Source organism: Shewanella aestuarii (genome assembly GCF_014647215.1).
In the GTDB taxonomy this organism is placed as follows: domain Bacteria; phylum Pseudomonadota; class Gammaproteobacteria; order Enterobacterales; family Shewanellaceae; genus Shewanella; species Shewanella aestuarii.
The window spans coordinates 230,686-288,356 of sequence record NZ_BMOT01000004.1; the positions used below are offsets into that span (position 1 = coordinate 230,686).

The window sequence follows — 57,671 nt, forward strand, 5'->3', positions numbered from 1 at the left end:
CAGGTTAAAGAGCAAACTAAAGAACTAGAGCAATCTTTACTGATCCTAAAGCGTGCGCAACAAGTGTTAGTTGAGCAAGAAAAAATGGCTGCCCTTGGCGGTTTAGTTTCAGGTTTAGCCCATGAAATTAATACCCCTATCGGCATTTGCCTAACGGCAGCTAGCTCTCAGCTGTCGCATGTAGAAGATCTCATAAAACTGATCCACAGTGAACATGCTACTTTAGAAGAAATAAACCGAATACTGGAAGAGTACCAACAAAGCTGTCAGCTGATTGTGAATAACATCACTCGCGCCAGTACCTTAATTCAAAAATTCAAAACCGTTGCAGCCGAACAGCGACATGAAAAAAATACCCAATTTAATCTCAAACAACAACTTGAAGATATTGTTGATTCAACACAGATTATGTTTTCACCGCAGCACGTTGATATCAATATGAACGTCGACGCCGAGTTAGAGGTAAATAGTAACCTTAATCTGCTCAATCAAATTATCGGCAATATTATTTCAAATGCTTATACCCATGCTTTCAAAGGAATAGAAGATAGTCGGATATTTATCAATGTAGCCATAGATAATGATCAGATAAACATTGAAATTCAAAACAATGGATTAAGCATACCTAAAGAAGTGGCAGATCATATGTTTGAACCTTTCTTTACCACTACACGTAATAAAGGAGGGATTGGACTAGGATTAGCAGCAGCCTTTAACGCGGCAACCTTAATTCACGGGAGCATTCGTTTTGAACCACTTTCTCCCTTAGGCGGACCTATGTTTATCGTCAGCTTCCCCTATACTTTGCACCCGCTACTGAGCAATGATGATTTCACAATAGGTGAAGCTGAATAGGATTAAAGTGCATCAATTCACAAAATAAATTAATGCACTTTAATCACTATTTGGCAGCTAACTTGGCTAACACTCGACTTGCGGCCATAAAACCAAAGGTGCCTGTTACCATGGTGACAGCGCCAAAACCTGACGCACAATCCATTCTCATACTTCCTTCAGCTGTAGCTTTGGTCGCACACACACTACCGTCAGCTTGCGGATAAACTAAATGCTGCGTTGAAAAAACAGCATCGATAGCAAAGCGTCGTTGAACATTCTTACTAAATCCGTATTCTTTGCGTAATATACTGCGCACCTTTGCCAATAATGGATCTTGTACTGTTTTGGCTAAATCAGTCACTTGAATTTGACTAGGATCTGTTTGCCCACCTGCTCCACCAATAGTGACCAAGGGGATTTTATTGCGCTTACAATGGGCTATTAATGCCGCTTTTTGTTTTACTGCATCAATACAGTCAACGACATAACTAATAGTTTTGTGTCCTACCTCCTGACGGGGAAAATAATCATCAAGATTATCTAATGTCACAAAGTCTTCAATTTCATTGACTTGACATTCTGGGTTGATTGACAAAATACGTTGTGCCATGACTTCAACTTTTGACTGCCCTATTGTTTGCGCGATGGCATGAATTTGACGATTGGTATTAGTGACACAAATATCATCTAAATCGATGAGGGTGATTTGACCTATACCACTTCTAGCAAGTGACTCGGCAACCCAGGTGCCCACGCCACCAATCCCGACAATAACAACATGTGCCTCAGCAAAGGTATTCAGTGCCGCTTGTCCATACAAACGACCAATACCCGCAAATCGATTTACATATGCTTCTGACAACATCTTGATACCCTAAAAATAGCTCATTTTTCTAATCCGCTATTTTAACTGACTCGTCAGCAAAGCTAAATGCTCAAGATTTATAAATCAACAATCATTCTTTGTTAAAAGCTTGAGCGCTAAGAAATATGAGTAAACAAATTTACTTAAAGGTTAAATCTTAGCTAATAAACTGCCCACCCTTGGTTTACATTGGTAAAAAAACAGTTGCCACCTAGTTAATGTAAATATCGCAATCAACTGAAAAATAAGAGTTTTAAATCATTATCACACTTTTATCTGCACTCTTATGCCAAAATGCACAGGCTTAATAATATCCGCTAGTGCTAATAAAGCTCTGGTATTTATGGGTAAAAAGCCCATCTATTAATCACTACCTTAATAAAGGAAGATGAAAATGAAAAAAAACCTTATCACGAGTGCGATCCTTTCCTGTGCCGCGTTAACTTCTTTTAGTGCACTCGCTACAGGTCCTGAATTTTATGGACGCGCCGATTTAGCATTCACCAATTCAGACCTAGGTATTGCAACTCAAAACCAAAAAGACGGTGCCATCATTGAAAATAACTTTTCATGGTTGGGTGTGAAGGGGTCTGAAAAAATTAACGACAACGTTGAAATTCTCTACCAAATGGAATTTGGCGTATCGAACTTTGATAATTCAGGTAACACTTTTGCGGCGCGTAACAGCTTTATTGGGGTAAAAACCTTAGCGGGTACAGCATTAGTCGGTCGTAATGACACAGTATTCAAATCATCTGAAGGTGGCTTTGATTTATTCGGTAATACCAACTCAGATATTGATTTACTTGTTGCGGGTCAAAATCGTGAAGCTGATGGCATCAGTTATTACTCACCTAAGCTTGCTGACTTAATTACCTTAAACGCTACTTACTTAGTTGATGACAACCATGTTGACGCTAAAGGCAACAGAAAATCTGCTGATTCTATGTATGCCCTTAGTGCGACATTAGGTGATAAGGCATTCAAATCACAAAACTTCTATGCTGCTGCAGCTTACCAAGATGGTATCAGCAACATCGAAGCATACCGCGGTGTTGTACAAGGTAAGTTTGGTAACTTCATTGTGGGTGGTCTTTACCAACACAGTGAAAGCAAAGATACCGACCTAGCGCACTTAAAAGGTGACAGTTATGTCATCAATGGCGCTTACTTAATGGGTGACTGGAAATTTAAAGCATCTTACGGCCAAGATGATTCTGGTCTAGGTAAATATGTCAGTCGTTTTGTTGGTCAAAGCAATGACAATCTTGCCAATGTCAGCGATGTTGATTTAAAGCAGTTCAGCCTAGGTGCTGACTACCGTGTAAGCAAGAACACTTTAGTGTACGGTCATTACACTAAATATGATGGCGACATGTTAGTTGATACATTCAATGCCGATCTAAGCGATGATATTGTCACTGTTGGTCTTCGTGTCGATTTCTAAAAGTTAAGTTCATCACCATTAAAGCGGCTAAGTAAGCCGCTTTTTTTATTGAACTTTTACTCATACCTTCAGTGCACAACAGCAAACACCGCAAAAAACCTCAACTAATAAAGTCAATTCTCAATGAAAAAAGCAAAATATTAGCTTAACATTCGCTGACGCATTAGCACAAAATGCTAATAGACTGTTAAAAATGGCAACAAATGATCTAATCGGTCACATTTAAACATTTATTCTTAACTCAAGATTAAAAAGTTTGATCTCTACCACAATTTGTCATCCTCAAAACTGTAAAATCCCATACTAGATTGTTACATAGCCGTTTACGGCATAAGTCACTATTAAAACCATTCTTAAAATGGAATCATAGAACATCATGTTCTGGGAGTATGAAAGATGAAAAAAACCTTACTATCTGCATCAGTAGCATCAGTACTAGCAATCACCTCTTTTGGTGCACTTGCTGATGGCCCTGACTTTTATGGTCGCTTAGAGCTTGCTGTAACTACTACTGATACCGGCTCTACCTTACAGGGCGGCACTCACGGTGTTACTGTAGGCGAAAGTGGGACTTATTTCGAAAACAACTTTTCTAACGTGGGTGTGAAAGGTGCCGAAAAGATTGCTGATGGTGTTGAAGTTTTATACCAAATGGAATTCCAAGTAGAAAACACCTCTGGTTCAAATGATACTTTCAAAGCTCGTAATACATTCTTAGGCGTGAAAACGGCTGCTGGTTCAGTATTAGTTGGTCGTAATGACACAGTATTCAAGCAAGCGGAAGGCGGTGTTGACGTATTTGGTAATACTAACGCCGACGTAGACCGTTTGGTTAGTGGTCAAACTCGTAGTGCAGATGGTGTTTGGTACTACTCACCAGTTATTGCAGACTTAGTGACCTTTAATGCAACATACTTAATGGAAGATAATCAAGATTCTGATGATTCTCAATATGCATTAAGCGTGACATTAGGTGACAAAGGGCTAGCAAAACATAGCTACTATTTAGCAGGTGCTTACAATAAAGCTATCGGTGGTGTTGATGCATACCGCGCTGTAGGTCAAGTTAAGTTAGGTGACTTCAAAGTAGGTGGTTTATTCCAAAACTCAGAAAGCGTATCTAACAGTGATATCGACGGTAACACTTATTTTGTCAATGCTGTATACAACTTAAATGGTGTAAACTTAAAAGTAGAATATGGTCAAGATGAAGCAGGCTTTGGTAAGTACTACAAAGCATTAGGTCAAGCTGGCGCTGATGATATCAACGTACAAAACATCACTCTTGGTGCTGACTATCGTATTGCTAAATCAACCTTAGTATTTGCTCACTATGCAATGTACGAAGGTGACTTTACCGATGCCAACGTTAAAACTGATTTAAAAGATGACAACGTATTCTCTGTGGGCGTACGTTACGACTTCTAATCTCATTAGACGTTAACGCATTAAGGCGACCTATGGGTCGCCTTTTTATTGAGCCAATGTAAACAACTATCAATGCTCAGTTGTTATGTTTGGCAGTCACTATGCTTTACGGGTCAATTTATAAGCCGCTTCATTTAACCACGGGACTTGTTTGTTTACAAAACGTGGGTTATCAGCCAATACATCTTCACAGCTCAATAAGCTAATCTCGAAATATGGCGCTAAGTATTGCTCTATCCAGTCTGGACTGACGGCAAATGGTGGACCTTTCAGAGTATCTTGGGGATAGTCTAAGGTAATAAGTAAACCAGACACATTAGCAGGAATGAGCTTTGCTAAGGTTTTTGCGTATTGCTGACGCATGGTTTCAGGCCAGGCGATTAATGCCGCTCTATCATAAAAACCACCAATACTGGCGGTCACACTAGGGTCAATAGTAAAGATATCACCTTGAATTAGCTCAAGCTGATCGGCACTAAAGAATTGGTGTTGTTGCTGAGACTGTACTTGAAAGGGTAACTGGTTTTCTGCAAAAAACTGTTCAATGGCCGTTTGACTGAGTTCGCAACCTTGCACCTGATGTCCTAGCTCTGCTAGATAACACATGTCTAAAGATTTGCCACACAATGGGACAAAAATCTTACTGTTTGCGTCCAGACCTAATGAAGTCCAAAAACGGATTAAAAAAGGATTTACTTGAGGCTGGTGAAAGCCAATCTGTTGCATCTGCCACTTTTCATGCCAAAACTGAGGGTCCATCTTTGTTTCTCCAGCGAGTAAAATTGCTGGCTCACTTTATAAGCTTGAAACAACAGAAGCAACTTAATCGTCTTGCAATTCGCTTAACTACTCCCCTTTAAGGGTAAGCTGAACTTTACGTAACCACACACAATTTTCACACTGACAATTGCGACGTGATAAATGGTGAGGCGACAAACTCGAATCAACAAAATCGACGGCGACTAGAATTTGCTGCTTCAAATCTTCAATGGACTTTTCCTCCATTGCGACCATTTCATCATTATGATTTATCCATACGCACTCTTCTCCCTGATGACAGGTAATACATTGCTCATCTGAAGAGTTAAAAAATACCGCATGGGGGCAATGAGTCACTTCCATCGACTTCAAAATACGTGAGCGAGGAAAGTCAAATAGTTGAATTAAATCTGCTTTTTTGATATTTGACATAAGTGTCTCCCTTTAAAAGCTTTGATTGAATCTAGCTTAATCTTACCGATTACAGTAGATAACTAAATTGATACACATCAAGGTTTACTTAACCAATAAAATTAGTTAGGAAGCCCTTGAAGTCAAAGCCAGATAAGGATTAAATAACCCCTGCACATTAAGGGGATATCATTTGCAAACACCGCAATTACAGCAGTTTTATATTAACGAAGAACAGTCGATTTATTTACTCAAAGCCAATGATGCTCGCAAGCATAAGGCTTGGGTACGTTTGTGTAAGCAGCAGCTCAGCAAATTGGGCTATTGTGAAATCGAGTTCATTGGTAAAGGTGCTTATGGTTTTGTGTTTGCTGGGGTAAATAGTGTCGGTGAATCCCATGTGTTTAAGTTTTCTCGTCTTACTTTGCCGCAAAATATTCAAGACAGGCTTGAAGAAGAAGCCTACATGCTTAGTTTAGTCAAACATCCCAATGTGCCCGCTGCAATCAAGTTTGAACGGGTAGGTAAACAAGGGATTTTGGTGATGGAGCGGGCTAAGGGAGAAGATCTCGATAAAATATGCCAACGTATGGGCGCCCTACCGGCTGCGATGATTGTCAGCATTGCCCGGCAATTGGCCAATATTTTGTATTATTTACGAAAAGGTAAACCTTTAGTTCATGGCGATATTAAACCCTCTAACTTGGTTTACGATATTGAAACAGACAGCTTGTCTTTAATTGATTGGGGATCTGCGGTTTTTGCTCAACGCGATGAATTCGATCGACCCGTAGATGATAACGTCATGTCATTAATGTCCAGCGACCAGCATCAAACCAATGCGCGTATGGGCGATGTATATTTTATTGGTGATGCACAGCTTAATGGTGCCTTATCATCGGCTCGATTTGATGAACAAGGTGTGGCGGGAACACTTTATGCTTTAGCATCTGGACAAAGCAGTCGTTTTGGCACAAAAATCATTCCGGCTACCAGCATAGGCTTACCCATTGAGTTAGCAAAAACCTTAGACGGCATGTTAAGCGATGATCCCGAATTACGCTGCCGTGCAGGAGATTACTTTTTAAAGAGTATGCGCCATAGTCATAGAATGCACTTACCAGACATCAACTATCTTCCGACTAAGTCTGACATTCCTGTATGGGTTCAACCTCGCACTAGAGCCATTGAAACCGTCAGCTATAGCTCGCGTAAGTCCTTTTTAAAAGAACACAATGACCACGACCCCATTGCTGATATTGACGATGTGCAAGTGGATAAGTATTACCGAAACTTTATGGTAGGTATGGCTGATACCGAAAAAGGGTTTATTGCCGCGGTTGGAAGGCTTGCGCAATATCCGATTGTCGGTGGACTGGCGATACATTGGCAACAAACAGGGGTGTACATCGATTCAAACTTAGCGACTTATGATCCCACCCAAAAAGCAGCGCTAATCGTAGCAGTCAATAACATGGTCACTATGGCCAGAGGCATTAAACGTATTGGGGTGTTTAAGGCTTGTTTCTTTAATGCCAAAGACACCTTGCATATCGAGCGCAGTAGCCCAGACATGCCATTTGAAGTATCGGGAGAAATGCAGCTCCCCTTTGAGGTTGGCGATGTGCCCTCTTTAGAGGATAAGTCACGTTTACACTCCTATTTTGAGGATGGTAAAGATCCTGAGGAAAACCTTGAACTTCCTGCAGAAATCATGACCGAATTAGGCTGGTTAAATCAAATTCATCACACGGGTTGCATTATTTTTGAAGCCTTACCGACTCACTTAAAGATTCACAGTTATTTACGCTTACTTAACCCGCGTAAACAAGCCGCATTTAGAGCGAGTCTTGATAGAATTATTGCCAACGCAAGTAAAATACAAGGCCATGGGATCAGTGGTTTTATGAAGTTACCCTATAAAAATACCCGCCAGTTTTCTCATCTGGATAGAAAACCTGAGCTGTTTTATCCTAAAAACCCCAAACAACAGACAAAATAAAACCGAGCCTACAATGACTCGGTTGTGTGATAGTCAATGCTAATCCTATCGTAAGCGTATGACGTTAAATAGGTGAACCTGGTGGCATAGTCAAAGGTTCAGCTATCAGTTTAAACTCTGGTGTTTGTAGGCTTTTTTCTATACCTGCGTATAACCAATCATAATGTGCAGCCTGATATTGACTGGTGCGCGTGCTACGACGTTTAAGTTGTTTTAGCGTAAACTCAAGCTTAGCCAACAATTGCGCCTTTACTTCGGGGGCGGTCTGACTATCGTGATACGCTGTTAATATCCCTTCAATAACCACAGTATTCACGCGCATTTTAATGCCGAGTGTCGTGCCTCTATTGAGTTCTTGATAAAGCGTAGCACCGATCAGTTTATCCAATAAGCTCACCACAGAAAGCTGCTCAGCATCTTGCATAAACCCTTGGTTAATTCGATTTAATCGCTGAGGTGCCAACATTTGGCTGACAATATGTCGACTCATCACTTCTGCCATGCCTAATTCATCGGCCACCACACCAGTATTGCCATTAAAACTCTCGCGAGTTTTACGGTAATTACCCGCTTTAGGTACCAAAGCAGTCATCACGTTTGCGGGGACAGCTAAACTTTGCGCAGATAAACTGGCCAGTAATGCATCTAATGCCGCAAACTGTTTTGCAGGGGCTGCATAATGCCAACTTAGCCCAGCACCTAATTGCTGGTAATTGTATTCAGTGCCACCAAGCCACTTAGCTGCGGCTTCAACCTGATAGCGAGTCAGTAAATACATAGGCACAAAGACATCTGCAAGCTCGCCCTTAGGCTCATCTTTTAATAAGGCGTCAGCATTAAATTGTTCAATGGCGTGTCTACGCACGGTTTCTAAACGCAATAACTCAGCAACCGCATCAGTACCATTATCCCAAAGGCTAGCGTAAACATGGCTAGCACTCGCTTCACGTGAGTCAGTTTCGCCAATATAGCGATAACCTTTACTCATGGCTAAGCTCAGTAAATCCCCCTGATTAGCCTGCGGTCCATAACCAAATGCCACAGTGTATTTATCCCACTCGCCAATACCTTCAGTATAAGGAGTATCTATGGCGATGGCGTTATTATCTAAATACACGTATGGATGAGGGTAATCCATAACCGATGCATTCTGATTTGTAGATGCGGCAAAGTTATGGTCAAAACCTAAGGTATGACCAACCTCGTGGGCAGACAACTGGCGAATACGGGCTAATGATAATGCCATTGCTGCATCGGCTGCGGCTTTTCTATCTGGCCAGTCGGCGGTCAATCCACGGGCAATAAGATGATCTTGTCTGACGCGTAAACTGCCTAAGGTAACATGGCCTTTAATGATTTCACCCGTGCGGGGATCCGTGATAGCAGATCCATATGACCAACCTCGTGTTGCACGATGTACCCATTGGATCATGTTATAGCGAATATCCTGCGGGTCAGCATCCTCGGGGAGCATTTCGACCTTAAAACCATTAATAAACCCTGCGTCATTAAACGCATCTTCCCACCAGCGAGCGCCATCCAAAAGTGCAGTTCGAATAGGTTCTGGTACACCTGGGTCAAGGTAATAGGTAATAGGTTTTATCACCTCGCTAGGGGCGTCGCCTGGGGTGACTTTTTCAAGGCGGTGACGTAACAAAACGCGCTGAACGATTGGCTCGTCAACTTGAGTAGAATAATCTAAATGCTCATCTGACAGATAACCGCTCATCGGATGATAAGCCCGTGGTTGGTAACCCGCCTCGGGTAACGCGACAAACGAGTAACGCATCCTGACAGACATAAATTTGGCATCTGGAGTGACTTCAACAACTTGCTTCCCAGGGTGCTGGGCAGTAAACGTAAGATTGACATCAACATCAGCATTTTGGGTAAATGATTTTACTTGTTCAGGCATGATCACTGAACGTTGGGGATCAAGTGAATACCCCCCTTGGTTTGTTGCGGCTAAAACATCGGCAACGCCATGCAAATCATTTATCACTAGGTCGTTAATCGACACTAAAGCGGCTTTACCTTGAAGCAATTTGCCACGCCATAAAATCGATTCAGCAAAAGCCTGCTTAACGGATTGCTGCTCGGCTAGATTATCGCTACTGGCTCTGAAATAAGTATTGAGTTGCTTTAATACTATGTAAGGACCATGTTGCTCAAATTGCACCATTCGAGTACGTCCCAACTGCCCTCTGTCTAATCCAATATCATTGGAGCCCACACCATGGGGTAAACTGGTTAACAATAGAAACGGCTGATTCAATTTATTGGCATGTAAATAGAGCTGACCGTCAACATTGTCATAATACAGATTAATAAACCCTTCGGCAGCCTGACTGTTTTTAATCACTTTTTCGGCCGTTTCAGCAGCAATAGCCTGGGTCGATAATGTCGATAACGCTAATACAGGGCTAATCGCCAAGATTATTGCCAGAGAGAGCTGACGTGGTTTCATGTTCAAATCCTTGTTGTAAATCTAACCTCAATATTAATGCCATCCATTATGCATAACACAAAAGAAATTAGGCTTTATGGTTATTTTTATACTCAATCCAATACGATAAGGTGTCAAATAACTCATTTAACACGATCGGTTTAGTAATGTGCGCATTCATGCCCGCAGCCAAACTTTTTTCTCTGTCACCCGACATCGCGTGGGCTGTCATGGCAATAATCGGCATTTGCTCCGCACTGTAACGTTTACGCAATTCTTTCGATGCCGTTAATCCGTCCATAACAGGCATTTGTATATCCATTAATACCGCGTCAAAGGATCGTGTATCAATCAAATCTAATGCGATTTGACCATTGTCGGCCATCACAACTTCATAACCCGCACTTTTTAATAACTCAGAGGCTACCTGTTGATTAATAAAGTTATCTTCTACCAATAACACTAAACCTGACTGCTGCTCTTGCACATCTTCTTTTGGCACCGACTGCACGTTCAATTTGGGTTCTTTAGCGAAAGCACTAATGATTTCATCAAACAAAGCCGAGGCTTTAAAAGGCTTTTGCAAAATAGCATGAATGTTTCTATCAGCGACATCGTCGGCCAAAGGTTCTGCACTGTATGCGGTCATCAGAATGATGATCGGTCGTTTAGCTAAACGACCATCGGCGACCATTTCATCCACTTGAGTTAGCACTTCTAAACCGCCCATTTCAGGCATCATCCAATCTAATAAAATTAAATCTACAGACTGTTTGGCAAGACAATCCAAAGCCTGTTGGCCACTGGCTGCGGTGCGCACACCAAAACTGAAGTCTTTCATCAAGGCTGAATATATCTGCAACGCACTTGGATTATCATCGACCACTAATGTGGTTAAATTATTTAACTGTTCTGGCACCACTAAAGGTTCAACGATATTTTCTTCGGCAATTTCAAAGCTGATGGTAAAGCTAAAAGTGCTGCCCTGATTGACCTCAGACTCTACCTGCATGGTACCGCCCATCATGGATACCAGATGCTTACTGATTGATAAACCTAACCCTGTACCACCGTATTTTCGGGTTGTTGAACCGTCGGCCTGTGAAAACGCATCGAACAATTTAGACTGTTGCTCTTTGCTAATACCAATGCCCGTGTCTCTGACCCAGAATTTCAAGGTGATACGATGATCACGTTCACCTACATCTTCACAACCCAGTTCAATTTCACCATTTTGCGTGAATTTAACCGCGTTTGATAATAAGTTGACTAACACTTGGCCAAGACGAAGCGGGTCACCATTTAAAATCAATCCCGCAGTAACAGGTGCGTAAAGTAATAATTCGACACCACGCTCTTGGGCTTTAATGGCATTCATATCTAACACATGATCGAGCACTTTATCTAACGGGAACGCGACCCGTTCTAGCTCTAATTTACCCGCTTCAATTTTTGAGAAATCAAGAATGTCATTAATAATGCGCAGCAAAGACTGAGCAGAGAATCCCGCTTTACTCAGGTAATCTTCTTGCTGAGGGGTCAAACTGGTTCGCTGGGCCAATTGCAACATGCCAATAATGGCGTTCATAGGCGTACGAATTTCATGGCTCATATTAGCCAAAAACTCACTCTTATACATGTTAGCTAATTCAGCGTCTTGCTTTGCCTCAAGTAAGGCCACTTCGTTACTCTTTTGTCGAGTAATGTCTTTGTGTGTGCCTAGCATACGCTTAGTTTGGCCTGAGTCAGAAAACTCCACCGCACGTCCACGAGACAATAACCAATGATATTCACCCAGCTTGCCTTTCATTCTAAATTCAATTTCATAGGCATCGGTAGGATCAAGCAAATATTGACTACGGTACTCTTGCACTCTGTCCCTATCATCTGGATGGGTTAAGCCATCAATAGAAGATAATAATGCCGGGAACTCATTTGGCGTGTAGCCAAGCATTGAATAAAAAGCGGGGTTACAAATAATTTGTTCAGAATCTATGTACCAATCCCATAGACCATCTTCCACCGCATCCATCGCCATGTGATAACGCTCTTCTGACAAGCGTAATTGCTCTGCGGATTCATTCTCGCGAGTAATATCGCGCCAAATGGAAATCAGCCCGAGTAATTCATTGCGGCGGTTATAAAATGGCAATTTAAACGCATCTAGTAATACAGGTTTGCCGGCAATTTCAATACGCTCTTTGTATTGAATAGAGTTCTTCTCATCTAACACTTTCTTGTCTTCAGCAAGAATACGTTGACCTTGTTCAGGGCTGGTAAAATCAACTGTGGTTAAGCCAATAATATCGCTTTCATTCACGCCTAACATCCGCTCGGCTGATTTGTTACACCCTAAATATTTGCCTTCTTTATCTTTAAATACAATCGCTTCTGGTAACGAGTCAATTAACGACCTTAATAATGCAAATTCTCGTTCACGACGCTCTGTGGTGTCACGCAACCTTTGGGTACGGCTGGCCACCAAGTTATCAAGACGTTTATTTTGCTCAGCTAAATGACGCGTATACTGTTGGTTTTCTTCAAAAATACGACTAACCAATAAAAACCAAGGTTCCCAACCCGGAGTCATTTTTTCTGGAGGGGGTAATGGTGACTGTGAACACGCCTCTAAATGCGTTAACAGCCTAGACGCGGGGCTAACGAATGCGCGGCGAGTTTGCCAATGCACAATTGTCACCAGCACAGAAAGGGCTAAAACCACCATAATGAAGGTTAGCTGTAATTTCTCCCAAGAGTCTTTAAATAATGCTCCCTCTTCCTGGATATACAGCAATCGCCACGGCGCATTATGTAATGCAACAGAATGAATATAATGCCCATTACGTAAAATCCCCTCATGGGCGTCAAACAGTTCCGACTCGGATAATGAATGTAATTCTGCAGGAATACGTTGGCTTATGTGATAAACTCGATTCATTTCATTAGAGTCAAAATCACTGTGGGATAAAATATTATTCTGTTGATCTAATAGGATCACTGTGCCCGGCATTTTGAAATAAGTACGAATTTGTTTCGCAAGTGACGCTAAGGTCATATCTAAGTTAATGGTGCCGATGAAGTCATCTTCAAGGTAAACCGGTAATCCTAAAGTGGTTAACAGCCCTTGCTCGCCACCATCCACATAGGCTGGACTCCAAAAAGCGTTACGTTGTGGATTAAGTTTGGGCGTAGCCAATTGAAACTGCTGTTTAGTGAGTTGTTCTTCCCTAAAGCGCTGTTCGCTATTATTCCATGGGAAGTAAGACATCATTTTACGCTTGGAGACATAATAAATTGAGGATGCCTTCGGCGCGGCTTCTTTTGCGACTGGAAATGACAGCGATAACTCAAAGAGCATTTCAAGTTCTTGGTAAAATTGCTCGCTGCGACCATCAAGAGAGCCAATACCGGTAATGCGTCCCATATTCGTAAAGGGTTCGCCACTTTTTACATAATTAGGTTCTAGACTAAAATATTGGCCGTCAGCATTGAATTTTTCATATTGAGGCAAGCGATCTTTACGCACTTGCTCACCTAAACGCAGGTGATCAATTGCCACATCGCGCAAACTTTTCACCGCACGGATACTGGATTCTAGCAATAAGTCGATTTGTAATACGTGACGAGCAACCTGATCCTCGCGTTGCTCAATTTGCACTTCTTTCTGGCGTTCATAAAAAATGGCCGCAGAAATTAATGACATGACGATCACACCAATATAGGTATAAAAAACTGCACGGTTATAGTTACGTTGAATCGGTGATTTTAGCTGTAAATCAGGCTCTGTTGGTTTCATTCCATACCCTTTGCGACAGCGCCTTTTTATTTAGGAGCAGGTGTCGGCGTAATATCAGAGTTGGCTATCACGCACGCAATAAATTAATACAAGGTTCATATTATCAGGAACATAGTCGCAATCACACGCTTTAATCTAAATCTATTTCGATTAGATGCTGCTAGGTCAAGCATATTAGAGACGGTTGTTCTTTCGAAGTTAAAGTTTATTCAAACTAAGCTGTTTTGTTGTTGAACTTAGCCTGAAATGTAACGAGTTTTCTAGGTGAAAACCCTGTAAAAACGTCTAACAGTGCTTAAGCAATGATCACTAAACCTAACTGCAAACAACAAATTCATTGTTTAAACTAAGGCTACTAACATGATTGTAGCCTTAATTTCCGACTTTGGACTTTGTTCAGCCACAATAAAGGTTTGATTATAAATGTTCTTCGGCAAATTCAGCTAAGCGTGATCGTACCACGCCATTTAAGTAAATATTTGCACTGCCCTCAAAATCCTTAAAACGCTCGACAATATAGGTCAAACCTGATGTTACCGCAGTTAAATACGTCGTATCAATTTGAGCCAAGTTGCCGCTGCAGATTAATTTTGTCCCCTCTCCCATACGCGTGATCATGGTTTTTATCTGCGATGCGGTGAGGTTTTGGCATTCATCCAAAATGACCACTGAATTTTGAATCGAGCGACCACGCATAAAATTAATCGATTTGAACTGAATATTGGCTTTTTCCATGATGTAATTCACGCTACCAGTTGGATTAACATCATTTTTATGAAGCACCTCTAAGGTATCTGTAATTGCCGCTAACCAAGGAGCCATTTTCTCCTCTTCTGTGCCGGGTAAAAATCCAATTGATTCGGCAATATCGGGGGTATTTCGAGTGACAATAATTTTGTCGTAGCGTTTTTTCTCTATGACCAATTCCAGTGCCGAGGCCATCGCAAGTAGTGTTTTACCACACCCCGCGGGACCCGTTAAAATGATCAATTCTATATCTGGGTCTAACAAAGCATCTAACGCCATACCCTGATAGATATTTTTTGGCTTAATTCCCCAAGCTTCATGGTGCATTAATCGCTCATAGCCACGGTCGATGATATCCAGCTGGGTATCACTTTTGGCCGCAACCCGACCACAAAAATCAGTTGATTCATCTATTAAATACTGGTTAATGTAAAACGGCTCTTTTCCTAAATGTTCTAGGGGCACTTGATGAACCGTGTGTCGACCCACTCTGTCTGTTGAGACTTTATCGACCTGACTCCAAAAATCACCTTCGAACTGATAAAAACCTTTAGCAAGAAAACGAATATCATCGATAAGTTGATCGGTACGGTAATCTTCAACCCGCTTAATACCCGCACCTTTGGCTTTGAGGCGCATGTTAATGTCTTTAGTCACTAACACGACTGTGCGGGGATGGTGCTGCTTTTGAAGATAAAGTGCGGTATTGATAATACGGTTATCGTTATTGTCACCGGGCAGCGCGCCCATGGTGAAGTCAATTTGATGGTCGGGGAAGATGGATAAACTGCCTGATACGTCTAAATGGCCCTCTCTACTGGGTAAAGGTACGCCTTGAATAATTTGTTCAGGGGTGGTTGAACCGCCTAAAATATCCTCTAAGGCTCTAATCGCAACCCGTGCATCTCTGCTCACATCGCGCTTTCTATCTTTTATGCTGTCAAGCTCTTCTAATACGGTCATAGGGACGATTACGTCATGTTCCTTAAACGAATAAATCGCTAATGGTTCATGCAGTAACACGTTGGTATCCAATACAAACAACTTTCTGTCGTTTTGTTCCATGGCGCCTCCGCTGTGCTGATTTATCAAATTCACCTGCTAATAATCGCCTTTTTCAAGGTGTTATATCTGGCTGAGCAGTTTGTAAACATCACCCTTTTAATATGGCAGTGGCTTAGCAAAAGCTCAACTATTTGTTTGCTGTGATATGACATTTATATTGAGACTTAATGACGTCCCGATGACACTTATGGCGATAATTTGAAAATATCCACTTAATTAAGTGCTAAAATTTTAAATCTGGGTGGGTTTAAGATAATATACGCCCCCTTTTTGTTTCCCCGCTTCAAACATGAGAATTAAAAATGCCGTTTGCTTTAGGTCAACGCTGGATCAGTGATACTGAGTCAGAACTTGGATTAGGTACTGTAGTGCAAGTTGAAGGCCGTATGGTCACATTATTATTTCCTGCAACAGGCGAGAACCGCATGTTCTCCCGTACTGATGCACCACTGACTAGGGTGATATTTAATCCTGGGGATAACATCGAAAGTGGTGATGGATGGCAACTCACGGTTGAAGAAATTGAAGAAAAAAATCAAATTATCGTTTATCACGGGATCCACAGTGAAACCAAAGAAAAAGTGAGTTTGAGGGAAACATTATTAAGTCATAATATTCGTTTTAATAAGCCACAAGATCGCCTGTTTGCGGGGAAAATCGATCGTTTGGAACGTTTTGGTGTCCGTTATCAGTGTCAATTACTTCGCCATAAACTTGCCACTTCAGATTTACTGGGGTTACAAGGCCCACGTGTTGGCTTAATTGCTCATCAGCAATGGATTGCCCATGAAGTTGGCCGTCGTTATGCCCCACGTGTATTACTGGCCGATGAAGTGGGGTTAGGTAAAACCATTGAAGCGGGATTGATTATCCACCAACAACTGCTAACTGGCCGAGCTGAACGTATACTCGTGATAATGCCTGATACCTTGCGGCATCAGTGGTTAGTTGAAATGCTGCGTCGCTTTAACTTACGTTTTTCTGTATTTGACGAAGACCGTTGTGTTGAAGCTTATGCTGATAACGACAACCCTTTTTACACCGAGCAACTCGTTATTTGCTCGCTTGAACTATTGCGTAAAAAGAAACGTCTTGATCAAGCCTTAGATGCCGATTGGGATTTATTGGTTGTTGATGAAGCCCATCATTTAGAGTGGTCTGAAGATGCGCCTAGCCGTGCTTATAAAATCGTCGAAGCACTCAGTGAAGTCGTGCCCGGTGTCCTGCTGTTAACCGCAACGCCCGATCAGTTAGGCCATCAAAGCCATTTTGCCCGTTTACGTTTACTTGATCCCGATCGCTTCTATGATTACGACGCTTTCTTGAAAGAAGAGGATAGCTATAAAGATGTTGCCGATGCCGCCCACGCTTTAGCATCTCAAGGCAATTTAACTCAGGAAGCCATCAATAGCTTAACTGAGCTGCTATCAGAAAAAGATATCGAACCCAATATTCGTTTGATCCAAGCTAGCAATGTTGATGCCGCTCAACAACAAGAAGCCCGCGATGAATTATTGCAAGAATTGTTAGACCGGCATGGTACTGGCCGAGTGCTTTATCGTAACAGTCGCGCGTCGGTAAAAGGCTTCCCGCAGCGTCATTTTAATGCTTACCCACAAACAATGCCGGAGCAATATGTTACCGCTCAGCGCGTCAACGACATGATGGGCGGAGCAAAAACACCTGAAGCTAAAGCATTACAGGCGTTAAGCCCAGAAAAGCTCTATCAGGCTTTTGAGAATGACAGCTCATGGTGGAAGTTCGATCCACGCGTTGACTGGTTAATTGCTTTCCTTAAAAGTCACCGCAGTAAAAAAGTGCTGATCATCGCCAGCTTAGCAGAAACGGCATTGAGCCTTGAAGAAGCATTACGTACCCGTGAAGGTATTCAAGCCACAGTGTTCCACGAAGGTATGTCGATTATCGAACGTGATAAAGCAGGCGCTTACTTTGCCCAGGAAGAAGGCGGCGCACAGGCTCTTATATGTTCTGAAATTGGCTCAGAGGGTCGTAACTTCCAGTTTGCCAGCCACTTAGTGTTATTTGATTTACCACTCAATCCAGATTTACTTGAACAGCGTATTGGCCGTCTAGACCGTATTGGTCAAAAAAATGATATACAAATTCATTTACCTTACTTAGCTGGCACAGCGCAAGAACGCTTAATGCGTTGGTATCATGATGGTTTGAACTCATTCGAACTCACCTGCCCTAGCGGGCACGTATTATTTAATCAATTTGCTGAAGAGCTGACGCAGGTTCTGGCTAGTGATGATGAAGATGCGTTGACTTTGCTACTGAATCATACCCAGCAACGTTATAAACAGCTTAAGCACGCGATGGAACAAGGTCGCGATAAGCTATTAGAAATCAATTCACATGGCGGCGAACGCGCCAATGCATTGATTAAACGTCTGGCGGATAATGACAGCAGCACAGATTTAATCGGTAGCGTGATCCGTTTATGGGACATTATCGGGGTCGATCAAGAAGACAGTGGTGAAAACACCATTGTATTACGTCCAAGTGAGCACATGCTTTACCCCACTTATCCTGGTCTGCCTGAAGATGGCGTAACCGTCACCTTTGATCGCGACACCGCATTATCGCGTGATGACATAGCATTTATCTCGCAAGAGCATCCTATTGTGCAAACGGGCCTAGATTTGATCACAGGTTCAGAAACTGGCACCACTAGTGTAGCAATATTGAAAAATAAAGCCTTACCAGCCGGTACGTTATTTTTAGAGCTCATCTATATGGCTGATGCTTCAGCGCCTAAATCAACTCAGCTTTACCGTTATATGCCGCCAACGCCTATTCGTATTTTGTTGGATAAAAGCGGCAATAACATGTCAGATAAAGTGGATTATCAAAGTTTTGATAAACAGCTTAGTGCCGTTAATCGCCATATTGCCAGTAAATTAGTGAATGCCTCTCAACCGATATTGCATCCGCTATTTGCCCATGGTGAAACCCACGCACAAACGGCGTTATCTGAATTAGTGGCTGCGGCAAAAGATAAAATGAGTCATCAATTAGGGGCAGAATTAAACCGCCTTGAAGCACTAAAAGCGGTTAACCCCAACATACGTGATGCCGAATTGGATTATATTCGCAATCAAATCAATGAACTAAATGACTATATCGACGACAGTCAGCTACAACTTGATGCGATTCGTATGGTATTAGTGAGCCACGTATAACACCTTCAAACTGAGGGCTGCTAATAACAATAAGCACATGACCGATTAACAGGCATGTGCTTATTTTTTTATTAGATTAAGCTATGATTGATAGCACAAACAATTGATAACCAAGATTATCAATGCCACAGCGATTGCCAATGACGAGGTCAGCTTGCGTCCATTACCTACTTTACAGCGTTTATTATTGAGTCTTTGGTTAATGCCAAGTTTAGTGTTGGCGCAAGTTGATTTCACCCCGATACCTGCCACTGAAATTCAAACTATCACCTTAGATGGCAAGCCCGCTGAGGTTTTGCTCAGATCCTGGAGTGGTAAACAACAACTTGGCTTAGCCGTGATTATTGGCGCGTCTGACACACAAGTTCACAGCATGGGACTCAGCGGATTTTTACGCCATGAACTAAATGCTAAAGGCTGGGCGACACTTAGCCTAACACCACCTAAAGGGCTATATCGTCCTAATTTTATTACTGAAAGTGAACAAATCAAACAAGCTGGTGATGCTCAGCTAACCATAGCTGCCAACCAAGCTGTTCCTAAATACAATTCCGAACAATTACTTGAACTGAGAAACTTTCAGCAAGCTAATTTAACAGAAGCGCTTAATCAACTTACTACGCTGGGACAATCCTATCCAGGGGCAAGAATGATTATCGCGTTTGATGACAGTGCAGGCATGATTACTCACCTGCTTTTTGAGAAAAAAATCCCGATTCCTGATTTAGTCATTCTGGTGAATCCCTACCGAGAGTATGAACAACTGATAGAGAAATCAGCACAGCGTAAGCCGATTGCAGAACAATTGGTGATGATGTCAGTGCCAATACTGGATTTAATTTCTAATGATGCTAATCCACTTGCATTAGAAAATGCGCCGACCCGCAAACAATATAATAGTGTCAAACCGACTAAGTACTATCGCCAATATTACTTGAGTTTAGATTTAGACAATTCAGGAGGTTGGGAAGAGGCTTTAACCCGGATTGAAGGGTTTGCAAGAAGTGTTATCAATCGATAACACTGCTTCGCTGCGAGCTTATTGGTCACTCGTGATGACTTTGACTTAACCACTGCACTTTTATTTGGCCACGGCATTATGAGTTGAGCAAAGCAACTTGATGAACTAGCCTATCACCACCAACCTTGCCTTGGGCGATAAGATTTTTGAGGATCTTTAGTTTGACGTATCGCCGCAATTGCGCGATTTTTACCTACCAAGACTTTTATCTGGCTTAATGACTCGCGGCTTAATAACTGCCGAATCGTGCCACTCCAACTGCGATTAATACTGTGCTTGATTGCCGCTATGGCATCGGGCGATGTCAGCATATATTGCTCAGCAAGTGCCTCAGCACGCGTCATGGCATCATCAACCACTTCTGACACTAGCCCCAAATTTAATGCCTGATCACTTTCTAATACTTGCGCGGTATAGGTTAAATGCAGGGCTTTATCTTTTGGCATTATCTGCCTTAAACTGGCCAGCCCGCCCATATCAGGTAATAAGCCCCATTTGGCTTCCATAATGGATAACCTTGTGGCTGGCTCTGCAATTCTAACATCGGCACCTAGCGCAATTTGCATTCCACCGCCATAACAACAGCCTTGCAACACTGCAATGACCGGCACTGGCAAACGCTGCCAACCAACAGACACTCGTTGCGCTAAATTGGCATTTCCAGGTAACCATTTGAACAATAGAGGAATACCTTTAATCGGGTCATTAGCTAAACTTTTAACATCTAAACCAGAGCTAAAATTGTTTTCCGCTCCCGAAAGAATAACGGCTTTGATATTGCGATTTTTGGCAATACGTTTGATTGTATTATCTATAGCAACAAACATGGCATAGTTAAGCGCATTCATTTTTTCAGGCCGGTTTAAACACACATAGGCAACATCATTTCGAATATCGAGGGTTACCAATTCCGTTGTCATGAAATATTTCCTTACTGGTCAGTCCAGATTTTAGACTAACATGTTTGTTGTATTTTGCTAATAGTTATAACATGTCGACTAATTGACCATGGTCAATTTATTGGCTTCAAATGTTGTTGTAAGCAAAGCTCAATCTGCCGACCTCTGCAAAATGAGTTTTCTGAAATGAATCAGCTAAACAACACGGATGCCTATATCAATCATATTTAACATGAAAACCAGATTAATTTCGCATGTTATTGATGAGTATCCTAGAATAAAACATAAGATAAAAATGTCTTATAATAATAAATGAACGCCCAAAGAGTGTTATCAATGGCTCTTAAATAGCAATATCTTCTTTATCTGGGGCGAAATTAAGGACAACAAGTCAAGATGACAATTCCCGTATTAATATGTGATGACTCAGCATTAGCCAGAAAACAAATGGCACGAACACTCCCAAAAGATTGGGATGTGGAAGTGACATTTGCGACTAATGGCGCTGAAGGCCTTGACGCTATTAGAGCAGGTAAAGGCGAAATCGTATTTCTCGATTTGAACATGCCCGTCATGGACGGTTATCAAGTACTTGAAACCGTTCAACAACAAGATTTACCCGCACTGATTATTGTGGTGTCAGGTGATATTCAAATTAAAGCCCATGAGCGCGTAAAAGCCTTAGGGGCATTAGACTTCATTCAAAAACCGGTTAGCGCCGATGCCATCAGCAATATTTTGCAAGAATATGGCATTTTAACCCTCACGCAAGGTGTCGAAGCTGATATACAGCCTATGGTCAAAGTCGACCTTAGGGACGCCTGCCAGGAGATAGCCAACGTGGCTATGGGACGTGCTGCTGACCTGCTTGCTAAGTTGCTTGATGTGTTCGTTGTGCTGCCAATCCCAAATGTTAATGTGCTGGAAGTCAGTGAGCTGACCATGGCCTTAAAAGCAACTGAAGAATCATCAACAATATCTGCGTTATGTCAGGGATTTATTGGTGCAGGTGTTGCTGGTGAAGCCCTATTACTCTTCCACGATTCAAGTTTTGCCGATATGGCTAAGCTCATGAAAATCAATAGTGAAGAACAAACCCATACCGAAGTAGAAGTGCTAATTGATACTGGTAACGTGCTTATCGGCGCGTTTTTAAGCGGTATATCGGAGCAGCTGGATATGAAGTTCAGCCAGAGTCATCCTGTGGTGTTAGGGCAACACTGTACCGTTAACGATCTTATTCACGCCAGCTCTGAAAAATGGCAACGCACCCTTGCCATGGAAATTAATTACCGTATTGAAGATTACAATATCCAATGCGACTTGCTACTTCTATTTACCGAAGATTCGATACCTACGCTTAACTTTAAGCTTGGTTATCTTCTCGATTAAAGATTGGATATTGCGAATATGTCAAATGATCTCGATGCGATGAATGAACTTCACTGGCTTATCGATATGGTGCAAACCATCGAAGTCGGTTTAATAGTGCTTGATCGCAATTACAACATCCAATTGTGGAATGGCTTTATGGAAAACCATAGCGGTATTTCGCCCAATTCCATCAAAGGAAAAAACCTGTTCACAGAGTTGCCAGACATTCCAGCCGACTGGCTAAAACAAAAAATGGAATCGGTTTTTTTATTAAAAAATCGTACCTTTATCAGCTGGGAACAACGCCCTTACGTGTTTAAATTTAAAAACTATCGTCCAATTACCGGACGAGCAGATTTTATGTACCAAAACATTACCTTACTACCTTTAGCATCGCTAACAGGCAGCATCACTCACATCAGTATTATTGTTTATGATGTCAGTGATATTGCAGTGAATAAGTTGCAGCTGAAAGCAATGAACCAGCAGCTTGAAGAGTTAAGTCAAACCGATGGTTTAACTCAACTTCATAACCGTCGACATTGGCAAGTATGCATGGAACGTGAGTTTGAACGTTTTTCTCGTTATCAAGATCAAGCTTCTTTAATTATGATCGATATTGATAATTTCAAACAAATAAACGACAAATACGGTCATCCTGCGGGTGATAAAGTTATTCAACACATTGCCCATCTGTTAAAGCAATCATTACGTGAAACTGACTGTGCCGGCCGCTATGGCGGTGAAGAGTTTGCTATTGTGTTATCTAAAACTGGTGACACTGATGCCTTGTATTTTACCGAGCGACTACGGAAGAAAATTGAAGCATCGGAAATCATTTGTGATAACCGCATCATTAAAGTCACGGTAAGCTTAGGTATTAATCAAATTAAGCCTAATAGTGACAATAGTTCTGTGTGGCTATCGGGTGCCGATAAAGCCTTATATCAAGCCAAACAAAATGGCCGTAATCAGAGTGTTGTGTTTACTGCTCAAAACTAAATTGCCTTAATGTTGAAACTAAAAAACCACTCATTGAGTGGTTTTTTTAAATCTACTTTCCGTTACGGATAGTATTAGTGCATTTGCGCACTATCTTCATCATATTCGTCGTCATCTTCATCTTCGTCGTCTTCAACATCGCCGACAAAGTATGTGCCCCAACCGTCATAATCCACTTTTTGCTTTGCAGCAAGAGCAAGTAATTGCTCACAAGCTTTATCCAGTAAAGGTACTTCTAGCTTATGATACGCTATGGCATCAAAACAGAAGATAATCTCACCGTCATCCAATTCCATTTCTTCAGCATCATTGACTTCAAAACCGAGTTTGAATGCATCAACAGCCGCTTTTTCTAAACGGTCAAAGTTACTTGATGAAAAATGATGTTCGATGGTGTATTCAGCATCAGGTTCTGAACCATCAGCAATAAGGGCTTCAACAATTTCGCGATTTTCGGCTAACTGCTCTTTTAACTGACGCTCGATAGACATGAAATACTCCGAATAACGTAACTATAAAAAATTAATCTGACTATTATACTTTAACTTACGCGTTAGGTTTAGCCATTAATGCAGCGGCTTCTTGATTTAGCTCTTCATAACGCTTTGCCATAATACCGTGCACTTGAGTAGCAAAAGATTTAGCGTCGTTTTTATCTAATCCTTGCGTTGCTATTGGTGCCATCATTTCAACAATCACCACACCATTGTTCCAGCGGTTCATTTTAATGTGCTTTTGGCAAGATGCTAATACAGGCACAACTGGCACTTGAGCCGCGATAGCGGTATGAAATGCTCCCACTTTAAGCGGTAATAGACCACGCCCACGAGAACGAGTACCTTCTGGAAAAATCCATACTGAAAGCAATTTCTGTTGCATTTTTTTGACTGTTTTAGCCATGGTATCAAATGCACTAGAACGGTTTTTGCGATCGATTAGGATATTGCCTGTCAGCCAGTAGATTTGACCGAACAATGGCATCCACGCCAAACTTTTTTTGCCTAAACTCACAGTGGCTTTTGGTACCGCTGAGGTTTGGGTGAATAAATCAAAATTGTTTTGGTGATTACCTAAGTAAATGTTTTGCTGATTAACCACATCAGGTTGAACATGACGGGTAATAACCTTGATACCAAGCACGGGAGATACTGAGGAAAATATTCTAGCTATCACGTGAACATTATCACGATGCATTGGACGGACGATACATAAAACTATTGCGAAAACAAAAGCTAAAAACAATAGTATGCCAAGTATTAACGAACGAGCGATTAGCAGCACAACAGACTCCTGCGGATGAATTGGCGACAGTATAACGAGGGCGGCAAATTGACTCAATCAATTTTGCATACAAGTGTAAGCTGAAAAAAGGCGAAACCGCATAAACATGTCGATTTCGCCTAAGAAGATCACTGATTTACAGCCTAACGGGTTACACCAGTGTTGGATTGATTAATGCGAGAAATAGTCAACCTGAACAGAAAAGCACTTAACGCGAGCGTAGCCACAATAGCAGCACCACTAGGAAGATCGTAACTTGCCGATAGCGCCAAGCCAAAGATATACCCTATAACCCCAACACCATAGGCTAACGCCAACTTAGCTTTTCCTAGGTATTTGTTTAAGGCTAATGCCGGTAAAATTAACGTACTAAATACTAAATATACGCCAACTAATTCAACCGATAAGGTGATGACCATAGCAAATAAAAAGTAAAAGCTAATCCCATCAAGCAAATCCGGTTTAATTGCTATTGCCACTAAAATCAACGCAGAAACTATGGCAGGTAACAATAATTGCGACCAACTAACCCATAAAATTTGCCCCGACATCAGCTGCTTTAATAATTCAGCCCCATGGGGATCATTTGCCAATAACAACATGGCTCCCACCGCACTCAACACATAAAAACAGCCAATAAATGCTTCAAGCTCGCCTTTAAACTTAGTTGCCATCCAAGCAATGACTCCAGCACCTGCTAAAGCAAATAATGCTGGCATCCACACATGCGAAAAAGGCAACTGTTCAATGTCATGGTCAATGTGCGACACAATGGCGCCCAAAGCCGCAACCTGCGCAATAGCTAAATCAATAAAGATAATGCCACGCTTTAACACTTGTTGACCTAATACCACATGGGTAGAAAGCACCAGTAAACCTGCCACAAAGGCAGGTAATAGGATAGAGACTAGTTCAATATCAAACATAGGCTATTGCACCCCGTTCAATAGCACCAACACGTTATCGTAAAGACTAATTAAGTCGGTACTTTGCTCGTTACCCCCGACTGACATTGGCAGTGTCAGCACAGGTAAATTAGCACGATCACCTAACCATTTTGCACCGCGCTCATCCTGATATGATGCAACGATAATAGCCATAATATCGCCCTTTTCAGCACGTGCGAGTAGGGTGGCTAAATGGCTACTTGTGGGTGCGAGACCAGGCTTAGGCTCAAGGTCGGCCACTTGCTCAATACCAGTCCATTGAAATAAATAGCGAAAGCTAGAATGATAAGCGATCACTTTTTTACCTTGCAATGACTTAGCTTGCGCTTGCCAAACGGGTATTTTTGCTTGCCACTGCTCATTGAACCTAGCAAATGCGGTTTCATAAGCCGCTGTGTTACTCGGATCTAATTGGATAAACTTAGCAGATAAGCCTTTAGCGACCTCAAGCAGTTTGACCGGGTCAAAATGCAAGTGTGGGTTACCTTTGGCATGCACATCTCCCATAGAGCGATCAACATTGTCAATCTGATCTAAAGTCTTAGTGTGCTCTGCAGCATAAAATAAGCCTGTATCTGTAGAACGTACCTTGTTGTTAGATGCTTTCATTTGCAGCATAGGTAGCCAACCAATCTCTAAATCAGCCCCTGCACATACAACGAGATCAGCCTGACGCATTTTAGCAATTAAGCTTGGCCGTGCTTGCACTAAGTGCGGATCTTGCATTGCTGTTGTTGCTGAATACACTTTTGCATCTGGCGCAAGTGATTGCGCCAATGCTGCATACTCAGGCTCGCAAGCAAAAACATTCAGTTCTGCATGAGCGGTAGTCGAGCACAATAGCGCCAATACCGATGCTATTTTAATTAGCTTAGAATTGATGGGCACCGTGAGCTCCTAATGTCATAACATACTGTAATGTAATAATGTTGTCGTTTTCAAAACCGTCAAAATTAGTACCTTGTTGGTTAGTGTATTGTAGTCTAACAGTAGAGAAATGACTGTGATGCCAAGCAACACTGAACTCAGTTTCTTTCAACTTTTGTGGGTCTAAATGATCGCCATGAGCCTCATAAGAATCGACTTGACCATAACGTAAACCCGCAGACCAATTAGGGCTAAATTGATAAACACTGCTGACATACCAGCCTTGATGGTAATCATTATTACTAAAGGCTTCATGTTCATGTTCATCATGCTCTTCCATCGCAAAAATGTCGGTCACTCGGAAATATTCACCACTTAATGTAAGGTGCTGATATTTGTAATTTCCATTTGGTGCCCATTTGTAAACAAAATCAGCTATATAGGTGTTTTCTCCGGTATATTTGGCGCTGTGGGCGTGACCGCCATGATCATGTTCATCATCGACATGTTCATCTTCCTCTTCACCAAGCAGCTTACCATTCTCATTACGAAGATAGGCTAGACCCAGTTGCCATGAGCTATCAACACCTATGTCGCCACCGAACTTGGTAAAAGCAGAATAGACACCAATATTACTAAAGTCACGTTCACCATGTTCATCAGCGGCACGCATTTTATCGCCTTTGAAGGCTTCAAAACCTAAATTCCAATAAATATCTGTTGGTGCAACGATACTGACTCGCAAACCATCATCAAAATAGTGACCGCCTAAAAATGCACGATAAGCTGCTGGGCGATCGGCAAACGAATCCGTGTGTAAGTGTTGATTATTTAAGTAACCGACATCGGATAAAAAACGACCGGCACGTACCGACAACCCTTCTGGCAATCCCATAGTTTGAATAAAGGCTTCTTCGAGTTCTACTTCTGTTTCACCATCATGGCTAGCTAAAACCGCGGTCATTTTGCCATAGAACATATCGTCAATATTGGCACTAATTGCTAATTCTGTTTCACCTAAGCCAAATCCTTCTGCTCGTTCAGACATAGGACGGTCGCCAGACTGATAATACCCATCCAGCACGGCGCTGATATTTGGATTGGTTAAACTTGAATCTTCAGCCAGAACCGTAATAGGTGCAAAAGCACAGCCGATAGCAACTAATGATAAAGGTGTTTTTAAAATAGACATATTTTCTCCTACGTTTTAGTACCACCATAATTTGAGGCAGAACTAAAACCATAAACTCACGATCGTCAAAGCAATTAATGCCGACGATTTAATTAAATAATGAATAACAATGTTTAGTGGGTTTACGAGGCGACAGGCGGTGCGCGACTGTGGTAATAAAACAGGCTGACGGATTCAAACTCAGAAAAAATATCAACACTGGTTTGATAATGCTGTTTTTGGACTGGGATTGAGAAAGCAAATGAGTTAAGGGTTTTGTTCAGCTGATGCTGATGGAAACACAAGGTACAGTGATGAGTATTTACGCCATCTTCATGATGTTGGACACTATGATTTGATGCAGCAAAAGCCAATACCACCAATATGGCACAAAGCCAAATTGCGATATGTTGCTTCAACTGAATGCTAAGTCTCACAGATATACCTGACAAGATGTGATGAAATAAAGGCCACAATTCTAGAAGCCCCGCAAAAAAAAGCAACCTTTAGATTGTTACAAATCACTTTTAAGCAGATTTTGTGCGGTCACAGACAATTACGCCAGCGTTCACCGCGATTTAAGATAAACTTAAGCTGATCTCCGTAAAATTGCTGCATATTTTGTTAATTTGTAAGACGAGGACAGACCATGGCTAACTTTCTACGTGAAAATATCGGCATTATCATCACCATGATCGTAATAGGTGTTGTTGTGCTAGGCGGCATTTATTGGGTTGAAGCATCCTTGGCAAGCCAAGAGCAGGTTATTTCCTGATTCTATTTATGCATCCTGTGACGAGACCTCTTCTGGAGGCTCAATCAAAATTAAGTGATCCATCATATGCATTACCCCAACCAATATGACTGATAAGATAATTGTTGGGGTCACAATGTGCATCATGTTATCCATAAAGTATCCCGCTACGGCGGCAAACACAGCTATATAAAACCCCGCTATTTTTCCTGCTGTAAGACTTTTATGTCTTCCCAACCATGCTTGACATTTTGGGCATTGAATCTGCGCGCCAATCCCCTTTCCACGGGTTTGAATCACCTTCGCCACCGAAAAACTTTTATGACAAAAAGCACACTGCAATAACATATTGAATCCTTTTGATTAAAACTAAATGATCAAAACAACAAAAACACACCCACTAGAACAACACATCGAGATTTGATCACCTGAACCTATGGCGTATTATGAGGCAAACCAAGCGTTAATACCAAAAGCATATTGGTAATGTCTTACAAACACTTTATGATTATTGCTATAAGTAACTTATTCAAAAAATCTGCTTAAATTACAGACGACTCAAAGGAAAAATCGATATGCTTAAAATGGTTATGAGTCTAGGATTAACCCTAGCCTGCCTATTAGGGGCAAGTAATGTCCACGCGCAATCCCCTGCTATTCCAGAACAAACCACCGAGCAAGTCGCACAAGTCAGTACTGATACCCAGCAGAAAATTGCAGCCTTAACAGCTATGATCGAAGACGATGTTAATTCGTTAGCTCAATCGCAAGGGGAAATCAAAGCCATTGCGGAATATCGGATCAAGAATAAAACCTTGGAACTACGTGGCCTTATAGATGAGTTAATCAATGCTGAAAATATTGATTACACCTTTGTGACCCCATTAGTTCAATCACAACTCACTTTTTTAGACAAAGTCAGTCATTACCTTAATGAAGATATTGTTCGCTTAAAAAACTCAATAACCAACTCGAGTAATGATGAAGCGATATTATTACAGGTATCAGAAAGAGAGTTTCAACGCGATCATTATCTTAAAGCTGAATTACAAACCATCAATTGGGCTGAAAAGGTCAATATTGATGTCGCTAATATTAAACAGCGATTACGTGAACGCTTGATTATTCGCGCAGATAAATTACAAAGTTTAGTCACTTATACTCAACAAGAATTGCAGCAAGCGGTTGCCGATGCCACCTCTGCGGGCAAAGATATCAGTGCAGATCAAAAACTACGGGTAACGAATTTAAAAGAGCGTCTTAAGCAAAACAGTACCAGCTTAACGATTGCTGCTGAACTACTCGATCAATTAGAAATTGACACTGCACATATCAAACAAACCTTGTTCAGTGTTTCCGGCGATATCACTCAAGATGTGCTGAACTTCAACGTCGCATCAAGCCTAATTGAAGAATGGATGAGTGTGGCTAAAAATCAAGCTCTAGACAACGGTCCAAGTGTGACATTTAAAATTGTAGTGTTTAGCTTAATTCTTTTCTTAAGCAGCTTAGTCGCTAAAGTGGTGACGCGTATTGCCACCAAAGCGGTGAGTTCATCCAAACTTAAATTTAGCCAGTTATTACAAGATTTCTTTATTTCACTCTCGAGCAAAGCCATTTTTGCGATTGGTTTGTTAGTTGCTTTATCTCAGTTAGGGTTTGAGCTAGGCCCATTATTAGCCGGTTTTGGTATCGCGGGTGTGATTATCGGTTTTGCATTACAAGATACTTTATCTAACTTTGCCTCAGGCATGATGATCCTCATTTACCGCCCTTTCGATGTGGGAGATTTAATTAATGCAGCTGGCGTTACAGGTCGAGTTAGCCACATGAGCCTAGTATCAACCACAATTAAAACCCTTGATAATCAACGCTTAATCATTCCAAACAATAAAATTTGGGGCGACACCATTAATAATATTACCGCGGAACACCAGCGCCGCGTGGATTTAGTTTTCGGGATCAGTTACAGCGACAACATCGAACATGCTGAAACCATTTTGAAGGATATTGTTGAGCAACATCCTAAAGTGCAAGCAACGCCGGAGCCGATTGTAAAGCTGCACACTCTAGGTGAATCTTCTGTCGACTTTATCGTTAGACCATGGGTTAAACCGGATGACTATTGGGATGTATATTGGGATATTACCCGCGCAGTGAAAATGCGTTTTGATGCTGAAGGCATTAGTATTCCGTTCCCGCAACGCGACGTCCATATTTACCAGAAGTAGCTTGGATTACCTCAGCGTCGTTTTTGGCGATCACCCATTGTGATGATACAGTTCCACAATAAAACGCACCCATTTTTTAATGGGTGCGATTATAATTAAGCAACCCAAGTTAGGATAAGACATGGCAGCACCTCATTTTGCATTCTCAGATTTTATCGCTGGATTTTGGCGACTTAATGCGTGGAACATGAATGCTCAACAACGCCTAACCTTGATAGAGCAATATCTGGATTTAGGTGTGACCTGTATGGATCACGCGGATATTTACGGAGTGTATGAATGCGAATCATTATTTGGTGAAGCATTATCTTTAGCGCCACAACTACGCGATAAAATGCAAATCATCAGCAAATGTGGCATTAAACCCATGTTTGGCGGATTTGATAACCGTTATGTGAACCATTATGACACTAGCAAACAACATATTATTGACAGTGTAGAACGCTCGTTAACCTCACTCAAAACTGACTATTTAGATGCATTATTGATCCATCGCCCTGATCCATTAATGCAAGCTGATGAAATTGCCGAGGCATTTTTTCACTTAAAAACCCAAGGTAAAGTTCAACATTTTGGTGTTTCAAACTTTCTGCCACAACAATTTGATTTATTGCAGTCTAGATTGAATGCCCCGCTTATCACCAACCAAGTGGAAGTTTCAGTGCAATGTTTAACGCATATCCACGACGGAGTGTTAGACCAATGTCAACAATTAGGTATTCGACCTATGGCATGGTCTTGTCTTGGTGGTGGCGAGTTATTCAGCGCTAAAACTGAACAAGCTACCAGATTGAGAAAGTGTTTAACCTTAATTGCAGAACAAGTTGGGGCTAAAGATATTAGCCAAGTCATTTATGCTTGGGTAAGAATGTTACCTAGTCAGCCTGTGCCCATTATTGGTAGTGGTAATATTGAACGTATTCGCACAGCCATAGACTCAAACAACATCATCTTAGATAAACAACAATGGTTTAGTATTTGGCAAGCCTCAACGGGACACAGTGTACCTTAATCCAATCAAAAGCCCCCTATCGATATTCTCAATAGGGGATTTTTCAATCTAGTAAGCTAGTCTAAATAAGTCATTTGTCCATATAAATGTGGCCGCTTAGCTTTCACATCTCGCATTTCAAAACGCTTTCCATTTTCTAGTGATTCATAGGCAAAAGTCACTTCAGATGGCATAAACACCGGCAATTTAAATTCGACTTCAACCTTAAAAGGACGCTCCCCCACAAACTGCATTAAATGCGCCATACACCGAGCTTTAGACCACATACCGTGCGCTAGCACTCTTTCAAAACCAAAGCGTTTAGACAGTAATGGGTGCAAGTGAATTAAATTATAATCCCCAGAGGCTTTAGCATAATTACGCCCAAGGTCTTCGGTTAACCGCCATTGCTGGACATTATTCCAGGCCATATCCGATGCACGCGGTGGCCGAGGGCGACGCTTAGCCGATTCAATTCGATATAAATACGTTGAATGCGCCTGCCACACCAATTCATCACCCACATAAATATTCGACTCAAGTACAAACTCTAAACCAGCATCGGTTTCTGTGCTGTTCAGTAGCTGGCATTGCACCGAAAAAACTTCATCACAATTTACCGGTCTAAATACACTAATACTGTTTTTAAGGTGGATCATTCCCAACAAAGGAAAAGTAATGGCTTTATGGGTAAATATCACAGCGTGCAATCTAAAAGCCTGCACATAAAGATAAGTGGGTGGCACGACTTTTCCATTAAAGTCGAAACCACAGACGTTGGCGTATTGACGGATTTTATCGTTAGATAACATTACATTATCAGCTTGTATCGCAATGCTGGGTAATGGCTTTTGATCCCAGCCCGGTTTGCGACTAAAAAATATTTTGCGATAAAGTGTAAAAAGCGAAGGCATCGCCTTTAAATCCATTTTGTAATCGAAACTCAACGTGTTTACCCTTTTTTAAAACGGCGCTGTTTGCGCCACAGTGATGCATTATAACGCAGAATTTCATCAAAATTGAAATTGTTAGCGCAAGACAAGTACCATGTTATTAATAAGGGTTAACTTTCTGGTCATATTTTGCTTTACCGACTAACAATGCCGTAGCAAAATACCGCTTCTATTTACTGATGAAATGCTGACAGTGCAAGATAAAAACTTTGACAAGCTTAGCCAAAAATTTGCTAAAAACATTTACGGTACCACCAAAGGAGAAATCAGAGCCGCGGTCTTATGGCGAGATCTCGCACCGCAAATAGCAGCTTTGGGCGATAAACCGCTACGCATTCTTGATGCGGGTGGCGGCTTTGGTTTTTTTAGTCAAAAACTGGCGGCAATGGGTCACGAAGTGGTGTTGTGTGATATTTCTGAGCAAATGCTTTTTCAAGCAAAACAGCAAATCGATGCCTCCGATGTGCCTTTAAACATCAGCTTAGTTCACTGCCCAATTCAAGCACTAAGTCCTGAAAAACAGGGGCAATTCGATGTGATTTTATGTCACGCTGTCGCAGAATGGCTTATTGATGCCCACAGCACATTGCAAGGTTTGTTAACCTTGCTAAAACCGCAAGGCATATTTTCGTTGATGTTTTATAACAAGGAGGCCATGCGTTTCCATAGTCTTGTTTCAGGCAATTTCGACTATGTTAAGCGTGATATGAAAGTCAAAAAGAAGGTGGGCTTAACCCCAACACATCCTTTGTATATTGAAGATGTTCGCCAGTGGTTTAATCAATGGCAGCTCAGTATGATTTGCCAATCGGGTGTCAGGGTGATCAATGATTATTTAAAGCACCACTTACCGCCAAACTTTGATACCCAACAGTTAATAGAGATGGAGCTACTTTATTCACAGCGTGAACCCTATTTATCACTGGGTCGCTATGTACACTTTTTAGCTAAGAATCCATAAACAACTTAGCTTAAAACAACTCAATATCATTCTGATTTCTTTGATCATCTTTATCTAATGCTTGTAGGTAATCTTGCTCTTGATGATTGACTTTAGACACAATACTCATCGGCAATGACTTCATCAACGCTTTACCTGATAAAGGGTGAAATAACACTTTACGAGGCAAAATCCCGCCCATGTCTTCACTGACAATAGGAATGTTTTCTAAGCCAAGGTAATGTCGAACAAAATCAATATTAGCCTGACCTATTTGTATGCTGATATGCGGTGTCATTTGCGCACCACCAAACACTTTAGCCTGCAAACGTTTTCGATGTCCGCCCTTAGATAAAATAGCATTGATTAACTGCTCCATGGCCCAGTTACCATAACGGCAAGAAAAACTGGTTAATTGTTTCCACTCGTTTTGCGACCTTTTTTCAGGCACTAAAAAATGATTCAATCCACCGACACCCGCAATAGGATCCCAAATACATGCCGCGACGCACGAGCCTAATCGTGTATAAATAAGCTCATCTGCCTGGGAGATATAAAACTCTCCAGGATCGACACGAATAATGGGCTGATGAGCATTCATCCCCGCTTTACTGTTTGATGACACTCTCAATTGATGGTTTAACTCTTGCGGCATGCAATTTCCTCTGCAACTCAGTTTTACAAACTAAATGCAACTATGTTGCCAACAAGCCTGAACTTGCGCACCTTGTTGACGCAATAAATCTGGTATATTTTGTTGACCGACTAAATGCCCAGCTCCAATAATAAAGAATAGCTGTTGATCTGATTGTTGCTGCATCATCACTAACATTTTATCGCTCATAGTATGATTGCGTTGCCATAATAGCTTACTTAACAACTCATCTTCATCACCTGCTTGCTGCGTCATAATAGCAGCTAACTCTGCTTCGTTGCCTGTGCGCCAGGCTTGAATTAATCCTGTCATTTCAGCATCTGTGGCATTAATCGCTTCATCGAGCATTTGTAACTGAGTTTTATCTTTAAATGATGAAATGAGTTCAAATTGGAATGCCACACTTTCTAATTCAAGTAATGCTTTTGATTGCCGCTTGGCAGAAAACGTCACATCAACCCCCTGCTGCGCGCTGTAGCCTAAGTTTGCGAAGCGTACCATGCTAATTTGCGCGGCTTGTAACCAAGGCGCGAGGGGCTTTATCGCTGCACACAATGGCTGCATTTGCTGGCAATAGTTAGATGTGGCTAATTGCGCTTGCTCCTGTAATTTCGCAGATGCCGCACCGTATTGCGCTAACAAACTGACCGTATCTGCCTTTTCAATGTCAGCTTCAATCACTAACGCGGTACTTTTAGCAAAAGCTTGCTCAATTTGCGTTGCCATAGGGTAAAAGTCAGCTTTACCAACATGAATAGACCCGAGCAAAAAGGCCTGTTGCCCATGCCATGTCAGCTTATAAAATGGCGGCTTATCTTCTGGTGCCGCAACGGCACAAAATGGCAGGCTAAGTATTGCGCATATCAGCCATGGAGCTCTTCTTGTATGTGCTACCAAATTAAGGACATGACGACCAATCCAATGCATCAAAGTGATATCCATATATAAACAATTGCGTATTTTCCTTGTTGCATCCATTGCTGAACCTTATAATTTACCTAAATGTGCCGTTAGATTTAGAGATGTATATGCCGTATACCAAAGTCATGCAACAGTTAAAAGAAAACCTCCAGCTCGCTTACAGACAAGCGATTGACTGTGATAATCGTTTAGATGAGCTTCGCAAGGCAGGGTATGGTAAGTTTGTCGCCATTTTCAATGAAGAACAAGGGTTTACTCAAAAAAGTAATCGTTTCTTACCCTATGTCCAAGAACTTGCAACTGAGTTTGAAACAATGCAAGAAAGTGTCCATACCGCACCTGAAACGCTAGAAGCGTTTGTAAAAAAATTGGCAATGCTGTTACAAACACTACAAGCCTTTAAACTACAAAGTAAATAGTTTTATCCCTGCAATGTATAAACATTGCAGGGTACTTATTCCTGCCACAGCGATTTATCATTAAATTTATTCAAGTTTCCCCCAAAAGTATGACATTATTCTGTCATAAACGATGATTATGATGAGTTAACAGTCATCATTAGATCAGATTATGCCTTCCATTGATTTAACCCAAGCCTTAGATAGCATTCTTAATAAACAAACAGTTAATGCCGTTTTTCAGCCCATTTTTAACATAAAGAATAATAAACTTCATGGTTTTGAAGCGTTAAGTCGAGGCCCTGACCATAGCCCATTGCATTTACCTGTACCGCTATTTCAAACAGCTGAACACCAAGGAAAACTCAGTGAATTAGAAACCCTTTGCAGAAGTATCTCTATCACTTCGTTTACCAAACGTCAGTTACCTGGAAAGTTGTTTATTAATATTTCGCCTAAAGCATTACTTGACCCGAACCACCCTAAAGGCACTACCTTAAAACTCATCAAGCAATTAGGCTTATCTCCTAGTGATGTGGTGATTGAGCTGTCAGAACAATACCCTGCAGACGATATTGATCTATTAAAGTCTTGCTTGAATCATTATAGAAACCAGGGGTTTTTAACTGCAATTGATGATCTAGGCGCGGGATATTCGGGACTAAGGTTATGGTCAGAACTCGCGCCCGATTATGTCAAAATTGATCGCCACTTTATTCATCAAATTGATATTACTCCTGTAAAACAAGAGTTTGTTAGATCGATTGTAGACTTGTGTCAAAGCTTAACCTGCAAAGTCATCGCTGAAGGGATAGAGACTGAAGCAGAGTTAACTATGCTGTCTCAATTAGGTGTCAGTTACTGCCAAGGTTACTTACTTGGCCGACCAGAAGTCGAACCGAACAGAGAATACATCAACGCGCCTTTAGCGATAGCTTCATTACCTCATACTCGGTATTGTGAAACCGCAGATAGTATCTGCCACAATGCCATTGTTGCCGCACCTAAAACACAATTAAAACAATTAAGTCAGCAATTTATTGACCAACCTGCACTACAAGCTATTGTGATTGTTGAAAATGACCTTCCAATAGGCATTATTAATCGTACTGCATTGCTCGAGTTATTTAGCACTCCCTATGGACGAGCTTTGCACGAAACTCATCCAGCAAGTGCTGTGATGGATAAGCAGGTATTACAAATTGACGCTAACGAGCCTTTATCGCATGTCAGCCAGTTATTAACATCTGAAGAAGCCCATACTGTCGCGCAACAATTTATTATTACCCGTAACCAAAAGTTGATTGGTATCGGCCACACTAAAGATCTGTTGCAACGGATAACTGAACACAGAATTAAAATGGCTCGTCATGCTAATCCATTAACTAACTTACCAGGCAATGTTCCAATCCAAGAAGAATTGAAATTATTGCGTACGCAGCAAAAGCCGTTCTATTTGGCTTATTTAGATTTATGCCACTTTAAGCCATACAACGATATATATGGTTTTTGCCGTGGTGATGAAGTGATTCAACTTGTCGCTAAACTATTAACTCCACATCAAAATGAGCGATGTTTTGTCGGTCATATTGGCGGCGATGATTTTATCATGATCTGCACCTGCGAAAGTACGGTTAGCCACAGCCAACAAATCATTGAACAGTTCGAGCAACATAAACAGGTATTTTATCAGGATGAGCATTGGCGGAGCCAAAGCATGCTTGCGGAGGACAGAAAAGGAGAGCTATTGCATCATCCATTAATTTCCTTATGTATCGGTATATTGCCCCCAAGTGTCACATCTAACGCGACAGAACATGAGTTATCGACCTTAAGTGCACAAGCAAAAAAACAGGCAAAACTCGCTGATAGCGGACTTTACCTGTTTTCACTGCCAACACTTAATTTGAATGTGGCTTAATTGCTCGCCGCCTGATTAAGCTGTGGGGCTACAGTGCGGGTTAACCAATTATCAATCATGGTTGTCTCTGCTTGAAATGGGCGTTCATTGACACGATTAAGTCGCTGCATGAATCCCATATCAGTTAACTTTTCATCGCCTGCCATAATGACCTGTTCACCTTCCAAAATTTGGTAAGTGAAGGTCATTCTTGGTGGGTAGAGTTCTTTTACCACCCGTAAATCACCGGTTGTGACACCAAAGGTTGGACGCATATCACCCGCGAGATCAACATCAGACACTTGCATCACCAGCTTCTGATTGGGTTTTAAGGTTTTCTCAGCTTTCTTGTTAATGTTTTTGGTTATCGTTTCAAAAAAACGATTTTCAAAACGCGATTGCAATTCATTAGAAGATTTTATATCGCGATAACTTGCAGGGTCTTGCCACTCAACCTTAACAATACCATTCTCGGTCACTGGGCTAGTTACTTCAGCTTCATCAGCAATTGCAAAACTGCTGAACAATGCACCTGTAATAAGTAAATATTTCATATTCATAAAGTGTCTCCAAGACGGTTAAAAATGTGTCATTTACGCAATATCATTACTTTAACAAACACAACCTGTATCGTTGCTTAACATAAACTAAATTAACCAAAATAATGTGCCAAGATGACAGTCATCGTTTATTTGATTAAAAAGCTAGCCATAGACAAATGCCACAGTTGTTCAGCTTTCGTTCAATAATCATAGGCTAGTATCCCTTACCGAAAACCAACACCTTCACTGTTAACGACTGTTCAAGGATCTAACATCGTAACGAATGACTACTAATTCTACGGAATAAGATACTATGAAAACAATGAATAACGCAGTAAAACGTATTTCTTTAGCCGCTCTATTTGCCACGACCATTGTAGGCATGGCTATCACCACCCAGAGTCAAGCAAGCGAAATACAAGATGACATATTGGCACAGCATAGCGCCCAGTTGAATAAACAAGTCATCCAAAGTGAGCTGCAATATGAACAAAAGCTAGAAAAGCAACTGACTCGACAGGTTGCCAAGGCGGAAAGCCAATACGTGGCCAAGATTTGCCAACAGTATGATCTGCCCTACGATAACGAAACATCGACTTGTCGCCGCTAGAACAATACTTAATCATTAACAGCCCTGATTTTCAGGGCTTGTTTAAAAAGGGAAACGAGCACTCAACTTGGGATACGTTTGTTTAAGTATTTTGGGCTTAGTAGAAAACTTTTTTCCCGCGGGGGTTTTACTGCCTGAAGGAACAAAAGGTAGCTCCTCTTCGGTGCGATCCTCATAAAGCTTACCCGCAATCAAGTCGTAATCTTCAATAAAAGGATAAGCATAATTATCCTTCAATGGCCACTGAGTTAAATCACCTAAACAATCAGGATCATTAATAATATTGTCGTACCATTGCTGACCCAACGACAAAATAAAGCAGCGGAACTCTGCAAATGCATAATCGGAATCACAACCAGTGATAATGTAAGCGGCGCCCCAAATTGACCAAGTGTAACTTCGGCGCAATTGTTGACCAAAAATTTTATCAAACGCTTTTAATGATTCGTTATCTAATTCAGCTAATGATTGCTGTAATTGTAATTCCAGTTGCTCTGACGATTGGTCAGCATGACTGCGTGTAACCAGCTGCCAAAATTGTGTTTCTGTCATCGCTCTTCCCCCTGCCTACAAAATTGCGATATTCTACCGCAAATCAGTCTCATCAAGTGAACAAAATGACTCAAAACAAGCGACCATTTAGTATTTTATTACTGATAGTGTTATACAGCATCTTTACCCTCATCGCACTTTGGCGAGCCACGCAATATGCCTCATTTGATATTTTAACTATGGGCGTACTTCCTGTATTGGTTGGTCTTTTGATCCAAGCCAGATGGACAAAAGTAGTGCTGTTTTTCCACTTAGGCTTACAAACTTTAGTGTTTGTAGCTTTGAGTACAACTGCCGCTATTGCCTACCAAATTACCCCTGAAGATGTGAAACTAGAATTTGCAGGGTACAATATTTCCATCACTCTCGCCGTAGGCGTTGCAATAGCTTTACTGGCAATTCAATGGTGGGCTGGACTGCATCAAAAAACCCGCGCATACCTTAATACTCAAGGTGTTTCGACAACTGCGTGATGACACGTTTATATGGCAAAAAGCTAACATGCATATGCTATAGTTTATCTAAGCTAAAAAAATAATAAGAGTACAAAATGCACAGTTTATCACCAAGTGAATTATCCATATTATTGCTAGAACCTTCTGAGACACAAAGAAAAATTATTATGTCTCGATTGCAGCAAGAAGGCGTTACCAGTATCCAAACAGCCACCACCTTGGCTGAGGCAAAGGCGATTATTACTCGCCACAAACCTGATTTAATCGCCAGTGCATTGCATTTTACAGATGGCGAAGCGACTGATTTATTAATGTATATTAAGCAAAAACCTGAATTTCAAGATATCCAATTTATGTTGGTATCAAGTGAATGTCGTCGTGAACAACTTGAAATTTTTAGGCAATCTGGGGTGGTGGCGATTTTACCTAAGCCTTTTAACGCCGACCATTTAGCCCGCGCATTAAACTCAACAATCGACCTTATCAGCCATGATGAGCTTGATCTTAGCCATTTTGATGTTCATAACCTACGTGTATTAGTAGTTGATGATAGCCGTATGGCCCGTAACGTGATTAAACGCACGATTGGCAACTTAGGTATTCAAATTATCACTGAAGCCGAAGATGGTGCTCAGGCGATCGAATTGATGCAGCACAATATGTACGACCTAGTGATCACCGATTACAACATGCCAAGTGTGGATGGATTAGCCTTAACCCAGTATATTCGTAACGAAAGCCAGCAGTCGCATATTCCCATTCTAATGGTTTCATCAGAAGCAAATGATACCCACTTGAGTAATGTCTCCAGTGCTGGGGTCAATGCCCTTTGTGACAAGCCATTTGAACCCAATTTAGTTAAACAAATCCTATATAAGCTGTTAGAAGAGTAGATTAGTGCGCATTTCGTGTTATTTTTCAGTTTTTATCGGACAAAATACTTTTAAACCGCCAACGCTTATGGCATGTTAACCACGTTTTTAATAAACATTTCTATGGAAAGCAGAGAATACCAATATGAACAAAAGTGAACTGATTGCAAAAATTGCTGAAAACGCAGATCTAACTAAAGCTGAAGCTGGCCGTGCATTAAAATCATTTGAAGCCGCGGTAACTGAAGCAATGAAAAATGGCGAAAAAATTTCTATCGTTGGTTTTGGCTCATTTGAAACCTCACAACGCGCAGCACGTACTGGCCGTAACCCACAAACGGGTAAAGAAATTCAAATTGCTGCTGCAACTGTACCTAAGTTCAAAGCAGGCAAAACATTAAAAGATAGCGTTAACTAATATTCTGTTAAGCGCCTTTTTCAAAAGCCTCCTGATGGAGGTTTTTTTATGCCTGCTTATTGCTCATACAAACTGATTGCCAAACTGAACTCACCTTCATTGCACGCATAAAGTGCAATGCCGCACCATTACAAAGCAACAAAACAAGAACCATTCAATCAAATCCAAATTAAGTGACTGATATATATCAACTTTAAAAACTGGCACACGCTTCGCTTTATATACCTCAGACAAACCAACATTTTATGTATTGCCCTGAAATACAAGACATAAAATGCACAATAAAATATTGAGGGATAAAGATGAAAAAATCACTAATTCAAGCCGCCGCATTATCAAGCACACTATTATTAACTGGTACCGCGTTGGCCGAAGTATCAGCAAATATAGGTGCCACATCGAATTACTTATGGCGAGGTGTAACGCAAACTGATGATGCGGTTGCGGTTCAAGGTGGTCTTGATTACGCGCATGAATCTGGTTTCTATGCAGGCACATGGGCATCAAACGTTGATTTTGGTGATGCCGCAACTTACGAAGCGGATTTTTACACGGGCTATGCAGGCGAATTTGCTCAAGATTTCACTTACGACATCAGCTATCTTTATTATGCTTACCCGGATTCAGATAGTGACTATAACTTTGGTGAAGTCAGCTTATTGCTAGGTTGGAAGTGGTTAGAGCTGGGTTACTCACATGTCGTCAACGCCGATTCTGACGTATCGGGTGCCGATAGCGAAACTGACTGGAGCTATCTACAAGCCAATGCCAGCTTTCCGTTAACTGAAAAGTTAAGTCTAGGTATCCATTATGGATATTCACAAGGTGATGTTGTAGAAGACTTATTTGGCGATAGCTACTCTGATTATAATGTGTCATTAAGTGCCGACACCGACATGGGTACAGTATCGTTTATGGCTTCTAATACAGATTTAGATGAAGATGACGTCAAAGTTGTATTGGGCTACTCATACGGCTTCGATCTTTAACCTGAAGCATGATTACTGGTTAGACTAACAATCTGACCTTATACGTCACCTCCGGGTGACGTTATTTATTCTGCAGCAAACAGCTGCAAGTTAGCCCTCTGGATGCTCCTTGTTTCAAAATACGCTTTGTAGTTAGACAGCCCCCCTCTTCACTCGGCTCTTATGTTTCATCTCTATTCATCAGTAATTTACGCATCAATGGACTGACACACCATCTCCACCTCTCACTAGACATTGCACTTTGAAGCGTATTTTTTAGCACCCTAAAAAATAACTGCTAAGATCAAACATGAAAGGTAAAAATTTCTATCCATTTTGGACAATATATTTTGCTTTTCTAAACGACGTTTTTTAGTTAGAAAGTGCTCATTGGTTTAATTCTGTGGTTTACCATTAGTTTGAGGGTTTTATTATGGCTAATATTACTGAAAGAGTTCCTGACGATACCGAAATTGAAGCGATGACTTCACCAAGAAATAGTAAAAATGGTGAGAATTTACAGCACAAACGTCAGGTGAAGCGCAGACTAGAAGATTATCTTGAGCAAGCACAATTGCGAAAAGCAATTGGTGATGACGATTTTTTCTAAGCCGATGTGCTTTACTGCAAAAATAACGCTTTAGTGTAGATAGCTCACACTACTCATTCCCCAGAGTAGTGTGGTTATATTGAAATGACTTACAAGCTTAACCTGATGTCCTGTTATACCTATGCTGCTGATTTTGCGTTAATAACTTTTCTGCTTTTGCCCCTAAATAAACATAGATCCCTAGTCCGACCAATAATCCAACCACCGCAAGCATCATCATTATCGCTGGCTGTAAATATTGCTTTTCACCTAAAGAGGCCTTGAACATGGTTAACAATGCCTCGATGGAAATAGCGATCAAAATAGTTGAAATAAACCGTGTGATGGTGCGCCTTGTCGAACTGTGTCGAAAAATATCTTTATGCATTAACACCTCTTCCTCCAAAATCGTTTTGCCTAAATCGAAAATAGCCAATGCCAGCGTGAGAAAGATGATAATGCCAAAAGGCAACAAGGGGTCGTGGTTAGCAGGTTGAGAGAACAGTACATAAATATCCTTTATCACGGTCCACATCAGCACACTGACCAACACAAATAGTCCCAACACGATAAAACTATACACCCCCTTAAAAATAGGCATCATTTTGCGTCTGGCACTGTCCCCCATCATGAACTCAATAAGTTGGGTTAAGTTGATATCGATGACCACAATCTCCGTCTTTCCAGCTAAATTGGTAAGCCTCCTTGAGGCGCTGATACATAAACCTGCACCAGTATTCGACAGATACGGGCTGGTAATATAACGTTTACCCTGCTGATGAATTAAGCCGGTGAAATATGGGCGATGACTTCGATCGGTATTAAGACCATAATTTGAACGATTAACTTTTTGGTTTAACACCAAAATATTATCACTAATCTGCATCCCATCTTGGTCGAGCAAATACAGCAATTGCACAAAAGGATAGCTCTTAGCTAATTCGCTAAAAACCTTATCTGAGAGCCCATTTTGAAACAATGTTGCATCACTTAATCCCAGTAAAATAGAATCAAGTAATTCGTGAATAACACTCTCATGTTCATGATAACGCTCAATAACACTAAAAAAACTCATTGCAGCCATACATTACTCCTTTAGCATAATGAATAGCTAAAGCAGTGAATGTGCCAAATGTTTAAACTATATAAATCAATTAATTACCTTTACAAGCACTCTATTGATGCAGGAGAAATTAGTGCGTTTGCACCGAAATAACTCAAACTATGTATAAATTTTCAATTGGTTAATCAAAGCAATAAATGCGAATATTCATTAAATTCGCTAAGATTTATCACTCCATAGGTAATGCCATGTCTGATGCTGTATCTCGCTATCAACAAGATATTCGTCGTTTTTCTGATGAATTAATTCGTGTCCAAGCGCCGATTAAAATCCTCGATACCATTAAATGGCCCCGTGAAATTGAAGATAAATTTTTGGCCAAACAAACCAAAGTTCTCCCAGAGATCAGTGCCAACTTTTACGATTCCATTCCGTTGTCATTTAATACCGACAAAACCCAGCAAGAGCTAAAAGATCTTCGCTCTGCGATTGAGAAGCGTTTGGGAAAAAAAGATCAATTGGGCAAAATTTTGATTGCGAACGTCGATCAGTATCGCATTGTTATCGATATGCTTAACAATCGTGGTAAACCAACCTTTGGTCAATTGAGCCAAGAGCTATACGGCAGCGCAAGCCATAAATTACATGGCGACCGCAATACTCTTCGCCAATTAGGCGATAGATTAAGTCATATTTTTTCATTGCCCGCCGCGAGGCACATGAGTAAACAACACCCTAAAATTATCACAGCCCCACAAGCCGTTGATCATCTCAGCCAGCGCTTGGTCAATTACTTCCATGATGATGAAATCCACGTAAAACTCAGCGACGGTATTGTGTCTGATGCCGCTGTTGGTGGGGATACAGTAAAAATAAACACCCGAGCAATGTTTAGTGAATCTGACATGAATGTTTATGAAGTACACGAAGGCTGGGTACATGTGGGCACCACACTCAATGGGCGGGCACAACCACATGCAACATGGCTGAGTGTGGGTTCTCCTCGCGTTACGGCTTCACAGGAGGGATTAGCGGTGTTAATGGAAATGCTAACCCTAAGTTCCAACCCTGGACGAGCAAGACGTATCAGCGACCGCGTATCTGCAGTAGATATGGCTGAACAAGGCGCAGACTTTATCGAGGTTTATCGCTATTTCAGAAATCTGCACTTAAGCTCAAAAGACAGCTACCGTGTCACCCAGCGGGTTTTTCGCGGGGGTATGGTTCAAGGCGGCAGCTTTTTTACCAAAGATATCTCTTATGTTCGCGGTTATGTTGAAAACATTAACTTTATCCGCAGCGCCATCAGCACAGGCTTACCAGAACTGATCCCTATGCTATTTTTAGGTAAGTTGGCCATCGAAGATATACCCGTTTTATATCAAGCATATCAAGAAGGCATTATTGCAGGACCTAAATATCTGCCGCCAATGTTTGCCGATATTAGTGGATTATATGCTTGGTTTGGATTTGCATCAGGTATAGGTAATATTGATTTGAAAGGGGTGCAACGTCACTTTGCTCGCTCATTCAGTAAAGTATCAATTAATACTCAAGAAGCTGAATTGTTTGAAGATGCAGAGTTTGATAATAACTCGGACTAACCCTAATAAACTCTAGAAATAGCTTTAAAATCTAAAATTTATACATAATAGTAAAAAAGAAAATTCATCAGTCATTAAAATGATGAATTAAAAACTAGACAGAGTATTAACCAACTCAGTCAATTAAGTACGACATAAAAAATGGGAATAACAACTGTTATTCCCATTTTTTATGTCTATTAACACTTAAACATCGATTGAATAACCAGTACCTGTGCAATCGATAAATACTGAGCATTGGCCGCTATTTGAACGCTGACATTGATGAAGCACCAATGCGTTTCCCCCTCGACTTTGCACTTGAGATTTTAAAGACGTTATCAGCACTTTATCACTCGGGATCGGTTTGATATCTTGCTGGCCTAAAGGCGCATCATGACAATAAGTTGCTGATACATTACCAACATTTTTATATTTACGATTAAATACAAACTGCTGACTATAAACCTCCACTTTACTTGCTCTCACCTTTCTTTCGCCAATTTCTAAAACGTTGGTATTAAATCGAAGCGAAGAGCAGCCCAAAACAACAACCGACAACATGAGTAGTATCAATAGACTATTTAATCTGAGCATTATTCCTATATCCTTATAACTAACTATTGTTGCATATTTAACTGAACCCAATTAAATATGCATCATTCCCTTATACCGCTTTTTTTAACGCTTTCTGCTTAATAAAATACTCGCGGGTTAAGCCAAAGACCACAGGGCTTAATAGCATGAGTGCGACGAGGTTTGGTAATGCCATCATAGCGTTTAAAGTGTCGGCTAATAACCAAATAAACTCTAATGAGCTGATAGCACCAATAGGCACCACTAAGGTGAAAATTAATCGAAAAGGTTTAACGGCTTTATCGCCAAATAAGTATTGGACACATTTTTCACTGTAAAAACTCCACCCTAAAATGGTGGTAAAAGCGAAAATAGCTAAGGCTATTGCCACAATATAATTACCTAAAGGTAAAGCATGGGAAAAAGCATAGGAGGTCAGTGCTGCACCATTTTCACCAGAGGTCCAAGCACCTGAAACAATAATTGCCAAACCCGTTATTGAACACACTATAATGGTATCAATAAACGTACCTAGCATAGCCACTAAACCTTGCTTGACAGGATTGTTAGTTTTCGCCGCTGCGTGAGCAATAGGCGCACTACCTAAGCCAGCTTCATTTGAAAACACACCACGAGCAACACCAAAGCGAATTGCAGCCCAAACAGCGGCACCAGCAAAACCGCCTTGTGCTGCCACTGGATTAAATGCACTGTGAATAATTAATTCAAATGCGGCAGGGATCTGATCAACATAGACCACTAAAACAGCTAAACCTGCGGTAATATAAAAGACCGTCATCAACGGCACTAATTTACCCGCCACTTCCGCAATTCGTTTAATACCGCCCATTAACACTGCGCCAACCAGCACCATCAGTATTAAGCCTGTAACCCAACTTGGTACGTTGAAATTACTGCTCAATGCGTCAGCAACAGAATTTGCTTGCACGGTATTACCAATACCAAATCCAGCAAACATACCAAAAAAGGCAAAAGCCGTTCCTAACCATGCCCACTTTTGTCCTAAACCATTTTTGATGTAATACATAGGTCCGCCGACATGATCGCCATTGGAGTCAGTCTCACGAAATTTTACCGCCAATACGGCTTCTGCAAATTTAGTGGCCATGCCAACTAACGCAGTACACCACATCCAAAATAATGCGCCTGGGCCACCAATGACAATTGCGGTTGCAACCCCTGCAATATTACCTGTACCTATTGTTGCTGATAGTGAGGTCATTAACGCGTTAAAAGGGCTCACATCCCCTTTTTCGCTCTCATCTGTGACAGTTCTACCCGACCATAATAATTTAAATCCAGTTCCCAACTTCAGGATTGGCATCAATCTCAAACCAATTGACAGAAACAACCCTACACCTAGAATCATTACCAGCATGGGAATTCCCCACACAATGCCATTGATTGTACTAACAAAACTTGTGACCGCTTCCATTCAAAAACCTCATGATTAGCTAAGTTATTATCTTTATAGTTATTTATGCTTTATCTATGCTGTTAACAAATCGAATCTAAGGCCGTATTTGCAGCAATTTTTTAGAGTACCTTGATTAACGTATTTTTTGCAACAATCCACAATTCAAAATTTCATTACCGAACCCGTTTAGGCGTACTTAATTCACTTATTAAGGTTGAGATTATTTTTCTAATACCACTTTTAATGTATCTAATCCTTGCTGTAAATCTGCACCTATCATGGCTTCAAAATCCATAAATAAGAACACCAAGTTCATAGGGTAATCCATGTGACCGCTAAAACCCCATCGAACTTCAGTTTGGTTATCATCGACGGCAACGGTTGTCATATAGGCGGGTTCGGTTGCTTGAAAGGGTGATAGAAAACGTAACTCAAAATCGATGCGCTTACCGGGTGTAATTGACTTAATCTCCTGTTCGCCAACGCCTACATCTGGATTATCACTCGCCCATGCACTCACAAAGCCGACCGTTGCATCAACACCACGATAAGTTTTTTTCATGTCAGGGTCCATTGATGCCCACTTGCTAAAATTATCTTGATTTTTAAGGTGTTTTACATAATCAAACACCTCAGTAACAGGCTGATTAATAACGATGATTCTTTCTACTTGATAATCTTTTTTAATAAATAACGCGGTGATAAACGGAATCGCAACCACCATGGCCAGAAGAATAATAAATTTTTTCAGCATGTTAATTTTCTCTCTAAAATCGCAAATAACTCACTGAGTATACTCAGCAAAATACCGTTAACAACAAATAATTAACATTTAAACAGCTGAATAGCTAAGGAATATAAATTTGCACACTAGATTTGGAGGTTAACTGAGACGCGGCTATTTTATCTAAACAGGTGCGACACAGGCATTGCTGTTTGTTAAGTGACATTTGAGGATGTTGACGCAAATATTGCGCAATCAAATCGACGGCAGAAAACCCCGTATCCATACACCAACAGTTTGCAACATCTTGACCATTAACCATGGTGCATTGGTTATTTTGCTGGCAGATAGGGCAATGATTTTTAGACAATCTATACACTCCACAATTATTGAATCAAACACTTAAACGCCCTAGAAATAGCATTATCATTTTAGCGCGTTATTGAGTCACGTTTTACTTTCCGCTAGTTAATTTTTAGGCACATAGACTGAAGATCCCCTAGATAACACCTCGCCAGAGACCGTTTTGCCAGTATAACCATCATGCTGATGATATTGCTGTTGATTGTAAGTAAGCTGACCTTTAAAGCGAGGATACTGTGGACGCGCTTGCGAGTTGCTCTAGGATGAAAGATCGAAAGTTTGTACAAAAAGAAAAGCCTCGGTCTAAAAACGACAGAGGCTTACAAAGTTAACCGATATTGCGAACTCACTTATTTAGGGCGAACACCCAAAGTATGGCAAATAGCGTAGGTTAATTCTGCACGGTTTAAGGTATAAAAGTGGAAGTCTTTCACGCCTTCTCGCGCCAATACCTTCACCATATCAATTGCTACGTTTGCACCCACCAATTGACGTGTACCAGGATCATTATCTAACCCTTCAAATTGACGATGTAACCACGCAGGGATCGCCACATTAGTCATGCCTGCAAAGCGTTTAGTTTGGGTGAAATTGGTCACGGGTAATATACCCGGCACGATTTCGACATCGATACCCGCTGTGACACAACGATCGCGGAAACGTAAATAAGATTCAACGTCATAAAAAAACTGGGTAATAGCGCGGTTAGCACCCGCATCGATTTTTTTCTTTAAATGAATTAAATCAGCTTGAGCATTTCGTGCATCAGGATGCACTTCTGGATAAGCCGCTACTGAAATATCAAAATCCGCAACTGAACGTAATAAACGCACTAAATCATTAGCAAAACGTGTTGGTTTTGGGCTGCCGTCGGGTAAATCACCGCGTAATGCCACAATATCTTTAATGCCTGAGTTCCAATAATGTTTTGCTAACTCAACTAACTCCTCATCACTTGCATCCACTAAGGTTAAATGCGGCGCAGCAACTAAGTCGGTTTCTTTTTGAATGCGCTCAATCACGCCATGTGTGCGGTCACGAACCCCTGAATTTGCACCATAGGTAACTGATACAAATTTTGGATTTAAAGGCTCTAAACGACGAATAGAGTTCCATAAAATCTTTTCCATTTCAGGTGTTGAAGGTGGAAAAAATTCAAATGACACATTGATATCACTTAACTCAGATAAGCTCTGATTTAACGACTGTGAATGCTGGGCGTGATGAAAAGCCATTTTTTATTTCCTTCAACTGCTTCGATACCAATATCGATGGATTTAATGCTTAATAATTTAACGGACGTTTAGACGTCTATATGTCTACATAGTAATTTAACTGACCATGATGTCAAGAATAAATGTGCATAGAATCGATTGTTGTATGATGAAAATTGATCAATATGAACATGAAAAAAAAGCAAGACTCATAAGAGCCTTGCTTTCATCAATCAACAGTCGCAGTAATTGCGGAATTATTCCTGCAATAAATCTCGACAAATATGCACTAGATCAGATTGAACAGCTGCTGCCGTTACTTCACGTCCAGCGCCAGGCCCACGAATAATTAATGGGTTACCCTGATAAAAGGCACTGCGGATCACAAACACGTTATCGCCTGGGGTTAAATTAGCATAGGGATGGTTTCTATCCACCCATTGTATCCCCACCTCAGCTTTTAACTTGCCGCCAACTTTGTCTAATGACGCAACATAACGCAGTACTTTGTTCTGCTCTGCTGCGGCCACATATTGCTGTAATAGCTCGGCATCCAGCTCATCAATTCGCGCTAAAAAGTCTGCTAAGGTCAACTCAGCTAAGGCATCTGGTACTAATGAGTTAAGAGCGATATCTTCTAACTCGATAGAGAGCCCAATCTCACGAGCTAAAATAAGCAGTTTTCGCTGCATATCACGGCCGGATAAATCATCGCGTGGATCTGGCTCAGTAATACCTAAGTCTTTAGCTTCCAAAACCAAGTCTGAAAATGATTTTTTACCGTCATAATTTTCAAACAACCAGCATAAAGTACCTGAAAAAATACCGCCAACCGCTTCAATGGTATCACCACTATTTCGTAAGTCGTTCAACGCATGTTGAATTGGTAAACCTGCACCACAACTAGCATTGTAACGCCAAAATAAACGTCGATTACACAGCTGCTGCTTTAGTTCTCGATAAAAAGGCAATGGCCCAGAGCCCGCTAATTTGTTAGCGCTAACCACATGAATACCACGAGCGAATAACTCAGGATATTGTAAGGTTAAAGTGGCACTGGCACTAATATCTAATGCCACGATTTCATCACAAGACAGCTGCTCTAACTCGGCAAATAGTGAATCATATGTCCACTCACTAGCTTGCTGTTCATACTGTTGTTTCCAGTTATCTAAATCGACACTCTGATCAGCAATGAATGCTTTTTGCGAACTGACTAAGCCGACCAACTCCACTGTAGCTTCTAAATCTTTATTCAAACCAAGGCGGGCACGTTTGAATAAATCTATCCAAGCTTCGCCAATATTGCCTACACCCAGCAACAATACACCTATGCGCATTCTCGGACCGGCACAGCGGCGATGCACCTTTTGTGTCAGTAAACTCACCTGACCTTGAGGTACCAGAGTCACTAAACTTAGGCCATCTTGATAAACAGGCTTTGCATCACGACTTAATAAACGGGCAAAACTTTTGCGGTACAGCTCGGCATCGGCACTGACTAAAGCCACTAAACCTAAATCGGTTTGCACCTGCAACTCTTCAATACCTAATTCTAAGGTTTGTCTTGATAACAACGCATGAACTTGCTTTTGGCTTTCAAGGGTAAACGCCAATTCATATTTATGTTGCGCCAGCGACCAATAGGCTAACGGTGTTAAACCCGCTTGCCCTAATAACGCCAACAAGGGATCCACATCTGCTGTCGCTTTAAAGCTAAATAGCACCACTTCGTTCAAACTGGTGACCACAGGTGCACTGGCCGATGAACTTTGCGGCGCAATCAAGGTGAAATCTGTGTGCGAGGCGTAGCTTGAACGCACAGCTAAACTGACCTCAGTATTAAATAAAGGTTGTAAAGTACGCGAATGTAATACCGGCGAGCCTAACTTGGCAAGCCTATCTGCTTCTGCTAACGACATACTTTTCAATAATTTGGCATCGTTAATCTTGTTCGGATCAGCGTTAAAAACCCCTTCAACGTCAGTCCAGATAGTCACCCGACCTATATCGGCTAAACTGGCAATTAAGCTCGCGCTGAAATCAGAGCCATTTCGGCCTAAAAGTAAGGTATCACCCTGGCTATTTGCGCAAATAAAGCCTGTGATCACTAGACGCTCATTGGGATGTGCCGCAAGTAAAGCCTGTACTTTATCGCGGGACTCTTCAACACGAATAATCGGCACTGCGCCTTCATCGGCGACTAAAATAGAACAGGCATCAACATGTGATGACGCAACACCCGATTCACGTAATAATGCTGCCATCAATCGTGCGGACCAACGCTCACCAAAACTGACCACGTGGCTAATTTGGTATTCGTTACGTTCTTCCAACGACAACAAACTAATTAATTGTGATTTATCTGTCGATAAACGCTCTCGTAAATCGCGAGCCTGTTCATTGGACAATAACTGTTCAATCAAGGTTTGTTGATAGCTAATCAACACTTGTAACTCTTCTTGCCATAACTGGCCTGTATCACGCAGATTCAGTAACTTATACAAAAAGTTAGTACTTTTTCCTGCGGCTGAAACAACAATTAAATCATCGCTATGACCATGGGTAAGTAAAATGTGGGCTACTCGGCGATAACAGTCTGCATCTGCAAGACTTGAACCGCCAAATTTATGTAAATGACCACGCGCCATGTATTACTCCTTAAACGCCAACTACAGCGCTGCTACGGCAGCTAATGCGGCTTCAATGTCAGCCGCTAAATCTTCACCATCTTCAATACCAACAGATAGTCTCAATAATGTATCTTTAACGCCAGCCTCAAAGCGAGCCTGTGCGTCCATTGCTCTATGCGTCATTGTGGCAGGAACGGCGACTAAACTTTCCACTCCGCCTAAACTTTCTGCAACGCTGAATAGCGTTAGGGCATCGAGAAATGCCACTACTGCGGCTTCTCCGCCCTTAAGCTCAAAACTTAACATGGCACCAAACCCCTGCTGTTGCTTGGCTGCAATGTCGTGACCTGGATGATCTTTTAATCCCGGATAATACACTTTTTCAACCACATTGCTTTGCGTTAGCACATCAACAATGCGCTTGGCATTGGCTTGATGCTCACGAATTCTCACCGCTAAAGTACGAATTCCGCGCAATGTTAGATAACTATCAAACGCTGAGCCCGTTAAGCCTAAGGTATTTGACCACCAATGCAGTAACTCACCGATTTCTGGGTCTTTAGCAACCACAGCACCACCAACCACATCACTATGACCATTGATATATTTAGTGGTCGAATGAATAACGATGTCGGCCCCTAAATTTAAAGGCTGCTGCAAAATAGGTGATAAAAAGGTGTTATCCACGGTAACTAATGCGCCGACTTGTTTTGCAGCTGTGGCAATAGCAGCAATATCAACTACACGCAGTAATGGATTAGATGGGGTTTCTAACCACACCATTTTAGGTTTTTTGGCAATGGCTTCTGCTAACGCTGCAGCGTTTGTTTGATCAACAACAGCCAATTTAAACTGCCCTTTCTTGGCCAAATTAGTAAATAAACGGTAACTACCACCGTAGCAATCATGTGGCACAACCAGTAAGTCGTCTGGCCCTAATAAATTAGTCACTAGGGTAATAGCAGCCATACCTGTACAAGTTATCACCCCTGTAGCCCCTTGCTCTAACTTGGCTAAGGCTTCACCCAGAATGCAACGTGTTGGATTGCCCGAACGGCTGTAATCAAACTCACGCGGATTTTTATGACCATCAAAAGAATAATTGGTCGATAAATAAATTGGAGGGACAACTGCGCCATATTGTGTGTCACTTTCAATACCCTGACGTACGGCGACAGTGGCATTGCTATGTTGTTTACAAGACTTGGTCATGATTGATTCCTAACATTACGAACACACAAAGAGATGTCTAGATGGCTAAATTTACCTAACTGAAGCGCTCAGGTCAATAGAAATAGACGTTTAGACGTCTAAACATAAAGAAATCTATTTGCAATGTGCACTAAAACACAGCAATAATTTGACTAGAAACTTTAAGGGTTTAAAATCTGCACCGAATTTAAAGTAAAGGGTGAGTTAATGACTGAGTGGAATGGCGACTATATTAGCCCATATGCCGAGCACGGCAAGAAGAATGAACAAGTAAAAAAAATCACAGTTTCAATTCCGTTAAAAGTATTGAAAGTACTTACCGATGAGCGTACTCGTCGTCAGGTAAACAATTTACGTCATGCAACCAATAGTGAATTACTTTGTGAAGCTTTTTTACATGCTTATACAGGCCAACCATTGCCTGATGATCATGACTTATCAAAAGATGAGCCAGACAGTATCCCGCGTGAAGCAAAAGCATTGATGGACCAAATGGGTATTGAATGGGAAGACTTAGAGTAATTAATCACTCTAAAGTCATTTCACAGCCACGATTCATTCCATCAAGATGAATATCCTGCTTGGTCAGGGTAGTTATCTTGGTGGAATTTTGTTTTTAGGCGTATTTAAACGTTTGATCCCCATCAACATCAAATAGTTTTGTTGGGACACGCTAATACTAAGAGTTATTGAAATGCCATTTATCGATCCCACAACCTTATTACTCGCCTCAGTGATTATCTTTTGCGGCGCGTTAACCCAAAGCTTAATCGGTTTTGGATTAGCCGTAGTTGCCAGCCCTTTACTGTATATTGTCGACCCACAGCTAGTGCCAGTGCCTGTTATTGTGATGGGGTTTGCGATTTCATTGATGACCTTATTTCGAGAACGCAATCACCTAGAATTTAATGGGCTGCAATATGCGTTACTAGGGAGAATTCCAGGCGGTTTTTTAGGCGCAAGCTTATTATTACTCGCCCCTCAACCCATATTAGGTCTTGCCATTGCAGCCATTGTACTTACCGCGGTTTTATTAAGTATTTTTAAATTGTCCGCACCAGTGAATCGAATAACCCTATTTATTGCAGGAATTGTGTCAGGTATTTTTGGCAACATAGCGGCTATTGGCGGTCCGCCAATGGCCATTTTGTTGGCCGGAAAAGACGCCAGCCAATTTAGGGCGGCACTATCCGCTTTTTTTATCTTCAGCTCAATGATCGCTCTGGCAATTTTAGCCATTGTAGGCTTAGTTCAAGTGAAGCACATTTGGCTTTCTTTAATGCTACTACCATCAGTATTAGCAGGATATATCATTGCCGGACGCATTGTCGGGAAAGTAGATAAAAACAAAACCCGTAAAGCCACCCTAATATTGTGCACCCTAAGCGCACTAATATTAACGTTAAAGTCTTTGAATCAAATATAACCCCCATCACACTGGCTTACCTTAGCTGAGCCCATTCGGTGTCAGCAGCAAAAAATTGTGCTTTTCAAGTACGTTATCTGTCGGCATTGACAAAATCAGTACTATTGCTTTTTCTACGAGAACCCAATCGATTAATGATCTGCTGCATTCAGCATTAAACTCGATGCATAACCAAACTTAACACTTAAAAAACACTCAAATAAAAATGCCTTATCAAATTGATAAGGCATTTTTTGCATTGCTCATAAAGCGTTAATGAAAAAACTGTTTAGCCGGCAATGGTTTGGAGTAAACATACCCCTGAATAAGATGCACGCCATGCTGACTGAGGTATGCCACTTGCTTATTGTCTTCTACACCCTCAGCAATAATGCTCAAACCTGACTTTTGCGCAAATGAAATAATTGCTTCAATGGTTTTGGCATTAAAGTTATCTTCATGGCCTATGGTATCGACAAACATTTTGTCAATTTTTAGGGTACTTATGCCTAAGTTTTGCACATAGCTAAAGCCACCATAACCCGTGCCAGCATCATCGAGTTTTAAATCTATGCCTATGGCATAAAACTTATCCAACATTTTACGGGCTGCGACTAAATCACTGATAGGCAAACGCTCGGTAATTTCTAATGAAATTCGATGCTGCTTTAGTTGCCCTGAGTCAACCACACTTTTTAATAACTGATACAAATTATCGTTATCCAAATGTTCAGGAACAATATTAACACTAAAAAATAATGCTTCTCGTTTGCCAGCCAATTTTTCAATATCGTTAAGCACATGCTGCAGCAGCACCTTAGTCATTTCAACAATCAATCCTTTATCTTCAGCATAAGGAATAAATTGATTCGGTGGCATTAACGAACCATCCTGTCGTTGCCAGCGCATCAACACTTCACAACCAATGACTTTTTGGGTGCGCGAATCCACAATCGGTTGATAAAAAGGAATAAACTCCAGCTGCTTAATCCCATTCATGATTTGTGATCGCATTGACGCTGACATTTTTTGCCAGCGATAAACCAAGTAGGTAATCCAAGTGGCAAACAACAATGAAACAATCACAATAACCCACCAAGAAATGGTGCTGTATTGCTGATAAAACTCAAAATTTCCAGACAACTCAAATGTGGCATTAAAATAGGCTGATTTTAACTGAACTTTTTTACTTACAAATGGTTCATCTTCAAAAGCATCAATACCAAATGTCAAAAATGGCACCGAATCAAAATCAATCGAGTATTCAAGACAATCATCACACTCTAAGGGAACAAAATAGCTAGGTTTAAGCGGAATAATACTTGCCGTATACTCAAGGTCGTCAAAATGTCTCACCAAAATTAATTCATGATATTTACGATTAGCTAGCTCTACTACACCTAAACTGAAATTTTCACTGATACGGTGAGTTCTTATTGAGTCGATCTTACGAATAATCTGATTAGACTCACAAAAGATTTCTCCACTTTGGGTTACGCCAGCCCAGCGGATAAAAATGGCATCAAAGACAAAGTCTCTTAATTTTTCGGTGGATGCAGGGGTACATTGAAAATCTTTTTGAGAGATGGGGGGTAACTTATTCATTTCCATTGCACTGGTTTTAATCACATGCTCAAATTTATCGGTAAGCACTTGCGCATCATGGGCAATAATTTGCCTAGCGAGAAAATGATCCAACCCTTTCATACCAATTAAACATGTCAGTAAAACAGCAACAAACACTAGGCTATTTTTAATCCGCTCCATGGTACTTTCCTTTGCCGAATGTAGAAAATAAATATAGCTCATTATTACATCTAAGGTAATGATAACAGGCTATAAATTTATATAATTAATTCTTTCACTTGCCAATCATTTACTTGTTGGGAGATAGGGTCAATAAACTGTAAACGTTTAGCCAGCAGTTGTAACGGTTGCTGATAATTATCATCCCCTTTAGGTTGTAATGCTGGGTAAAAACGGTCATGCAAAATAGGCATCCCTAAACTCTGCATATGCACTCTTAATTGATGGGTTTTACCCGTTACGGGTTCAAGCTCAAAAAGCCCCAGATTATTGTGAATTTCGAGTAATTTAATCTCTGAGTGGCTATTACTTACCCCATCAACAACCTGCATGGTAAAACTGGGAACGCCTCGTTGTAAGCGGTTTTTTACGGTCCAGCTTTGCGGTAATGCCTGTGATGCAACGCTTTTATTAAGTCTGGCCACCGCTTGATAGGTTTTCTTGATTCTTCCATCAAGAAAAAGTTGGTGGTAAGCATGGCGAGTGTCTGGATTAACCGTCATCAACATTACCCCTGCGGTATCTTTATCCAGTCGGTGTGCTGGCGCTATAGTGTCAATACCTGTTCTAAGCCTCAATCTATGTACTAAGCACTCATTAACGTAATCGCCACCTGGGGTAACAGGCAAAAAATGCGGTTTATAAGCAATGATTTTATGATCGTCCTGATACAAAATCTCTTCGGTAAATGGCACTTTTTTCTCAATACTGACCTCACGAAAATAATACACTCGCTGGGTTGCTTCATAGGGGGTTTGTGCGCTAATTAATTGACCATTTTGCCAATGTACCTTGCCCTGTTTAATCCGTTCTAACCATACATCCGCAGGGATTTGTTCAAATTTAGCTATCAGAAAATCTAAAACAGTCAGGTAGTGTGGGCTAGATGGAGTAATACGCGGCAATACCACGTAAGAAGGTTGTGCTGCAATAGCACCTAGTGGCGAAGAAGAGTCTGCAAAGTGTGATGACATAAGCGCAAAGAAGAAACAAAAGATAAGCTTATATTATCAGGTTATACATCAACATGGGACTTTAGTAATTGCAGAACAAAATCCATGGTTTTATGGCAATTAGGTTGCTCCACCAAACGTAACTTATCTCGATTATACATAGGTAATACCTCAAGCCAACGTTGGCTAACCCAGGTAGCATCTTCTAAATCAACATGTGAATAAAGGTCATATAAATCAGGGTTTACCTGATAAAACTGTTCAAGCGCGGCGCTGATAATTTCAAACTCACCAGCGATGGGTTCGTGACGCCAATTAGCGCAAGGGATGGTTCTTGCTATCCATACTCCATTGCGCTGTTTAGCAGCAGATAACACCTTT

General features: G+C 41.2%; 53 protein-coding genes (2 of these 53 only partly in view). 23 read left to right on the forward strand and 30 right to left on the reverse strand.

Annotated features, from left to right (window positions below; genetic code table 11):
• Nucleotides 1–855 carry the 3' portion of a sensor histidine kinase gene (locus IEY03_RS08410; RefSeq protein WP_188840904.1) on the forward strand. Its footprint begins 774 nt before the window's first position, so 855 of the gene's 1,629 nt are visible here — the last part of the coding sequence; its start codon lies off the left edge, out of view; it ends in the stop codon at nt 853–855.
• A gap of 46 nt (nt 856–901) precedes the next feature.
• On the opposite strand, the gene tcdA is transcribed toward IEY03_RS08410, so the two are convergent.
• A complete protein-coding gene (gene tcdA, locus IEY03_RS08415; protein WP_188840905.1) occupies nt 902–1,702 on the reverse strand; it encodes a tRNA cyclic N6-threonylcarbamoyladenosine(37) synthase TcdA in 801 nt (266 codons plus the stop codon).
• A gap of 394 nt (nt 1,703–2,096) precedes the next feature.
• Here tcdA and IEY03_RS08420 point away from each other — a divergent pair, with 394 nt between their 5' ends.
• Both IEY03_RS08420 and IEY03_RS08425 read left to right on the forward strand, forming a co-directional pair.
• Nucleotides 2,097–3,149: a porin gene (locus tag IEY03_RS08420; protein WP_188840906.1), complete on the forward strand. Its 1,053-nt coding sequence runs from the start codon at nt 2,097–2,099 to the stop codon at nt 3,147–3,149.
• Between the two features lie 396 nt (nt 3,150–3,545).
• The gene (locus IEY03_RS08425; RefSeq protein WP_188840907.1) at nt 3,546–4,577 is read left to right on the forward strand and encodes a porin; all 1,032 of its coding nucleotides are present in this window, start codon (nt 3,546–3,548) and stop codon (nt 4,575–4,577) included.
• Nucleotides 4,578–4,676: 99 nt separating this feature from the next.
• On the opposite strand, the gene IEY03_RS08430 is transcribed toward IEY03_RS08425, so the two are convergent.
• Together IEY03_RS08430 and IEY03_RS08435 are read right to left on the reverse strand one after the other, a co-directional pair.
• The gene (locus IEY03_RS08430; protein ID WP_188840908.1) at nt 4,677–5,336 is read right to left on the reverse strand and encodes a thiopurine S-methyltransferase; all 660 of its coding nucleotides are present in this window, start codon (nt 5,334–5,336) and stop codon (nt 4,677–4,679) included.
• 87 nt (nt 5,337–5,423) lie between these two features.
• A complete protein-coding gene (locus IEY03_RS08435; protein ID WP_188840909.1) occupies nt 5,424–5,768 on the reverse strand; it encodes a hypothetical protein in 345 nt (114 codons plus the stop codon).
• Between the two features lie 172 nt (nt 5,769–5,940).
• Between IEY03_RS08435 and IEY03_RS08440 the strand changes: the two genes are divergently transcribed.
• Nucleotides 5,941–7,749 (forward strand): protein kinase domain-containing protein, encoded by a 1,809-nt coding sequence (locus IEY03_RS08440; protein WP_188840910.1) that lies wholly within the window; start codon nt 5,941–5,943, stop codon nt 7,747–7,749.
• Nucleotides 7,750–7,813: 64 nt separating this feature from the next.
• On the opposite strand, the gene IEY03_RS08445 is transcribed toward IEY03_RS08440, so the two are convergent.
• From IEY03_RS08445 to IEY03_RS08455, 3 genes are all read right to left on the reverse strand, one after another.
• The gene (locus IEY03_RS08445) at nt 7,814–10,216 is read right to left on the reverse strand and encodes a zinc-dependent metalloprotease (RefSeq protein ID WP_188840911.1); all 2,403 of its coding nucleotides are present in this window, start codon (nt 10,214–10,216) and stop codon (nt 7,814–7,816) included.
• Between the two features lie 67 nt (nt 10,217–10,283).
• The gene (locus IEY03_RS08450) at nt 10,284–13,991 is read right to left on the reverse strand and encodes a response regulator (protein ID WP_188840912.1); all 3,708 of its coding nucleotides are present in this window, start codon (nt 13,989–13,991) and stop codon (nt 10,284–10,286) included.
• A gap of 417 nt (nt 13,992–14,408) precedes the next feature.
• Nucleotides 14,409–15,803: a PhoH family protein gene (locus tag IEY03_RS08455; protein ID WP_188840913.1), complete on the reverse strand. Its 1,395-nt coding sequence runs from the start codon at nt 15,801–15,803 to the stop codon at nt 14,409–14,411.
• Nucleotides 15,804–16,105: 302 nt separating this feature from the next.
• Between IEY03_RS08455 and rapA the strand changes: the two genes are divergently transcribed.
• Together rapA and IEY03_RS08465 are read left to right on the forward strand one after the other, a co-directional pair.
• Nucleotides 16,106–19,009: an RNA polymerase-associated protein RapA gene (gene rapA / locus IEY03_RS08460; protein ID WP_188840914.1), complete on the forward strand. Its 2,904-nt coding sequence runs from the start codon at nt 16,106–16,108 to the stop codon at nt 19,007–19,009.
• 103 nt (nt 19,010–19,112) lie between these two features.
• On the forward strand, nt 19,113–20,030 hold the full coding sequence (locus IEY03_RS08465) for a DUF3530 family protein (protein ID WP_188840915.1): 918 nt from the start codon (nt 19,113–19,115) through the stop codon (nt 20,028–20,030).
• Nucleotides 20,031–20,143: 113 nt separating this feature from the next.
• On the opposite strand, the gene IEY03_RS08470 is transcribed toward IEY03_RS08465, so the two are convergent.
• On the reverse strand, nt 20,144–20,950 hold the full coding sequence (locus IEY03_RS08470) for a crotonase/enoyl-CoA hydratase family protein (protein WP_188840916.1): 807 nt from the start codon (nt 20,948–20,950) through the stop codon (nt 20,144–20,146).
• Nucleotides 20,951–21,325: 375 nt separating this feature from the next.
• Here IEY03_RS08470 and IEY03_RS08475 point away from each other — a divergent pair, with 375 nt between their 5' ends.
• Both IEY03_RS08475 and IEY03_RS08480 read left to right on the forward strand, forming a co-directional pair.
• Nucleotides 21,326–22,321, forward strand: a complete 996-nt coding sequence (locus tag IEY03_RS08475) for a response regulator (protein ID WP_188840917.1) — start codon at nt 21,326–21,328, stop codon at nt 22,319–22,321.
• A gap of 18 nt (nt 22,322–22,339) precedes the next feature.
• Entirely contained in the window at nt 22,340–23,305 is a 966-nt protein-coding gene (locus tag IEY03_RS08480; RefSeq protein ID WP_188840918.1) for a sensor domain-containing diguanylate cyclase, read from the forward strand.
• 74 nt (nt 23,306–23,379) lie between these two features.
• Here the strand turns inward: IEY03_RS08480 and rraB are convergent, their stop codons facing one another.
• The 6 genes from rraB to IEY03_RS08510 all read right to left on the reverse strand — a co-directional run bounded on the left by rraB (nt 23,380) and on the right by IEY03_RS08510 (nt 28,008).
• Entirely contained in the window at nt 23,380–23,796 is a 417-nt protein-coding gene (gene rraB / locus IEY03_RS08485) for a ribonuclease E inhibitor RraB (RefSeq protein WP_188840919.1), read from the reverse strand.
• A gap of 55 nt (nt 23,797–23,851) precedes the next feature.
• Nucleotides 23,852–24,586: a 1-acylglycerol-3-phosphate O-acyltransferase gene (locus IEY03_RS08490; protein ID WP_188840920.1), complete on the reverse strand. Its 735-nt coding sequence runs from the start codon at nt 24,584–24,586 to the stop codon at nt 23,852–23,854.
• A gap of 143 nt (nt 24,587–24,729) precedes the next feature.
• Nucleotides 24,730–25,512: a metal ABC transporter permease gene (locus tag IEY03_RS08495; protein WP_188840921.1), complete on the reverse strand. Its 783-nt coding sequence runs from the start codon at nt 25,510–25,512 to the stop codon at nt 24,730–24,732.
• A 3-nt stretch (nt 25,513–25,515) separates the two neighbouring features.
• On the reverse strand, nt 25,516–26,421 hold the full coding sequence (locus tag IEY03_RS08500) for a metal ABC transporter solute-binding protein, Zn/Mn family (protein ID WP_188840922.1): 906 nt from the start codon (nt 26,419–26,421) through the stop codon (nt 25,516–25,518).
• A complete protein-coding gene (locus IEY03_RS08505) occupies nt 26,405–27,592 on the reverse strand; it encodes a hypothetical protein (protein WP_188840923.1) in 1,188 nt (395 codons plus the stop codon). The genes IEY03_RS08500 and IEY03_RS08505 overlap by 17 nt, the downstream gene beginning before the upstream one ends.
• A 122-nt stretch (nt 27,593–27,714) precedes the next feature.
• Nucleotides 27,715–28,008: a DUF2607 family protein gene (locus tag IEY03_RS08510; protein ID WP_188840924.1), complete on the reverse strand. Its 294-nt coding sequence runs from the start codon at nt 28,006–28,008 to the stop codon at nt 27,715–27,717.
• A 212-nt stretch (nt 28,009–28,220) separates the two neighbouring features.
• Between IEY03_RS08510 and IEY03_RS17125 the strand changes: the two genes are divergently transcribed.
• Nucleotides 28,221–28,346: a hypothetical protein gene (locus IEY03_RS17125; RefSeq protein WP_261298844.1), complete on the forward strand. Its 126-nt coding sequence runs from the start codon at nt 28,221–28,223 to the stop codon at nt 28,344–28,346.
• Between the two features lie 6 nt (nt 28,347–28,352).
• Here IEY03_RS17125 and IEY03_RS08515 read toward each other — a convergent pair whose 3' ends face one another.
• A complete protein-coding gene (locus IEY03_RS08515; RefSeq protein ID WP_188840925.1) occupies nt 28,353–28,673 on the reverse strand; it encodes a hypothetical protein in 321 nt (106 codons plus the stop codon).
• 236 nt (nt 28,674–28,909) lie between these two features.
• On the opposite strand from IEY03_RS08515, the gene IEY03_RS08520 reads away from it, so the two are divergent.
• Entirely contained in the window at nt 28,910–30,556 is a 1,647-nt protein-coding gene (locus IEY03_RS08520) for a mechanosensitive ion channel family protein (protein WP_373290850.1), read from the forward strand.
• 121 nt (nt 30,557–30,677) lie between these two features.
• The gene (locus IEY03_RS08525; protein ID WP_188840927.1) at nt 30,678–31,568 is read left to right on the forward strand and encodes an aldo/keto reductase; all 891 of its coding nucleotides are present in this window, start codon (nt 30,678–30,680) and stop codon (nt 31,566–31,568) included.
• 56 nt (nt 31,569–31,624) lie between these two features.
• On the opposite strand, the gene IEY03_RS08530 is transcribed toward IEY03_RS08525, so the two are convergent.
• Nucleotides 31,625–32,461 (reverse strand): MaoC family dehydratase, encoded by an 837-nt coding sequence (locus IEY03_RS08530; RefSeq protein WP_188840928.1) that lies wholly within the window; start codon nt 32,459–32,461, stop codon nt 31,625–31,627.
• A gap of 232 nt (nt 32,462–32,693) precedes the next feature.
• Here IEY03_RS08530 and IEY03_RS08535 point away from each other — a divergent pair, with 232 nt between their 5' ends.
• The gene (locus IEY03_RS08535) at nt 32,694–33,461 is read left to right on the forward strand and encodes a methyltransferase domain-containing protein (protein WP_188840987.1); all 768 of its coding nucleotides are present in this window, start codon (nt 32,694–32,696) and stop codon (nt 33,459–33,461) included.
• A 10-nt stretch (nt 33,462–33,471) separates the two neighbouring features.
• Here IEY03_RS08535 and IEY03_RS08540 read toward each other — a convergent pair whose 3' ends face one another.
• Both IEY03_RS08540 and IEY03_RS08545 read right to left on the reverse strand, forming a co-directional pair.
• Nucleotides 33,472–34,095, reverse strand: coding sequence for a chemoreceptor glutamine deamidase CheD (locus IEY03_RS08540; RefSeq protein WP_188840929.1), 624 nt, complete (start codon nt 34,093–34,095; stop codon nt 33,472–33,474).
• A 30-nt stretch (nt 34,096–34,125) separates the two neighbouring features.
• Nucleotides 34,126–35,073 (reverse strand): TraB/GumN family protein, encoded by a 948-nt coding sequence (locus tag IEY03_RS08545; RefSeq protein WP_188840930.1) that lies wholly within the window; start codon nt 35,071–35,073, stop codon nt 34,126–34,128.
• 50 nt (nt 35,074–35,123) lie between these two features.
• On the opposite strand from IEY03_RS08545, the gene IEY03_RS08550 reads away from it, so the two are divergent.
• Nucleotides 35,124–35,435: a prephenate dehydrogenase gene (locus IEY03_RS08550; RefSeq protein ID WP_188840931.1), complete on the forward strand. Its 312-nt coding sequence runs from the start codon at nt 35,124–35,126 to the stop codon at nt 35,433–35,435.
• Nucleotides 35,436–35,586: 151 nt separating this feature from the next.
• A complete protein-coding gene (locus IEY03_RS08555) occupies nt 35,587–37,335 on the forward strand; it encodes a GGDEF domain-containing protein (protein WP_188840932.1) in 1,749 nt (582 codons plus the stop codon).
• On the opposite strand, the gene IEY03_RS08560 is transcribed toward IEY03_RS08555, so the two are convergent.
• A complete protein-coding gene (locus IEY03_RS08560) occupies nt 37,332–37,874 on the reverse strand; it encodes a DUF3016 domain-containing protein (protein WP_188840933.1) in 543 nt (180 codons plus the stop codon). The two genes, IEY03_RS08555 and IEY03_RS08560, sit on opposite strands and share 4 nt — an antisense overlap.
• A 295-nt stretch (nt 37,875–38,169) precedes the next feature.
• On the opposite strand from IEY03_RS08560, the gene IEY03_RS08565 reads away from it, so the two are divergent.
• On the forward strand, nt 38,170–38,466 hold the full coding sequence (locus IEY03_RS08565; RefSeq protein WP_188840934.1) for a hypothetical protein: 297 nt from the start codon (nt 38,170–38,172) through the stop codon (nt 38,464–38,466).
• Nucleotides 38,467–38,508: 42 nt separating this feature from the next.
• Here the strand turns inward: IEY03_RS08565 and IEY03_RS08570 are convergent, their stop codons facing one another.
• Nucleotides 38,509–39,018, reverse strand: a complete 510-nt coding sequence (locus tag IEY03_RS08570) for a DUF4240 domain-containing protein (protein WP_188840935.1) — start codon at nt 39,016–39,018, stop codon at nt 38,509–38,511.
• Between the two features lie 65 nt (nt 39,019–39,083).
• Between IEY03_RS08570 and IEY03_RS08575 the strand changes: the two genes are divergently transcribed.
• The 5 genes from IEY03_RS08575 (at nt 39,084) to IEY03_RS08595 (ending at nt 42,341) form a co-directional block, all read left to right on the forward strand.
• The gene (locus IEY03_RS08575; protein WP_188840936.1) at nt 39,084–39,491 is read left to right on the forward strand and encodes a hypothetical protein; all 408 of its coding nucleotides are present in this window, start codon (nt 39,084–39,086) and stop codon (nt 39,489–39,491) included.
• Nucleotides 39,492–39,568: 77 nt separating this feature from the next.
• A complete protein-coding gene (locus IEY03_RS08580) occupies nt 39,569–40,366 on the forward strand; it encodes a response regulator (RefSeq protein WP_188840937.1) in 798 nt (265 codons plus the stop codon).
• Between the two features lie 124 nt (nt 40,367–40,490).
• Complete coding sequence (locus IEY03_RS08585; protein ID WP_188840938.1) at nt 40,491–40,763, forward strand: HU family DNA-binding protein; 273 nt, start codon at nt 40,491–40,493, stop codon at nt 40,761–40,763.
• A gap of 302 nt (nt 40,764–41,065) precedes the next feature.
• Nucleotides 41,066–41,752, forward strand: a complete 687-nt coding sequence (locus tag IEY03_RS08590; RefSeq protein ID WP_188840939.1) for a TorF family putative porin — start codon at nt 41,066–41,068, stop codon at nt 41,750–41,752.
• A gap of 412 nt (nt 41,753–42,164) precedes the next feature.
• Nucleotides 42,165–42,341, forward strand: a complete 177-nt coding sequence (locus IEY03_RS08595; protein ID WP_188840940.1) for a PA3496 family putative envelope integrity protein — start codon at nt 42,165–42,167, stop codon at nt 42,339–42,341.
• Between the two features lie 97 nt (nt 42,342–42,438).
• Here the strand turns inward: IEY03_RS08595 and IEY03_RS08600 are convergent, their stop codons facing one another.
• Nucleotides 42,439–43,404 (reverse strand): PDC sensor domain-containing protein, encoded by a 966-nt coding sequence (locus tag IEY03_RS08600; RefSeq protein WP_188840941.1) that lies wholly within the window; start codon nt 43,402–43,404, stop codon nt 42,439–42,441.
• 227 nt (nt 43,405–43,631) lie between these two features.
• Here IEY03_RS08600 and IEY03_RS08605 point away from each other — a divergent pair, with 227 nt between their 5' ends.
• Complete coding sequence (locus tag IEY03_RS08605; RefSeq protein WP_188840942.1) at nt 43,632–44,987, forward strand: flavohemoglobin expression-modulating QEGLA motif protein; 1,356 nt, start codon at nt 43,632–43,634, stop codon at nt 44,985–44,987.
• Between the two features lie 186 nt (nt 44,988–45,173).
• Here the strand turns inward: IEY03_RS08605 and IEY03_RS08610 are convergent, their stop codons facing one another.
• The 7 genes from IEY03_RS08610 to metB all read right to left on the reverse strand — a co-directional run bounded on the left by IEY03_RS08610 (nt 45,174) and on the right by metB (nt 53,126).
• Complete coding sequence (locus tag IEY03_RS08610) at nt 45,174–45,563, reverse strand: hypothetical protein (RefSeq protein WP_188840943.1); 390 nt, start codon at nt 45,561–45,563, stop codon at nt 45,174–45,176.
• Between the two features lie 70 nt (nt 45,564–45,633).
• Nucleotides 45,634–46,998: an alanine/glycine:cation symporter family protein gene (locus IEY03_RS08615; RefSeq protein ID WP_188840944.1), complete on the reverse strand. Its 1,365-nt coding sequence runs from the start codon at nt 46,996–46,998 to the stop codon at nt 45,634–45,636.
• 202 nt (nt 46,999–47,200) lie between these two features.
• Complete coding sequence (locus IEY03_RS08620; RefSeq protein WP_188840945.1) at nt 47,201–47,734, reverse strand: SRPBCC family protein; 534 nt, start codon at nt 47,732–47,734, stop codon at nt 47,201–47,203.
• Nucleotides 47,735–47,828: 94 nt separating this feature from the next.
• Nucleotides 47,829–48,074 (reverse strand): cysteine-rich CWC family protein, encoded by a 246-nt coding sequence (locus IEY03_RS08625; RefSeq protein WP_188840946.1) that lies wholly within the window; start codon nt 48,072–48,074, stop codon nt 47,829–47,831.
• Between the two features lie 343 nt (nt 48,075–48,417).
• Nucleotides 48,418–49,302 (reverse strand): methylenetetrahydrofolate reductase, encoded by an 885-nt coding sequence (metF, locus tag IEY03_RS08630; protein WP_188840947.1) that lies wholly within the window; start codon nt 49,300–49,302, stop codon nt 48,418–48,420.
• A gap of 236 nt (nt 49,303–49,538) precedes the next feature.
• Nucleotides 49,539–51,932, reverse strand: a complete 2,394-nt coding sequence (locus IEY03_RS08635) for a bifunctional aspartate kinase/homoserine dehydrogenase II (protein ID WP_188840948.1) — start codon at nt 51,930–51,932, stop codon at nt 49,539–49,541.
• 21 nt (nt 51,933–51,953) lie between these two features.
• Nucleotides 51,954–53,126 carry a cystathionine gamma-synthase gene (gene metB / locus IEY03_RS08640; RefSeq protein ID WP_188840949.1) on the reverse strand — a complete coding sequence of 391 codons (1,173 nt, stop codon included), beginning with the start codon at nt 53,124–53,126 and terminating at the stop codon, nt 51,954–51,956.
• Nucleotides 53,127–53,333: 207 nt separating this feature from the next.
• Between metB and metJ the strand changes: the two genes are divergently transcribed.
• Entirely contained in the window at nt 53,334–53,648 is a 315-nt protein-coding gene (metJ, locus tag IEY03_RS08645) for a met regulon transcriptional regulator MetJ (protein ID WP_188840950.1), read from the forward strand.
• Between the two features lie 172 nt (nt 53,649–53,820).
• Nucleotides 53,821–54,552, forward strand: a complete 732-nt coding sequence (locus IEY03_RS08650) for a sulfite exporter TauE/SafE family protein (protein ID WP_188840951.1) — start codon at nt 53,821–53,823, stop codon at nt 54,550–54,552.
• A gap of 252 nt (nt 54,553–54,804) precedes the next feature.
• Here the strand turns inward: IEY03_RS08650 and IEY03_RS08655 are convergent, their stop codons facing one another.
• The 3 genes from IEY03_RS08655 to IEY03_RS08665 form a co-directional block, all read right to left on the reverse strand.
• A complete protein-coding gene (locus tag IEY03_RS08655; protein WP_188840952.1) occupies nt 54,805–56,298 on the reverse strand; it encodes an EAL domain-containing protein in 1,494 nt (497 codons plus the stop codon).
• Nucleotides 56,299–56,375: 77 nt separating this feature from the next.
• Complete coding sequence (locus IEY03_RS08660) at nt 56,376–57,311, reverse strand: pseudouridine synthase (RefSeq protein ID WP_188840953.1); 936 nt, start codon at nt 57,309–57,311, stop codon at nt 56,376–56,378.
• 41 nt (nt 57,312–57,352) lie between these two features.
• Nucleotides 57,353–57,671 carry the 3' portion of an LON peptidase substrate-binding domain-containing protein gene (locus IEY03_RS08665; RefSeq protein ID WP_188840954.1) on the reverse strand. 260 nt of this gene lie beyond the right edge of the window, so the window shows 319 of its 579 coding nt (coding positions 261–579); its start codon lies beyond the right edge, outside the window; it ends in the stop codon at nt 57,353–57,355.

Excerpts from the sequence above, each read along its gene's own strand:
- tcdA (WP_188840905.1), bottom strand. The coding sequence starts at position 1,702 with ATGTTGTCAGAAGCATATGTAAATCGATTTGCGGGTATTGGTCGTTTG.
- IEY03_RS08420 (WP_188840906.1), top strand. The coding sequence starts at position 2,097 with ATGAAAAAAAACCTTATCACGAGTGCGATCCTTTCCTGTGCCGCGTTA.
- IEY03_RS08425 (WP_188840907.1), top strand. The coding sequence starts at position 3,546 with ATGAAAAAAACCTTACTATCTGCATCAGTAGCATCAGTACTAGCAATC.
- IEY03_RS08430 (WP_188840908.1), bottom strand. The coding sequence starts at position 5,336 with ATGGACCCTCAGTTTTGGCATGAAAAGTGGCAGATGCAACAGATTGGC.
- IEY03_RS08435 (WP_188840909.1), bottom strand. The coding sequence starts at position 5,768 with ATGTCAAATATCAAAAAAGCAGATTTAATTCAACTATTTGACTTTCCT.
- IEY03_RS08445 (WP_188840911.1), bottom strand. The coding sequence starts at position 10,216 with ATGAAACCACGTCAGCTCTCTCTGGCAATAATCTTGGCGATTAGCCCT.
- IEY03_RS08450 (WP_188840912.1), bottom strand. The coding sequence starts at position 13,991 with ATGAAACCAACAGAGCCTGATTTACAGCTAAAATCACCGATTCAACGT.
- IEY03_RS08455 (WP_188840913.1), bottom strand. The coding sequence starts at position 15,803 with ATGGAACAAAACGACAGAAAGTTGTTTGTATTGGATACCAACGTGTTA.
- rapA (WP_188840914.1), top strand. The coding sequence starts at position 16,106 with ATGCCGTTTGCTTTAGGTCAACGCTGGATCAGTGATACTGAGTCAGAA.
- IEY03_RS08470 (WP_188840916.1), bottom strand. The coding sequence starts at position 20,950 with ATGACAACGGAATTGGTAACCCTCGATATTCGAAATGATGTTGCCTAT.
- IEY03_RS08475 (WP_188840917.1), top strand. The coding sequence starts at position 21,326 with ATGACAATTCCCGTATTAATATGTGATGACTCAGCATTAGCCAGAAAA.
- IEY03_RS08480 (WP_188840918.1), top strand. The coding sequence starts at position 22,340 with ATGTCAAATGATCTCGATGCGATGAATGAACTTCACTGGCTTATCGAT.
- rraB (WP_188840919.1), bottom strand. The coding sequence starts at position 23,796 with ATGTCTATCGAGCGTCAGTTAAAAGAGCAGTTAGCCGAAAATCGCGAA.
- IEY03_RS08495 (WP_188840921.1), bottom strand. The coding sequence starts at position 25,512 with ATGTTTGATATTGAACTAGTCTCTATCCTATTACCTGCCTTTGTGGCA.
- IEY03_RS08505 (WP_188840923.1), bottom strand. The coding sequence starts at position 27,592 with ATGTCTATTTTAAAAACACCTTTATCATTAGTTGCTATCGGCTGTGCT.
- IEY03_RS17125 (WP_261298844.1), top strand. The coding sequence starts at position 28,221 with ATGGCTAACTTTCTACGTGAAAATATCGGCATTATCATCACCATGATC.
- IEY03_RS08515 (WP_188840925.1), bottom strand. The coding sequence starts at position 28,673 with ATGTTATTGCAGTGTGCTTTTTGTCATAAAAGTTTTTCGGTGGCGAAG.
- IEY03_RS08520 (WP_373290850.1), top strand. The coding sequence starts at position 28,910 with ATGGTTATGAGTCTAGGATTAACCCTAGCCTGCCTATTAGGGGCAAGT.
- IEY03_RS08525 (WP_188840927.1), top strand. The coding sequence starts at position 30,678 with ATGGCAGCACCTCATTTTGCATTCTCAGATTTTATCGCTGGATTTTGG.
- IEY03_RS08530 (WP_188840928.1), bottom strand. The coding sequence starts at position 32,461 with ATGCCTTCGCTTTTTACACTTTATCGCAAAATATTTTTTAGTCGCAAA.
- IEY03_RS08540 (WP_188840929.1), bottom strand. The coding sequence starts at position 34,095 with ATGCCGCAAGAGTTAAACCATCAATTGAGAGTGTCATCAAACAGTAAA.
- IEY03_RS08545 (WP_188840930.1), bottom strand. The coding sequence starts at position 35,073 with ATGGATGCAACAAGGAAAATACGCAATTGTTTATATATGGATATCACT.
- IEY03_RS08550 (WP_188840931.1), top strand. The coding sequence starts at position 35,124 with ATGCCGTATACCAAAGTCATGCAACAGTTAAAAGAAAACCTCCAGCTC.
- IEY03_RS08555 (WP_188840932.1), top strand. The coding sequence starts at position 35,587 with ATGCCTTCCATTGATTTAACCCAAGCCTTAGATAGCATTCTTAATAAA.
- IEY03_RS08560 (WP_188840933.1), bottom strand. The coding sequence starts at position 37,874 with ATGAATATGAAATATTTACTTATTACAGGTGCATTGTTCAGCAGTTTT.
- IEY03_RS08565 (WP_188840934.1), top strand. The coding sequence starts at position 38,170 with ATGAAAACAATGAATAACGCAGTAAAACGTATTTCTTTAGCCGCTCTA.
- IEY03_RS08570 (WP_188840935.1), bottom strand. The coding sequence starts at position 39,018 with ATGACAGAAACACAATTTTGGCAGCTGGTTACACGCAGTCATGCTGAC.
- IEY03_RS08575 (WP_188840936.1), top strand. The coding sequence starts at position 39,084 with ATGACTCAAAACAAGCGACCATTTAGTATTTTATTACTGATAGTGTTA.
- IEY03_RS08580 (WP_188840937.1), top strand. The coding sequence starts at position 39,569 with ATGCACAGTTTATCACCAAGTGAATTATCCATATTATTGCTAGAACCT.
- IEY03_RS08585 (WP_188840938.1), top strand. The coding sequence starts at position 40,491 with ATGAACAAAAGTGAACTGATTGCAAAAATTGCTGAAAACGCAGATCTA.
- IEY03_RS08590 (WP_188840939.1), top strand. The coding sequence starts at position 41,066 with ATGAAAAAATCACTAATTCAAGCCGCCGCATTATCAAGCACACTATTA.
- IEY03_RS08595 (WP_188840940.1), top strand. The coding sequence starts at position 42,165 with ATGGCTAATATTACTGAAAGAGTTCCTGACGATACCGAAATTGAAGCG.
- IEY03_RS08600 (WP_188840941.1), bottom strand. The coding sequence starts at position 43,404 with ATGGCTGCAATGAGTTTTTTTAGTGTTATTGAGCGTTATCATGAACAT.
- IEY03_RS08605 (WP_188840942.1), top strand. The coding sequence starts at position 43,632 with ATGTCTGATGCTGTATCTCGCTATCAACAAGATATTCGTCGTTTTTCT.
- IEY03_RS08610 (WP_188840943.1), bottom strand. The coding sequence starts at position 45,563 with ATGCTCAGATTAAATAGTCTATTGATACTACTCATGTTGTCGGTTGTT.
- IEY03_RS08615 (WP_188840944.1), bottom strand. The coding sequence starts at position 46,998 with ATGGAAGCGGTCACAAGTTTTGTTAGTACAATCAATGGCATTGTGTGG.
- IEY03_RS08620 (WP_188840945.1), bottom strand. The coding sequence starts at position 47,734 with ATGCTGAAAAAATTTATTATTCTTCTGGCCATGGTGGTTGCGATTCCG.
- metF (WP_188840947.1), bottom strand. The coding sequence starts at position 49,302 with ATGGCTTTTCATCACGCCCAGCATTCACAGTCGTTAAATCAGAGCTTA.
- IEY03_RS08635 (WP_188840948.1), bottom strand. The coding sequence starts at position 51,932 with ATGGCGCGTGGTCATTTACATAAATTTGGCGGTTCAAGTCTTGCAGAT.
- metB (WP_188840949.1), bottom strand. The coding sequence starts at position 53,126 with ATGACCAAGTCTTGTAAACAACATAGCAATGCCACTGTCGCCGTACGT.
- metJ (WP_188840950.1), top strand. The coding sequence starts at position 53,334 with ATGACTGAGTGGAATGGCGACTATATTAGCCCATATGCCGAGCACGGC.
- IEY03_RS08650 (WP_188840951.1), top strand. The coding sequence starts at position 53,821 with ATGCCATTTATCGATCCCACAACCTTATTACTCGCCTCAGTGATTATC.
- IEY03_RS08655 (WP_188840952.1), bottom strand. The coding sequence starts at position 56,298 with ATGGAGCGGATTAAAAATAGCCTAGTGTTTGTTGCTGTTTTACTGACA.
- IEY03_RS08660 (WP_188840953.1), bottom strand. The coding sequence starts at position 57,311 with ATGTCATCACACTTTGCAGACTCTTCTTCGCCACTAGGTGCTATTGCA.